The following is a 57,671-nucleotide window of genomic DNA, read 5'->3' as shown; positions in this document are numbered from 1 at the left end:
TCTTATTAATATTCTTATTACTATGTATTCTTAAAAAGCCATTCCATAGACTTACTGAGTTTGTAGAGCATAAATTTAGAGAATCAGGATTATAAAATAAAGAAAAGAGTAAAGATTAATTCTTTACTCTTTTTGTTTTATAAGAGATTCTTAAAATTATAATTAATAGAAATATGTGGTAAAATATAATGTGAAAATATTTCTTGTTAATGTGAGGTGTTTTATGGGAAGAAAAGAGAAAAACTTATATAAAGCAGTTGATATAAAGCATAAGGAAATTATTGATGTTAGAGAGATAGGGTATTATTCTACACCTCCGTTTGTTGCAAGATATATAGGAAAAAGAATTATAGATATAAATGGTAAAGGGGAAACTTTATTTGATCCATGTTGTGGAAAAGAGGAGCTAACTGATTATTTTAGTGATTTAGGAATTAAAACCATAGGTATGGATTTAATAAAATATAAAAACAATTATAGATGTGAGTTTAAGAAAGGCAATTTTATAAATTATTATTGCTCTCAAAAAAATACAAAAACATGGGACTATGATTATTACATTGCTAATCCACCATATAATTGTCATGAGGTTAATTTTATAAAGGAGAATAAGGAGAGGCTTAAGAATTATTTCAATGAGGTTGGGTTGCATAATATGTACAGCATGTTCATGTCTGCCATAATAGATAAGGCAAAGAATGGGGCTGTTATTGGATTAATTACTAATGATTCATTTTTTACAGCGAAAAATCATAAGAGGCTTAGGAATAAAATTCTTAGGGAATGTTCTATACATGAAATAACCATGTGTCCTAGAGGCCTTTTTCATAATCAAGGAGCAGATGTTAGGACAAGCATACTTATTTTAAGAAAGGGAAAAGAGTATCAAGAAAAGATAGTTGTAAATAACAGGCCTAAATCCATAGAAGAATTTAAAGAGTTATTAAATGGGATAAAAGATAATGGTAATGAAAGCCTTTATAGCTTACAAGAAATTGTATTGCAAAATAAAAAGGATAATTTAGAGTTTTTAATAGAATGTCCTGAAGATATACGGAGTTTATTTAATAATATTAGATTGGGAGAAAAATTTAAATGCGTAACAGGGATCTCAACAGGTAATGATAAAGAGTTTTTATCTAAGGAAAAAAGCAATGAATTTACTATTCCTTTTTACAAAAATCCAGGAAAAGATAAGTTTTATACAGATAGAGTAATTTATCTACATAAAGATTTTTTAGAAATAGAAAAGATTAATAGAAATTTTAATGTTAGAAATAAAGAAGTTCTTTATAAAAGTGGTATAACCTGTTCATCTATGGGGGTTTCCTTTAATGCATGTATATTGCCTAAAAACTCCACCTTTGGAGTAAATCCTAATATAATATGTGAATCAGAAGAGGTTTGGTGGTTACTAGCTTATTTAAATTCATCCCTAGTAACTTATCTTGTTAGGGGAGCGTTAATAAGAAGCAACATGATAACTTCAGGCTATGTATCTAGAATACCACTTTTAAGCTTTACTAAAGAGGAAAAAGCTAGACTTTCTCATTTAGCTAAAAGGTCTTATAAGTTAAGAAAACAAAATTCTAGTATAGAAACTGAGTTATGCCATATAGACAATATTGTTAATCATGTTGCTAAAATTTCAAATGATTCTAAAGATTTAATTTCTAATTTCAAAAAGTACTTAGTTGAAGTTACTTAGTTTAATCTAATTTTATGTGACAGTACCCATTAGGATTCTTTTTAAGATATTTTTGATGATATTCTTCAGCTTTATAATAGTTTTCTAAGGGCTTAACCTCTGTCACTATTTTTTTTGAATAAGATTTTTGAAGTTCTTCTTTACTATTTAAAATCTCTTCTAAATCTGAAGGATCTACATAGTAAATGCCAGTTCTATATTGGCTACCAACATCATTGCCTTGTTTATTTAATGAGGTTGGATCTATTATTGTCCAAAACTTAGCTAATAATTCTTTAAGTGATATTATGTTTTCATCATAATTTACAAGACAAACTTCAGCAAAGTAAGTATTTTTAGTGCATATATCTTCATAAGTAGGATTTTCAGTACGTCCATTAGCATATCCAACTTCAGTGCTTACTACACCATTGATTCTAGAAAGAAATTCTTCTACACCCCAAAAACAACCACCTGCTAATATAATTTTTTTCATAACGAACCCTCCTTATAAGTTTTAGCTTTCCTATTTATAAAATAATTATGATTATTTAGCACAAACTTTTTTTATTATTTTTGCTGGATTTCCACCTACTACTACATTGTCAGGGACATCCTTAGTTACAACGGCTCCAGAGGCTACCACTACATTATTTCCTATAGTTACACCTGGATTTATTGTAGCATGTCCTCCAATCCAAACATTATTACCTATGGTTACAGGCTTACCAAATTCATAGTTTAGCCTTTCAATAGGATCAATTGGATGAGTAGCTGTATAAATGTGAACTCCAGGGGCAAAGAAACAATTTTCTCCTATGGTAATTTTACAAACATCAAGCATTACACAATCAAAATTTGCGTAAAAGTTATTACCTACTGATATATTATAACCATAATCACATTTGAAGTTAGGTTCCATATATATGCTTTCACCTGTTGAACCTAAAAGTTCTTTTAATATACTACTTCTTTCTTTAAAAGTTTTATCAGCTTTCTCTTCATTATCAGGTAAGTCTAATTTATTAAATTTCTGAAATAAAATTCTAGCTCTAATTCTACCTTTAGTTAATTCTGGGTCAGCAGGGTTATAAGGCAGACCTAATATCATTTTTTCTTTTTCTGTCATAGCCATAAAAAATCCTCCAATATTTATTCTCACAATTATTTTATCAGTAACATATATATATTTCATCAGATTAGTTATAGAAATAGTTAAAATTTCATATAATGAATAGCTAATATTATATTTTTGAGGTGTTAAGTTATGTTTGATCCTAAAATGTTAAGCGTTGAATTTAGAAATGGAATTACAGATGAAAAACCAATAGAGGGAAGAAAGTACACATTAACTCATAATGATGATACTGGAGAGTTATTTCTTACAGTAGCTTTAGCATATGCTTATGACAAAATAAACTCATCAGCGAGAGATGAAGTTTTTGGAGTTTGGAAAAGAGGAAACAATAGATTTATCTTAAAAATATACTTATATGTTGATGGAAATCAAGGAAGAGAAGAGGCCATAAAGAGAGATAGAATATTTAGAAAAGAGTTACCTTTAGCACTAGCTGCTATAGCATATGGAGATAGAAAGTTTTTAGATGATAATGATGATTTATTAAATAGCAATATAATAGTGAGATTTATATCTGCTTATGAAGAGCTTAATAAGATTGAAAACTATGGAACACTTAAGGATTATATTAATAATCGCATGGAAAATACACCAAACAATAATAACAATATTTATATGGAAGAGAGTATTTTAAATGATAATGATCCTTTAGTAAATAATTTTATAATCACTTTATTAAATCCATATATTAAAGCTGAAATAACAAAGTTATATAAAAGTGATATGTATTATTGTTTAAAAGATGTGGAAGTATTAGAAGTATTTAAGGCTAAGGCAGATAATGAGTGTGAATTTAACTATAAGATTTATGTTGGAGTTAAGGTAGGAACTATGCAACCTGCATATAATAACCTTATAATTGAGTTTTTAGTAACTCCAAATGCAGTAAGCACTTTAAGTGTAAAAAATCCAAGGTAAATAAAAAAGAGATTGTTTTTAAGACAATCTCTTTTACTTATTTAGAACAATAAGTGTGCTACAAGTGCAATAACTGGTAGAGTAACTAGTGTTCTCATTAAGAAAATCATAAATAATTCTTTTAAGTTTAGTGGTATTTTTGATCCTAAAATAACACTTCCAACTTCTGATAAGTATATAAGTTGAGTTACTGATACACAAGCAACTACAAATTTAGTCATATCACTTAAAATAGTTTTTGATGCTATAACTGATGGTAAGAACATATCTGCAAATCCAACTATAACAGTTTGAGAAGCAGCGGAAGCTTCAGGAATTCCTAAAATCTTAAATAAAGGAATGAAAGGAACACCAAGCCATTGGAATACAGGAGTGTACTCAGCTATCATAAGAGCTAATGTACCCATTGCCATAACTACAGGTAAAACTCCTATCCACATTTCAAGTACGTTTTTAATTCCATCAGCAAAGAATTTTTTTAAGCTACTTTCATTTTGGGCTTTTTCAACTGCTTTAAAAACTCCAAAAGTGAAAGGAGTAAATCCTTCAGGAACATCTTCTACATTCTTAGGTTCTGCATTGTTGAAATAAGCATCAGGTTTTTTGCTAAGAGGCCAAACTCTTGGAAGAATTATAGCGGCAACTATTCCAGCAAAAGTAACAGTTAAATAGAATGGAATAAACATATTCTCTAATCCAACCTGTGATAAAACAACAAAGCTAAAAGTTATTGAAACAACTGAGAACATTGTACTAACTATACAAGCTTCTCTCTCAGTATAAAATCCTTCTTCATATTGTTTTGAAGTAAGTAATACCCCAATAGTTCCATCACCTAACCAAGAAGTCATACAGTCTATTGATGAACGGCCAGGTAGTTTAAATAATGGTCTCATTATCTTAGTCAGTAAGGCACCACAGAATTCTAATAAACCAAAGTTTAAAAGAAGTGGTAAGAATAATCCTGCAAAGAAGAATACTACTATAAGTGTTGGTAGTAGATCATTTAATATAAACGCCCCAGTTAAATCAGACTTTATTATTTCAGGTCCAAATCTAGTAAATGCTGATATTATAAATAATCCACCTAAGATTCTTCCAATTGTCCAAATCCAATTAACATTTAATAATGAATTTAAAAAATTATTTTCTATTATAAATTTTGGCTTAAATGCTTTAGTTATTATTGTTAATGAAGCAGCTATTACAACAACTATCATTGATAAAGTAGGTAAATAATCACCTATTAAATCTTTAAGTCTAGTTGTGAAAAAGGCTACTGGTATTGTTATATTTCCACCATCATTTATAGGAACCATAAATAAAATTACTCCTAATAAAGATGGAATTATAAACTTTAATAAATCAGACGATTTATATTTAGTTTTCAATTTTAGTCCCCCTTTTTAATAAACAAATCAATTAGTACAAAGCCTATTATACACAATAAAATGTATAAAATCAATGAAAAATTGCATAAAAATAATGAATAATGTATAAATATTCAATAAATTAAGGTTTATATACATAATTTTATAAAGTTAAATAAATTTATCAAATAGGTAACTTTAGTTACCGAGTTACTTAAAAACCCTGTGTATAATCTTAGATGTAAGGTGACTAGGAAAGTTACTAATAAAAAAGAATCTTAAAAGAATTTTACATAAAGAAATAAAGAACATGGAGGAATTTAAAATGAGTATGTTTTGTTTTCAATGTCAAGAAACAGCAGGATGCAAAGGCTGTACTGTAAGAGGTGTTTGTGGAAAAACTGAAGATGTAGCAAAAATACAAGACCTTTTAATTTTTGTTACTAAAGGATTAGCTACAGTAGCTAATGAAGGAAGAAAAGTAGGAATAGTAGATAAAAAAATAAACAGAATGATAATAGATAACCTATTTATTACTATTACTAATGCAAACTTTGATTTTAAAGCAATAGAAAAAAGAGTTAAAGATACTTTAGTAGCAAGAGAAGAGCTAAAAGAAAGAGTACAAGCTAAGGGTGGAAATCCAGTTGGATCAGACTTCAAAGGATGTGCAACTTGGACAGCTACAACTAGTGAGGAAATGATGGAAAAAGCTTCACAAGTAGGAGTTTTAGCTACAGAAAATGAAGATATAAGAAGTTTAAGAGAGCTTATTATGTATGGATTAAAAGGATTAGCAGCATACATGGAGCATGCTATGAATTTAGGACATGATAAAGAAGAAGTTCATGCATTTATGGCAGAAACTTTAGTTAAAATATTAGATGATTCATTAAGTGCAGATGAATTAACAGCTTTAGCATTAGAAACAGGAAAATTCGGTGTTGATGGAATGGCATTATTAGATGAAGCTAACACTTCAACTTACGGTCATCCAGAAATAACAAAAGTTAATATAGGAGTTAGAAATAACCCAGGAATATTAATATCAGGACATGATTTAAAAGACTTAGAAATGCTATTAGAACAAACAGAAGGAACTGGAGTAGATGTTTATACTCATGGTGAAATGTTACCAGGACACTACTATCCAAAATTCAAGAAATATTCTCACTTTGCAGGAAACTATGGTAATGCATGGTGGTTACAAAATAAAGAATTCGCATCATTTAATGGACCAATATTAATGACAACAAACTGTATAACACCAGTTCAAGACTCATATAGAGGAAGAATATTCACAACAGGTGCTGTAGGATATGAAGGATGTATTCATATAACAGCTGATGAAAATGGACACAAAGATTTCTCACAAATAATAGAGTTAGCTAAGACTTGCAAAGCTCCAACAGAGATTGAAACAGGGGAAATCGTAGGTGGATTTGCTCATAACCAAGTACTTGCTTTAGCTGACCAAGTAGTTGATGCTGTTAAATCAGGTGCAATAAGAAGATTCTTCGTAATGGCTGGATGTGATGGAAGAGCTAAATCAAGAGATTACTATAGAGAATTTGCTGAAAAATTACCAAAAGACACTGTTATATTAACAGCTGGATGTGCTAAATATAAATATAATAAATTACCACTTGGAGATATCAATGGAATTCCAAGAGTTTTAGATGCAGGACAATGTAATGATTCATACTCATTAGTTGTAATAGCTTTAAAACTTGCTGAAGTATTTGGAACAGATAGTGTAAATGAATTACCAATAAGCTACAACATAGCATGGTATGAACAAAAAGCTGTAATAGTATTATTATCATTATTACACTTAGGTGTTAAAAACATTCACTTAGGACCAACTTTACCAGCATTCTTATCACCAAACGTAGCTAAAGTTTTAGTTGAGAACTTTGGAATTGGTGGAATTACAAATGTAGAAGATGATATGAAAATGTTCTTAGGAGAATAATAGTAAATAATATATAGAATTTGGATATATTATTAATTATATAAATGAAGACTAACACAGCTGTGTTAGTCTTTATTTATATTGTTTGAATTATTAATTGAGTTATTTGATTGAGCTCTTAAATTATCAAAATAGGAAAAGCTAGCAGAGTATACAACTATGTTAGAACCTAAGGCAATAAGAAAATCACCTAAAACATTGAGTTCATCAGCATTATATCTAGTAGAGTAATCTTTTGCTATTAAAATACAAAGAAGATTCAGTTGGTCAGGAGGTAAGTTAAATAGTTCCATAAAATTAACTCCTAATTTAATATATATAATCAGTATATAAAAAAACTCCCTTATTGATATTAATAAGGGAGTTTAATTTATAATTTAAAGCTATATTTGTGTAGCGTGAAGTACAAAATATACTAAAAAGATTGCTGATATAACGTACATAGGGATAGATACATCTTTATACTTCTTTGTTGCTAACTTACAAATAGGATAAGCTATAAATCCAAAAGCAATACCATCAACTATACTAAATGTTAAAGGTATTATAGTTAAAGTAAGGAATGCTGGGAATGATTCAGTGAAGTCTTCAAAGTTTATTGAAACTATATTTTGAATCATTAAGCCTCCAATTATTATTAAGACTGGAGCTATTGCTGAGTTTGGAATAAGTGATATAACTGGTATAAAGAAGATTGATATTAAAAATAAAAATCCTGTAAATATAGAAGTTAATCCTGTTTTACCACCTGCTGCTATTCCTGCACTACCTTCTACAGTTGAAACTGAAGGACTAGTACCACAGATACCACAAATTATAGTAGTAAAGGCAACAGCGTTAAGAGCTCTTTGTCTTTTACTTGGTTGTTTTAACATACCATCAATTTGTCCATGAAGTAAACCAATGTTTTCAAATACTAGGACTAAAGTTAGTGAGAAGGTTGCAATCCAAAATGAAATTGAAGTTATTCCACTAAAATTAGCTGATAAGAAAACTTGTTTATATTCACTGAAATTAGGTAATGAGAATTGAAAATTTGATAAATCAACAATTCCAAATAACATTGATATAATTGTTCCAGATAAAATTCCTATTAAGAATGAACCTGGTACATCTTTTATAAATAAAACTAGCATTAGTATCATAGTTATGAAGAATACTATAACTTCTTTAGATGAAATATCACCTAATTTAACAAGTGTTGAGGCATCTCCTACTATTAAGCCAGCCTTTTGTAATCCTAAGAAAGTAATAAAAATACCAATTCCAACTGTTATTGCTTCTTTTAATGAGGTTGGTATTGAACTAGTTAACATATCTGCTAAAGGTGTAACCGCTACCACAATAAACAAAATACCAGCTACTATAACAGCTGCTAAAGCTTGTTGGAATGTAAGTCCCATAGTATTTACTATGGTATAAGTAAATAGTGCATTAATACCCATACCAGGCATTATAATAAGAGGAGCATTACTTAAAAGTGCAACTAGTACACATCCAATTAATGATGCTAATACTGTAGCTATTATAAGTGGTTCCATAGATACTCCACCATCACTAAGTATGCTAGCATTTACTACAATTATATAAACTGCAGCAAAAAATGAGGTAAGACCAGCAAGTAATTCTGTTCTTATATTTGTTTCATGTTCTTTAAGTTTAAAAAAGTTATTCATCCTTTCTCCTTTTCAAAAATATCTCCCTCACCCTCCCACATCTATTGATGCAAATGTTATTATATCATATGTTAAACGTTTAATAAAGGTTTTTTAAATAAAGGTTTACAGAAAAAAACTTGACATATTAGCAAAAAACATAATAAATGTTTTATTAAGGATTTATTTATAAGAAGGGAATTTTTATGAAAAAAACAGTTTTAATAACAGGGGCTACTAGTGGAATTGGATATGAATTTTCAAAAATATTTATGGAAAATCATTATAATGTAATATTGGTAGGAAGAAATTTAGAAAAATTAATAGAGTTAGAAGAGTTTTCAAAGAAAAAATATGTAAGTGCTTACATATATAAAGTTGATTTTAGTTTAAGTGAAGACATAGATATCTTATATGAGAAAATTAAAACTGAGGTAGGAAGAGTAGATATATTAATAAATAATGCTGGTATAGGATTAAATGGAGAATTTAATGAAATAGATTGGCAAAAGCAATTAGATATAATCAATGTAAATATTATAAGTTTAACCAAATTAACTAAGCTTATTTTAAAAGATATGCTAGATCAAAAGGAAGGGAGAATTTTAAATGTTGCTTCTACTGGAGCATATCAACCAGGCCCATTAATATCAGTTTATTACGCTAGTAAAGCATATGTTTTATCATTTTCTCAGGCATTAAGAGAAGAAGTTAAGGATAAAGGAATTAATGTGGTTACCCTTTGCCCGGGAGCTACTAAGACGAACTTTTCTAAGAGAGCTGGAAAGGGAGATTTAGATGTAGCAATGAGTGCCAAAGAAGTGGCTGAATATGGTTATAAGGCTTTGATGAACAATAAGGCAATATGTATTCCTGGGATTATGAATAAGGTATTAGTATTTTTATCTAAAGTGTCTCCCACGACTTTAAATGCAAAGATAGTAAAGAAAATACAAAATAAAGCTATAAGTAAAAAATAATTGAGAATAATAAGCTTATAAATAATTAAATTTAAAATAAAGTTTTTAAGGAGGAAATTATTTATGAGTAATGAAAAATTATTCCCAACAACATTTCCAGTTCAAAATCAAAGTATTCATCCTGGAGTAGAGGATGAAATGAATCCACTACCAATATATGATTTACCACAGTATATAAATGATGGAAAAAGACTTAAGAATAAGGTAGCCATAATAACAGGTGGAGACAGTGGAATAGGAAGAGCTGTAGCCTTAGCTTATGCAAGAGAAGGGGCTAAAGTTTGTATAATATATCTATCAGATGAAGAGGATAAGGATGCTAATAAGACTAAGGAACTTATAGAAAGTGCTGGTTCTGAGGCTTTAGTTATAAAAGGAAATATTTCTGATATTAATTTCTGCACTTCAAGTGTAAAGAAGGTCATTGAAAAGTGGGGAAAACTTGATATATTAGTTAACAATGCGGCAGTTCAACATGATTCTAAAACTTTAGATGATATTGGACCAGAGCAAATAGAAAATACTTTTAAAATAAATGTTTTTGGAACTTTCTATATGACAAAGGCAGCAGTTAAATACATGGAATGTGGAAGTTCAATAATAAATACCACTTCTATTACAGCTTATAGAGGAAATGAGATACTTTTTGATTATTCATGTACTAAGGGTGCTTTAACCACAATGACAAGAACCTTAGCAACGATGCTAGTTAAGAATGGAATTAGAGTTAATGCTGTGGCACCAGGACCTATATGGACACCTCTTATACCATCTTCAATGAATAAAAAGAAAGTTTCTGAATTTGGAGTTAATTCACCTATGGGAAGAGCAGGGCAACCAGTAGAGCTTGCTGGAGCTTATGTTTTCTTAGCTTGTAATGAAGCATCATACATATCAGGTATAACAATACACGTAAATGGTGGAGAAATTATAAATGGGTAGTTTCATGATTTAACGTATTAGAATATAATATACTTATGATTTAATGGAAAAATAATTTTTATAAATAAAAAGGGGGAAACCTACAAATGAGAAAAGCATTAAAAGATAGTAAAAGAATAGTTGTTAAGGTTGGAACTTCTACATTAACTTATGAAAATGGAAGTGTAAACTTAATGAGAATAGAAAAATTATCTAGAGTAATTTCAGATATATGTAATATGGGAAAAGAAGTTGTTCTTGTTTCATCAGGAGCAATTGGAGTTGGAGTTGGAAAACTTAGACTTGAGAAAAAACCAGAGACTATAAGAGAAAAGCAAGCTGTAGCTGCTGTTGGACAGTGTGCTTTAATGCATATATATAATAAATTTTTCGGAGAATATAGCCATGTTGTGGCACAAGTTCTTTTAACTAGAGATGTACTAGAAAATGAAAGAATGAAAAATAACGTATGTAATACATTTGATACTTTATTAGAAAAAGGAATTATACCTATAGTTAATGAGAATGATGCTATATCAATAGATGAGATACAAAACATATTAAACTTTGGAGATAATGATAATCTTTCAGCTATAGTTTCTACTTTAGTAAATGCAGATACTTTAATAATATTATCTGATATAGATGGTTTCTACGATTCAGATCCAAGAACTAATGAGGATAGTAAGATGCTTAAAGAAGTTTATGAAATAACTCCTGAAATAGAAGAATGTGCAGGGGGAGCTGGAAGTAATAGAGGAACAGGCGGAATGGTAACTAAGCTTTCAGCAGCTAAGGTAGCAACAAGTAATGGAATAGATATGATTTTAGCTAATGGAGAAAATCCAGAAATATTAATTGACATATTAAATGGTGAAGATATAGGAACTATGTTTGTAGCTAAGAAGGGGGAATAAAAATGAATAATGAACTTATTATAAAAGGTAAAAAAGCAAAAGAAGCTTCTTACACACTTTCATTTGCATCTACTAATGAAAAAAATAATGGATTATTAAAAATAAGTGAATCCTTAATAAAAAGATGTGATGAGATATTAGAAGAAAATAAAAAAGATCTTGAAAAGGCAATTGAAAAGGGAACATCTAATGCAATGCTTGATAGATTAAAATTAGATGAGGAAAGAGTAAAATCTATAGCAAATGCTGTAGCAGATGTTGTTAAATTAGATGATCCAATAGGAGAAGTTACATCTATGTTTAAGAGACCTAATGGCCTTAGAATAGGTGTACAAAGAGTACCATTAGGAGTAGTTGGAATAATATATGAAGCAAGACCTAATGTAACTGCTGATGCTGCTGCCTTATGTTTAAAAACAGGAAACGCTGTTATTTTAAGAGGAGGAAGTGAGGCTATAAATTCTAACTTAAAAATAGTTGAGATTATTAGTGATGCCTTAAAGGAAGCAAGTCTTCCAGAGGGATCAGTTCAAATATTAGAGGATACTTCAAGAGAAACTGCTACAGATTTCATGAGATTAAATGATTATTTAGATGTTTTAATTCCAAGAGGTGGAGCAGGACTTATAAAGGCCGTAGTAAATAATGCTACAGTACCTGTAATAGAGACTGGAGTTGGAAATTGTCATATATACATAGATGATGAAGCTGATATAAATATGGGCGTAGATATAATAGTAAATGCTAAAACATCAAGACCTGCTGTATGTAATGCTGCTGAAAAACTATTAGTTAATGAGAAAATAGCGGAAGAATTTTTACCAGTAGCAATAAAGGCTTTAAAAGAAAAAGGCGTTGAAATAAGAGGTTGTGAAAAAACTAAGGCAATTGTGAATGATATAAACTTAGCAACTGAAGAGGATTGGGGAAAAGAATATTTAGACTATATCCTTGGAGTTAAGGTTGTTAAAGATTTAGATGAGGCTATCTCTCATATAAATAAATATGGAACAAAACATTCAGAATCAATAGTTACTAAAAATTATTTTAATTCAGAGAAATTCCTTCAAAGAGTTGATGCAGCTGCTGTATATGTAAATGCTTCAACAAGATTTACTGATGGTGGAGAATTTGGATTTGGTGCTGAAATTGGAATAAGTACACAAAAGTTACATGCTAGAGGACCAATGGGACTTAAGGAATTAACAACAAATAAGTATATAATTTATGGAAATGGTCAAATTAGATAAATTATATAATCTTATAAAATTAAATTTCATATATTAAAGAAATATTTTAGGTGTTTAAGGGTAAAGAGATTTTAATTTATGAAAAAGGAAGTATGGGAAAATGAAAGAAATAATCATGGATTTAATAATTCATAGTGGAGAAGCTAGAAGTTATGCTATGGAAGCTATTCAGCTTGCTAAAGCAGGAGATGTAGAAGGGGCTAGAAGCTTAATAGAAAAAGCATCAATACAATTAGGTAAAGCTCATAAATCACAAACAGCTTTGATTCAAGATGAGGCTAGTGACAATAAAATAGAAATATCCATGCTATTAATTCATGCACAGGATCAATTGATGACTACTATGACATTAAAAGATTTAGCAAATGAAATAATAGATTTGTATGAAAAATTAAATCAAAAAAATTTTTAGTAATAAGTATTATAAATAAATTTTAATATTTTATTATTATGTAAAATCAAATAAAAAGAGATATTATAAATAAAAAGCACTTAAACTTTTGTTAAAGTGCTTTTTATTTTGGTTATTAAGAATTTTATGCTAATTCAATATTTTTTTAGGTTTAATATTCAATTTATTAGCAGTAAAAAGATATATTTTTTACTATTAAATTTAAATAATTTATAAAACTAAGAAGTTATTGTATAGAATTATAATTAGTAAGTAAAGATAAAATTGTATAACTAATAGTTTTATAAAAGAGAATTATGGAAGAGGTGCTTTATGAGATTAGGAAGGGATTTTTATAATAGAGATACATTAACTGTAGCTAAAGAACTTTTAGGAAAAGTTTTAGTTAGAAAGATTAATGGAGTTACTTTAAAAGGAAAGATTGTTGAGACGGAAGCTTATATAGGAGCTATAGATAAAGCTTCTCATGCTTACGGTGGCAAGAGAACTAATAGAACAGAAACTCTTTATGCAGATCCGGGAACTGTATATGTTTATATAATTTATGGAATGTATCACTGCTTAAATCTAATAAGTGAAGAAAAAGATGTGGCAGGAGGAGTACTTATAAGAGGAATTGAACCTTTAGAGGGAATAGAAGAAATGAGTAAATTAAGATATAAGAAGAGTTATGAAGAGTTATCAAGCTATGAAAAGAAAAATTTTTCTAATGGTCCATCAAAATTATGCATGGCTTTAGGAATAGATAAGGGGGAGAATGGCATAAATACTATTAGTAGCGAAGAGATTTATGTTGAAGATGACTCCTTAATTAAAAAGGATTTTCCTATTGTTGAAGCAAAGAGAATAGGTATAGATTATGCTGAGGAAGCTAGGGATTTTTTATGGAGATTTTATATTAAGGATAATAAATTTGTCTCTAAAAAATAATAAATAGTATTTTCTTTAAATCTCAATATAATATCTACGCTACAATAGTTATTTTGTGGGGGAGTTTTATGGCTATAAAGGATGCTAACAAGCAATATATAAAGTTTGACACTGCTGTTCAAGTTCTTAAATATGAGGTTTTAAAAAGGATAGCAGAGAAAGAATTTGATGGCACTTTAGACAAAGAAAAGCTTAATATAGCAAAAGAAATTGTAGATGATTTAAAACCTAATGTAAGATGTTGCATATATAAGGAAAGGGCTATAGTTGAAGAAAGAATGAAACTAGCTTTAGGTGGACATGAAAATAGAGAAAACATGATAGAAGTAATAGACATAGCCTGTGATGAATGTCCTGTTAATAGATTTATAGTTACTGATGCATGTAGAGGATGTCTAGCTAAGAAATGCAGAGATAGTTGCAATTTTGGAGCTATAAGTTTTGATAATAGAAAATGCAAAATTGATTATGAAAAGTGTAAGGAATGTGGAAAATGCAAAGAAGTTTGTCCTTATAATGCAATAGCTGAGGTTAAAAGACCTTGCATGAGAGCCTGTATTCCAAAAGCATTATCTTATGATGTTGATAGTAAAAAAGCTGTCATAGATGATTCAAAATGTATTCAATGTGGAGCCTGTGTAGTTGATTGTCCTTTTGGAGCTATAATGGACAAATCTTATTTAGTAGATGTTATAAGATTACTTAAAGATGAGAAGAAAGTTTATGCTATTGTGGCGCCAGCTATATCATCTCAATTTAATCATAGTAAGATTGGTAAAGTGATTACTGCTATAAAAAAATTAGGCTTTGAAGATGTGTTTGAAGCAGCTTTAGGAGCAGATTTAGTGGCTGTTCATGAATGTAATGAATTTAAAGAAAAAGGTGAATTAGACTTCATGACAACAAGTTGTTGCCCTGCCTTTGTTTCTTATATAGAAAAAAATTATCCAGAGCTTAAGGAGTGTATATCTAATACTGTATCTCCTATGGTAGCTATGGCAAGGTTAATAAAATCTCAAAATAAAGATGTTAAAACTGTATTCATAGGACCTTGTATTGCAAAGAAAACAGAAGCTAAGAGAAATGAGGTTAGTGGAGATGTTGATTACGTATTAACCTTTGAGGAGCTTTTAGCTTTACTTGACTCTAGGAATATTAAAATCGACGAATGTGAAGAAAGTGATACTAAGCATGGTTCATTTTATGGAAGACTTTTTGCTAGAAGTGGAGGAGTTACCGAATCAGTTAAACATCTTATAGATAGCGAAGGGATAAAAGTAGATTTTAGATCTATACTTGGAGATGGAATTAAGGATTGTGATATAAAACTTAGATTAGCAAAACTAAAAAGAGCACAGGGTAACTTTTTAGAAGGAATGGCTTGCAAAGGTGGATGTATAAATGGGCCAGGCTCCTTAAATCATGATATTAAGAATAGCAAAGAAGTTGATAAATATGGTGAATTATCCTCTTCTGAGAAGATAAAAGATACTTTAGCTGATATTAAATTTGAGGATTTAAATTTATCTAAAAATGAGTAATGTAAAAAATTCTAATTTAAAATATAAAAGTTTAAAAATAGAATAGGAAAGTTTAGTTATATAAAATTAGTATCATACTAAAAATAAAATTAAGCCTTTAACTAATTAACTTTAAAAATGTTATTATAGGGGGAGTAAGAACATTTAAATGATTAAAGTTAATTAGTAAAGGCTTTTAATTTAGAAAAATAATAAATTAAATAGATTTTAGTAGATTAAGGGATAAAAGTTTGAAATAAATAATATTTTATTATTTAGTAACAAATAAAGGAATCAATTCTTCTTAAATCAACTCCAAAGTAAACCCATCTAAAGCCAGCCCAACGCCATCCAGAAACTGATCTTCTATCAACTCTAGTTAAGTAAGCCCAATAGCTTCTTCCATTAGTTTGCCAAATATAAGTGAATCTATATAGACAAAATCTTATAGAGCCAGAACTAACATTTTTTGCATTTGGATTTCCACTTCCTTGACCAAAATTTTGAACACCTGCATCTTTTTTTGATGGTATATAAGATGGAGGTGGTCCCATTGGAGAAGGGGATTGAGGACTTTGCCAATTAGTTGGTATAGGAAGCATATTTGACATATATCCAACAGGTGCGCTATGCATTAAGTCATTTCCCATATCCTTTATTGCATAAGGTAGGTCTTGTATAACAGCAGGTACATTTGCAATATTATCAGGAATATTTTTAATAACTGGTGGTATTACTGAGAATTTAGAATCATTGTCAGAATTTCTATAATTCATAGGATAGTCATCATTAAATGTATCTTCATTACCAGTGTAGTATCTTTCAAAGGAGTTTTCTGTATCCTCAGGTAAGACTTCAAACTCACCTACTTCATCTACTTCTTCATCTTCGTTGAAAAATCTAACAAAATCATTTGGATAAATTATTTCCATAAGTATCTCCTATAAAATTTTTATTTAGTATTAAACTATGCTTTTTATTATCTAAAGGTGAATTTTATAAAGGCTTTAATAAAATTTAATAATCATAAAAATTGTAGAGAATTGACGAAATAATTATAGAATTTCAATGAATTCCATTGACAAAATGCTCTATATGTATAATAATTATAATTGCTTCAATAGGACAATGAAGTAGGTATAGGTTTGAAATTAAGTTAAGGTGCTAGGTGTTTTACATCTAGCACCTTAACTTTTTGTGGGAAAAATAAATTTTACTGTTAAAACTTGCTAAATTTATAAAATGGACTTGACTATATAAATTTAATAAACTAAAATTGATAATAAGAATTTATCAATAAGATAAAAATACACTTTAAATTGGTCCCGTGAGGCCAGAAAGAGGTATAATTATGTTAAATAGAATTTTTTGTTGTGCAAAAAAACAGATGAAATTAAAAAATGAAATAGCTTTGTATTTTAATACAATTCCATATAAAAGAGAAAAAGAGGTATTAGAGTGATTGATTTTTTACGCAATCGCTCTAGTACCTCTTTCTTTTAATTAAATAACATTTAGAATGATGGCAATGGAATTAAGACCTTTTAAAGTGTGTTTTTTAAATATGATTTTAAATAGGAGGTCTAGAAATGAAAGCAAAGCTTATATTAGAAAATGGCGTAGTATTTGAAGGTAAAGCCTTTGGATATTTAAAGGAGTGTGTTGGAGAGGTAGTTTTCAACACAGGAATGACAGGATATCAGGAGGTTTTAACTGACCCTTCTTATTATGGACAAATAGTAACTATGACTTATCCATTAATAGGTAACTATGGAATTAACTTAGAGGATTTAGAATCTAAGGAGCCTAAAGTAAGGGGATTCATAGTGAGAGAAAAATGTCAGTATCCAAATAATTTTAGATGTGAATTAGAGCTTGAAACTTACTTAGCTCAAAATAAGGTTTTAGGATTAGATGGTATAGACACAAGAGCCTTAACAAAAATCTTAAGAAATAATGGAACAATGAAGGGAATTATAGTTTTAGATAATTCAAACTTAGAAGATGTTAAAGATAAGTTAGAAGCTTTCTCAAATAGAGATGCTGTTTCAATAGTTTCAACTAATGAAAAATATGAAATCTCAGGGGAAGGAAAGAAAGTAGCTATAATCGACTTTGGAATAAAGCAAAACATTATTAGAAACTTTGTAAAAAGAGGATGTAATGTTACAGTATTCCCTTATGACTTTAAGGCAGAAGAAGTTTTAGAAATAAATCCAGACTTAGTATTTTTATCAAATGGACCTGGAGACCCAGAGGATATGGGAGAAGCAGTAAATGAGATAAAGAAAATAGTTGGGAAGAAACCAATAGTAGGAATTTGTTTAGGACATCAATTATTAGCTTTAACCTTAGGTGGAGAAACTAAGAAGCTTAAGTTTGGTCATAGAGGATGTAACCATCCAGTTAAAGATTTAATAAATAACAGAGTTCATATAACATCACAAAATCATGGATACTATGTTGCTACTTTACCAGAAAATATGGAAATAACTCATGTAAGTATGAATGATGGAACAGTTGAGGGAATGAAACATAAAGAATTACCAATATTTTCAGTTCAATTTCACCCAGAAGCATGTCCAGGACCAAAGGATAGCGAATACATTTTTGATGAGTTTATGAAGTATGCACTATAAGGAGGAAGTAATATGCCATTAAATAAAGATATAAAAAAAGTTTTAGTAATAGGTTCAGGTCCAATAATAATAGGACAAGCAGCGGAGTTTGATTACTCAGGTACTCAAGCTTGCCAAGCTCTTAAAGAAGAAGGGATTGAAGTTGTACTTGTAAACTCAAACCCAGCTACAATAATGACTGATAAGGAAATAGCAGATAAGGTTTATCTTGAGCCTTTAACAGTTGAATTCGTAGAAAAAGTAATAGAGAAAGAAAGACCAGATTCTCTTTTAGCAGGAATGGGTGGACAAACAGGGTTAAACCTTGCTGTTGAGCTTTATGAAAAGGGAATTTTAGATAAATATAATGTAAAAGTAATAGGTACTTCCATAGAATCTATTAAGGAAGGGGAAGATAGAGAACTATTCAGAGATATGATGAATAGAATTAATCAACCTGTTATTCAAAGTGAAATAATAACTGATTTAGACGCTGGTATTGCCTTTGCTAGAAAGATTGGATATCCAGTAATAGTTAGACCAGCATATACTCTTGGAGGAACTGGTGGAGGAATAGCTAATAATGAAGAAGAATTAATAGAAACATTAACATCAGGATTACAATTAAGTACAATTGGACAGGTTCTTTTAGAGAAGAGTGTTAAAGGATGGAAAGAAATTGAGTACGAAGTAATGAGAGACTCTTTTGGTAATTGTATCACAGTTTGTAACATGGAAAACATTGACCCTGTAGGAATACACACTGGGGATTCAATAGTTGTAGCTCCTAGCCAAACATTATCAGATAAAGAGTATCAAATGCTTAGAAGTGCATCAATAGATATAATAAATGCTGTAGGAATTGAAGGAGGATGTAATGTTCAGTTTGCTTTAAATCCACATTCCTTTGAATATGCAGTAATAGAAATCAATCCAAGGGTTTCAAGATCTTCAGCTTTAGCTTCAAAGGCAACTGGTTATCCAATAGCAAAGGTTGCAGCTAAAATAGCTTTAGGATATGGATTAGATGAAATAAAAAATGCAGTAACAGGAATGACATATGCTTGCTTTGAGCCTTCATTAGACTATGTAGTTGTAAAAATTCCTAAATGGCCTTTTGATAAATTCCAAGGAGCTGATAGAGCTTTAGGAACTAAAATGATGGCTACTGGAGAAATAATGGCCATAGGAAGTAATTTTGAGGCAGCATTTTTAAAGGGTATAAGATCATTAGAAATAGGTAAGTATTCATTAGAGCATAAAAAATTTAAAGATCTTTCAATGTATGAGTTAAGAGAAAGAGTAGTTTCTCCAGATGATGAGAGAATATTTGCTTTAGCTGAAATGCTAAGAAGAGGATACAGAATAGATATGGTTTCAAAAATAACTGGAATAGATATATTCTTCTTAGAAAAATTCAGATGGTTAGTTGAAGAAGAACAAAAGCTTAAGCAAAGCACAATAGATGATTTAAATAGAGAGTGGTTATTAAAATTAAAGAGAAGAGGTTTCTCAGATAAGGCAATAGCTGATATGCTAAAGGTTTCACCAGATGAAATCTACAGATTAAGAGATATATGGCATATAAAGCCTGCTTATAAAATGGTTGATACTTGTGGTGGAGAATTTGAAGCTTTATCACCATACTATTACTCAACATATGAACAATATGACGAAGTAGTTGTTTCTGATAATAAGAAAGTTGTAGTTATAGGATCAGGTCCTATAAGAATAGGACAAGGGATAGAGTTTGACTATGCTTCAGTTCACTGTGTAATGGCACTTAGAAAGCAGGAAATTGAAACAATAGTTATAAACAATAACCCAGAGACAGTAAGTACAGACTTCAGTATTTCAGATAAGCTTTATTTTGAGCCATTAACTGAAGAGGATGTTTTAAACATCATAGATAAAGAAAAGCCAGATGGAGTTATACTTCAATTTGGTGGTCAAACAGCTATTAAACTTGCTAAGTTCTTAAAAGAGAAGAACATTCCTACCTTAGGAACTACTTCAGATCAAATAGACCTAGCTGAGGATAGAGAACAATTTGATGATTTATTAGAAAGGCTTAATATAGCTAGACCAAAGGGAAAAGGAGTTTGGAGCTTAGAAGAAGGCTTAGAGGAAGCAAGAAGATTAGGATTCCCAATCTTAGTTAGACCTTCCTTCGTTTTAGGTGGTCAAGGTATGGAAATAACTCATGATGAAGAAGAGTTAACATACTATTTAACAAATGCTTTTGAGAAAGATTCCAAGAATCCAATACTTATAGACAAATACTTAATGGGTAGAGAAATAGAAGTTGATGCCATATCTGATGGTGAAGATGTTCTAGTTCCAGGAATTATGGAGCATTTAGAAAGAGCAGGAGTTCACTCAGGAGATAGTATTACTATGTACCCAGCTCAAAATATTTCAGATAAGATAAAGGAAGATGTTCTAGATTACACTAAGAAATTAGCCTTAAGCATAGGAATAAAGGGAATGATAAACATTCAGTTTATTGAGTTTGAAGGAAAGCTTTATGTAATAGAGGTTAATCCAAGAGCTTCAAGAACAGTGCCTTATATATCAAAGGTAAGTGGAGTTCCAATAGTAGATATAGCTACGAGAATAATGCTTGGAGAAAGATTAAAAGATTTAGGATATGGAACAGGAGTTTATAAGGAGCCAGATTTAGTATCAGTTAAGGTTCCAGTATTCTCAACTCAAAAACTTCCTAATGTTGAAGTAAGTTTAGGACCAGAAATGAGATCCACAGGAGAAGTTTTAGGAGTAGGAAGAAATGTTTTTGAAGCGTTATACAAAGGCTTTGTTGGGGCTTCTATGTACACTGGAGATAAGGGTAAAACTATCTTAGCTACTATTAAGAAACATGATAAAAAAGAATTTATGGAACTTGCTAAGGATTTAGATAAATTAGGATATAATTTCATAGCAACAACAGGAACAGCTAAGGAATTAAGAGAGGCTGGAATAGATGCTAAGGAAGTTAGAAGAATAGGAGAAGAATCTCCAAACATCATGGATTTAATAAAGAATAAAGAAATAGATTTAGTGGTAAATACTCCAACTAAAGCTAACGATTCTAAGAGAGATGGATTCCATATAAGAAGAGCGGCAATAGAAAGAAATATAGGAGTTATGACTTCATTAGATACTCTTAAAGCTCTAGTAGAATTACAAAAAGAAGGAGCACATAATAGAGAGTTAGAAGTATTTAACTTAATATAAAGTATTAATAATATAAAATAAGTTCTATTTAGTTTTGGTTAACTGAAGCTAAATAGGACTTTTATTTTTTTATACCTAAAGATTTAAAGTGAAAATTATATTTTTCATATAATAAACCTACTTTTTAGTTATGTGTTGTTTAAAATTTACCTTTTAGTTAGGGCTCAGTTAGTTTTTAAATTATGTTAAGAAAAAATAATTTCTTTGTGGATAAATTTTAATAAAAGTTATTGATTTATTCTAACTGAGCCCTTTGACGCTAAAAATTTCATAATTACCTTTTTAAAATAAGAAAATCTTATTAAAATCCAATATAAATTTAAATGGTAATATAATTGTAGTATTTTTGTGGATAAAGTGTATTAAAATTTGTTTTGAAAGAAAAATACTGTGAAGAAATATAAATTATTTATTTTGTGGATAAAAAATATTTTGAATTGCTGTGGATAATTTTTAAAAAATAATTCTGTGGATAAATTTTTGATTTTAGACATGTGATTAAATTAAAGTATAATAATATAAGAGGCTTGTTTTAAAAAGCACTTAGTTATTATACTATAAAAATATTAATATTCAATATAAAATTTATAAATTATTGGGGGTGATTTTTATGGAAACAGCTAAGAGGGTATTAAAGAATTTTTTTATAAAAAGTATTTTGCTTATAATTTCAGTACTTTTAGCAATGGCATTTTATAAGTTAATAGTAAAGGAATGCATAGATGTTTTTATAAAAATAGATTTGAGTGGTAAAAAAGGTTTTGTAATATATAACTTTTTTAAGTTAACAAGTGTAATGCTTATATATCAAGTTTTCTTAACAACAACTAGAATGAAAACTTCAAAACTATTTAAATTATTCTTATTTGGCTTATATGTAGGAACAATGTTTATACTATTATTTGCTAGACCTAAAATGGCCAGAGGATTCCAGTTAGATCCCTTTGCAGTTTTACATGGTCTACGAGGGGATAGAACAGGGCAGTTATATTTAATAGGTAATATAATATTCTTTATGCCTATAGGATATGTGCTAAGAAAATATAACTTTGTATTAGCCTTTATATTATCTGCCTCTATAGAGTTTAATATAGAACTTGCTCAATATGTATTTAAAAGAGGATTCTTTGATTTAGGGGATGTATTTATAAATTTAGTTGGTATATTTATTGCTTATTTTATTTGTAAAATAGCTTACTTTATTAAAGATAGACTTTATAAAAGAGATCATGAGATAGAAGAGGTTGCATAGATAAGAATTACTATAAGTAAAAAAATAGAGAAATATACATATAAATAAAGAATTTTATAGAAAAAAGGATGTAATATGAATGATTACATCCCTTTTTTTTCTTGACAAGCGAACATATGTTTTATAAAATTAAAAAAGATGAGGGAACATAAGTTCTTATTTTTTTTAGACAGCTTAGGAATATATAGGACATTAACATAATATAATAGCATATAACAAATTTTAGGGGGTTAATTTATATGACTAAGAGCAGCGGTATGTTTGTAAAAATAAATTATAAAATTAATGGAGATAACAGATTCCAAGGTGAGCATAAAGCCAAAATGTATAAAGATACAGCTGTAAGCAAGTATGTATTATGTGGTGGGTCATATTTCAGAAATAGAGGAACTATAATATTCCATGCTAATAATTTTAAAGAAGCAGAAGAAATTATAAATAATAATCCATTTGTTTTTTATGAGGATTATTCCTTTGAAATATTAAGCAAGAATTCAATAAGTTTAGGAAATACATATCATTAATATAAGAATATAAAATGACCTTTGAAATTAACAAAGGTCATTTCTTTAAAGTATGAGAAATCAATTTAAAGTATTGATTTCTTTTTTTATTATATATCTAATAAATTTTTCTTGTAAGTTGAGTAAAGGTCATTTAATTCACTCATATTTTTATCAAGTTTTATTTGTAAATCAGAAGCTTTTTCAAAATCAGATTCATTTATAGCATTCTTTATTTGAGTAAATAAGCTTCTTCTGTGATAAGAATCTTTCATTGTTATATGTCTTAATTCATTTATTGTCATCCAAGTTGATACGTCAAGATCTAAGGCTTTATCACAACAATGAAGTTGTTTAGCGGCTCTTATATCTTTTGTGTAAGAAGGAATTATTCTTGAAGTTATTTCTGTAGTCCATCTCTTAGTAGTAGCCATTTTGAAACTATTTATAAGCTTGTCTGTAAATACTGAATTTACTTTTAATACCTCTACCTTTTCAGGGTATTTATCAAAAGCACTTAAGTTTTCAAAAACAGTAGCAGGAGCTACACCAAAGTATTCATTTCTTTGTGAATCTGTGAAATCTTCAAACACATCTTCTTCACTTCTATATGCTCTAGATTTTTCTAGGTAATCTGCTTCTTCACCTGGTTTTTTAGATAATTCAGCTAAAAGATCATCCTCTGTTTTATTATTTTCTAAAGCATACTTAATACCATCTAACATAGCCATATAGCTTGATGCTATACAAAGATAAGTATTTGTAAATGGATTTGGTGATCTAAGCTCAAATCTAGTTGCTAAAGGATTATGAGGATCTCTTATTAAGCCTGCTAATATAGTTCTATTTCTAGATGGAACTTCAGGGCTTTGACCTAGAGATGTAACTATACAAACAGGAGCTTCAAATCCTGGTTTTAATCTTTTTAATGAGTCTGTTGTAGCTGAGATAAATGGGTTCATTACCTCGTAGTTCTTTAATATACCCATTATAGAACCATATCCTATTTTACTTAAGAAATGATTTTTAGTTGGATTAAATAGGTTTATAATTCTTCCATCTTTTAATTTTAAGCTTAAGCTTAAATGAGTGTGTTCTCCACTACCAGCAACTCCTGATATTGGTTTAGCAAGGAATGTTACTTCTAATCCGTTTCTTCTAAAGGTTTCTTTAACTAATGTTCTTATAAATAATTCATTATCTGCAGCTTGCATAGCATCTGAGAATTTCCAGTCTATTTCTAATTGTTCCATTATGTGATCAAATTGACCTGAAGAAGTAAGCTTAGCTTTAACTCCACCAACTTCTTTGTGTCCCATTTCAGGTTCAAATCCATACTCATCCATATATAATAAACTTTGTTCTAAGGCTGTTCTAACATTACCCTTAGTTCTTGTCCAATATTGTTCTTGTAAAACTTCAGAAGTTGAAAGTTCTTCAATTAAAGCTTTATCATTTGGTGTTTTTACCCAAAATTCTAATTCTGTTGCAGATGTTAATAAAAGGTCATCTATATCATCGAATTTTATATTTAAATCATTTAGTGTTTCAGGATATTTTTTTAATAATGAGAATATGTTTGATTTGAATGTGTCAATTGAATTTTTTAAGATATGTCTAGAGTCAACTGCTTTATCTTCGTGGATTAGGAAACAAGGAATTCTAAGTGTTCCTACTGGTCTATTAGTTAAAGGGTCTATGAAGTCGTAATTGTAATCTACAAACCACTTACAATCTAAATCGGCGATCATATCCACTTTTGCGTTATTTAAAGTTGCTATTCCTGGAAGGACAACTGAAGAACCGTCTGTTTGTACGGCAGTTCCATGAAGGAAAGAATCCATATCTTTTAAGAATAACTTGGAAGGAATTTTTTCGTCAGTATCATTACCTGCTAAGTCAACCCCAACTAAAGATACAAATTTTATTTCAGGGTGGTCCTCAAAAATAGAAATTAAACTTTCTTTATTATGATATTTCTTAGGAATTGTAAATAATAAATCTTTATTCATAATTATTTAGAAGTAATACAATTATAATAAATTAACATAATTGCAATAATCTCCTGTTCACATCCTTTCATTTTTATGACTAATAGTTATTTTATTTGTTTGTAAACGTACAATAATATGATTTTTATGCAAAAATATTCGTCATGTAAATATTCTTAAAAAGATTTTATTACAATAGAATATTACTGTCAATATATTTTATATTTTAGTATAAGTGTAAAATATGAATTTTAATAGATTTATTTAATAGAAAGTTATAAAATTATCTTAAGATTAAATAAAGTACTTAGAAGTGAGGGATAGCGATGCAAGATGATTTAAAGAATGCACCTATAGGTTTTTTTGATTCTGGCTTAGGAGGCTTAAGCGTTTTAAGAAAAGCCTTAGAAATGATGCCAAATGAAAATTATATATATTATGGGGATTCTAAGCATGCACCTTATGGAGAGAAGACTCCACAAGAGATAAGGTCACTTTCATTTAATGCTATTGAATTTTTAATAAAAAAGGGAGCTAAGGCAATTGTAATAGCATGTAATACTGCAACTTCAGCAGCAGCTCATGATCTTAGAGAGTATTATAAAGATATACCTATAATAGGCATAGAACCTGCTTTAAAGCCTGCTATAAAGTTACATGAAACTGGATCAGTAATAGTAATGGCAACAAAGGCAACTTTAAATCAAGAGAAATTCAAAAATCTTATGGATAAATATGGGGAGCATAGAGAAGTAATACCTCTTCCTTGTCCAGGGTTAGTTGAATTTATAGAGGCAGGAGATTTAGAGGGAGAAGATGTAAAAAACTTCTTGAGAGAAAAATTAAATCCTTATATGGATAGAGAAATTTCAAGTATAGTTTTAGGATGCACTCATTATCCTTTTGTAAAAGATGTAATACAAGATATTGTTGGAGAAAAAGTAGACATAATAGATGGAAGTTCAGGCACGGTAAGAGAGTTAAAAAGACGATTAGAAGAAAATAATATGGAATCAGAATCAAAGAAAAAAGGTAATTTAGATATATTTAATTCCTTAGAAGATAAGAAAATATTAGAGTTAAGTAAAAAGCTTATAGAAATTAAATAACCAATTAATGGTCTACAGTAATACGAAATAACATATAACTTTATTTGTGATAATTTAGTATATATTATTTTAGTATTTCTGTAGATTTTTTATTTTAAGAAATTTTTTTACAAAAAAAGTTTGTTAAATTGTTGACAAATTAATGAGGGGTTGATATTATAATAAATGTAAAGAGAATTTTCAGAAAATTTGAACAAAGATTAATGGGAGTTACTTAAAGAGGGAGGATTTCACAATGAAAATAAATGTAAGAGAATTTTTAGGAGATAAGATACACGTTGAGGATGCTATAATCTTAAGAGATTATATTGAAGATAATTTAAATGAAAATGTAGAATTAGATTTTGGTGGTATAGGTAGAGTTTCAACAACTTTCTTAACTTGTTTATTTACTGATATGATAAATAAAGAGGGAAGAGAGAATATTATTTCAAAAATCAATGTTAAGAATTTATCAAACTATACTGATTATTCAAGAGTTGTAGCTGGAACTACTTTTGCTTAAAAATGAAAATATGAATTATATAAAAGCTATAAAATATTATATTAAGTTGAACTCTAAGTGGGCAACATAATAGAATCTATGTTATTAGGATTCTTTATGTTGTCTTATTTTTATTTTTAAATATTTTCCCAATATTCCATTGTTAAGAGAAATAATATATAATTTTATACAAAGAAGGATTAACATTTTAGTTTAAGTAAATAATACTAAATAGTTAAATTTGAAAGGAGAATTACTAATATGAACCCAATAGTTACAATAGAAATGGCAACTGGAGAAAAAATCAAAATAGAATTATATCCAGAAATTGCTCCAAACACAGTTAGAAACTTCGTTAGTTTAGTTAAAAAAGGTTTTTATGATGGATTAACATTCCACAGAATTATACCAGGATTTATGATACAAGGAGGATGCCCAGAAGGTACAGGAATGGGTAACCCAGGATATAGAATAAAAGGTGAATTTACAAGAAACCAATTCCAAAATAACTTAAAGCACTCAAGAGGAGTTATATCAATGGCTAGAGCTATGAATTTTGATTCAGCAGGAAGCCAATTCTTCATAATGCACGAAAATTCACCACATTTAGATGGTCAATATGCTTCATTTGGTAAGGTTATAGAAGGCATGGACGTTGTTGATAAAATAGCAAATGTAAAAACTGATTACAATGATATGCCAGATGAGCCACAAGTTATGGCAAAAGTAACTGTAGAAAATGCAGAGGGTATAGAAGAACCAGAAATACTTTAATTTATGAATGTATGGGAGGAAGATTAGCATGAGTATGCTTAATAATAGCAAAGCTATTCTAACTTATGGTTTAAATGAAAAGGAAACAAAAGACTTTCAAGCAACAGGGCACAAGGTTATTAATATAAGTAATGAAATGGCTTCTATGAAAGTTAAAGATATATTAGAAGGCTTAAAATTTGAAGTTGTTTCAAATAAAAACTTTGATGAAAAAGTTGTTATATTCAGTAATTTCCCTGATGAAGAATTACAAATGATGGTTTCAATAGCAAAAGTTATTACAGAAAATCCTATAATGGCTGTAGTTACAGAAACCTCTAAAGAATGGCAATTTAACTACCTTGTTGAACATTTGATTGAAGAAAGAGAATGGTATAGAAGTATGCAAGGAGGAAAAGCTTAAAATGAGTAGAGTTGGGGAAAGAATAAAAGAGGCTAGACAAAAAAGTGGAATGACACAAAAAGCTTTAGCTAAAAAGCTAGGTGTAGCTGAGAAGTTTGTAAATGAAGTTGAAACAGGAAGAAAAATTATAAATGAATCACTTATATCAAAGGTATCAAAGGTTTTAAATACTGATTTAAATGATATAAATATGGTTGTTACTGATGAGGAACTTCAAAAAGAACTTAAAGCTGAAAAGCAAGTAAGACAAACAAAACCAGCAGAGGTTAATGAAGTTTGGAATCAAGCCTTTGGATCAGTTTTAAAAAATGTTCCAATATATGATTATTCATTAGCTCAGGTTAAGGGATATAAACAACTTGCCACTGCTTCAAATAAAATAGATGGTCATACAGCAAACAAAGTTTTTTATTTAAAAATAGAAAATAATGATATGACTGGCTATAGAATTCAAGAGAATGATTTAGCTTTATGCTATTCAATAAAAGAGATAGAAAATAATTCTATTTGTTTAGTTGAATTCAATGGAAAAAGAGTTATTAGACAAATTAAAAAGCTAGATAACGTTAAGGCTTTACTAATAAGCAATAATGGTAGCATGAGAACAGAGACAGCTAACATAAAAGAAATTAAGGCAATTGCTAAGCTTTATAGAATAGAATTTGATTTATAAATTTAAATACAAAAAGGACAGTTCTAGATTAGAACTGTCCTTTTTATATTTAAATACTTTTTATGTTGGTTATCAAAAAGAAGAAATTCTGAATAAAATAGCTATAAGAAAATAAAGTAAGTAAGAAGGAAGTGGATTTAGTGGAGTCAATTGAGAAAAAAAACTTCTATAATGATGAAAATTATATAAGCTTTGTTGTTGCTTATGATGGAAATATTAAAAAAGAAATTGATGATATAAATGATGCTAGTATCTTTTTTATTGATGATAATTTTGCAATCTTATCTATAAAATTACAAAACTATATGGAAACTATAAGAAGTATAAAAAGTATAATTTATATAGAGTTAAACGGAATATATACCCTAGGTGAAAGTCCTGTAGAAGATTCAAAGGCTCCAATATTTCATATAAATCCCTCTTTAAATCTTAGAGGAAGTGGAGTTGTTGTTGCCATAGTTGATACTGGAATAGATTATTTAAATAATGAATTCATGAGAGAAGATGAAACTACTAGAATTTTAAGGATTTGGGATCAAACAATAGATAGTGGTAAGACTCCTGATGGATTTATTAGTGGAAGCGAGTATACAGAAGAAGATATAAATAAAGCTATACAAGCTCAAAAACAAGGGCAGAATCCATATGATATTGTTCCTTCAAAAGATGATTATGGACATGGGACTAAGATGGCAGGGATAGTTGGAGCTAGAGGGATTAATAGAGAAATAGTAGGAGTAGCACCAGATTGTGAGTTTATAATCATAAAATTACAGGAAGCATCTAAAGAGTATATAGATTTTTATTATGCTAAAGGAGATAAGGCTAAATATAGAAATACAGATATAATAATGGCTCTTAAATATTTATATGAATTATCATTTACCTTAAATAAACCAATGATAATATACTTACCTTTAGGAAGCAACTTAGGAGATCATGCAGGTGCAAGCATATTAGAACGATATGTTGATACTAAAATCTCCGGGAGAAACTCCTTATTTGTAGTTACTTCCACAGGGAATCAAGGAAATACAGATACACATACTTCAGGGGAGATAAAGAGTAATGGTGATAGTCAAATAATAGAACTTAATTGTGGGAAAGAGCAACAAGGGCTAGTTTTACAAATATATGCACAAAGACCTAGTAAAATAAAGTTAGGCATATTATCTCCTTCAGGGGAGATATTTGAAAATACTAATCCTAGGAAGACAAAGCATATATTGATAAATGACGCACCAACTTGGAAATTTATTTATGAAGGAACTACAGTGCAAGTTACTTATGACTCCCCAGATGAATTTACTGGAGATGATAAGTTTGTAATAAAGATGGAGGGAATCACAGAGGGGGTTTGGAGGTTTATATTAACTGGTAACAATATAGTTGATGGTAAATATTATGCTTGGATTCTTCAAAGAGAATTATTAGCTGAGGATACAAGATTTTTGAATCCTTCTCCTTATACAACATTAACTATACCAGGAACTGCAAAGACTATTATTAATACTTCATACTACAATCAAAATAATGGGGCTATAGTATCAGAATCTGGAAGAGGATATACAATGAAAGATTATATACAGCCTATAATAACAGCTGGGGGCATAAATGCCATAACAACTAAACCTGGTGGAGGGACTATAACCATGTCTGGGGCAAGTGTTGCTGGGGCAATTTTAGCAGGGTGCTGTGCTTTAATAATCCAATGGGCCGTTGTAGATGGAAATGATCCTCAAATGTATGCAACTAAATTACAAGCTTATATTATTAGAGGAGCTAGGAAAAGAGAAGGAGATACTTATCCAAATAGACAGTGGGGATATGGAATTTTGGACATGCAAGAAATATTTAAGAGTTTAACGAATAAGTAAATAAGGAGTATAAGTATGGAAAATAAAGCTAAGGTTGGCATAGATTTTATAAATACAATACCCAAGCAAATACTAACTAGCTTAATAGAACAATATTCCCCTAATAATGGAGAGATAGAGTTAGTTGTTTTATATGGAGATAATTTTTTAAGATTTAAAAATTCAGTAGATGTCATAGGTGCTAAAGTTGAAGATTTAGGATATGGATTTGGAATACTTATAATAAAGGTTAATGACTTAAATAGGATAATTGAGCTTGAAGGCCTTCAATATATAGAGCTACCCAAAATTTTATATACATCAGCTTATGATAGTAATAGAGCATCATGCATTCCATCAGTTTGGAATAATTATAATTTAACTGGAGAAGGAATATTAGTTGGTTTTTTAGATACTGGAATAGACTACACTCATAATGCTTTTAAAGATGCTGAGGGCAATACCAGGATAGAGTATATATATGATCTTGAAAATGGAGTTGTATATGATAAAAATAAAATAAATGAAGCTTTAAAATCTGAAGATCCATTTAGCATTGTACCTGAAATTGATTTATCAGGTCATGGAACTCATGTTGCAGGAATTGCATGTGCCGGAGGAAATATAAACTTTGATAATTATGGAGTTGCATATAAAAGTAGCATAGCAATGGTAAAGATAACTGGTGAGAATAGTTTAAGGGCGGCCTTAAGTACACAGCTTATGAGAGGTTTAAAATTTTTAATGGATAAAAGTAATGAAATTAATAAACCTTTAGTTGTAAATATAAGTTTAAGTACAAATGATGGTTCTCATAATGGAAGTAGTTTACTAGAAAAGTATATTCAAACTTTTACGCAATTACAAAAGGCAGTTATTGTAGTAGCTGCTGGGAATGAAGGTAATAGTGCTCATCATGTAGGGGGCAAGATGAAAAAAGAAGAAGATTTAGACTTAAATATAGGAGATGGAGAAAAAGGTATTATATTAGATTTTTTCAAGCCTGTATTAGTTGATGTATCAGTTGAAGTAATTTCACCAACTGGAATAAGTACAGGACCAATAGAATTATCTGAGTCTTATAAAGAAAGATTTGTTGGAAGAGAAAAAATAGTTGTATATAGTACTGGTCCTAAGCCTTTTGATATACAAGGACAAACTACCATAAGTATTTTGCCCTTAGGAGATACAATAACTTCTGGTGGATGGAGAATTATAGTTAGAAAATTAAATAATTATGAGGGATATTTTGATATTTGGTTACCTATAGCAGAAGGATTAAATGAAAGAACAAGATTTTTACAACCATCTGTTTATAATACCTTAGGAATCCCTGCAACTGTAGAAGGGGTTATCTCCGTTGGAAGTTATAATTTTTTAAACAATAATTTATCAGCTTTTTCTGGAAGAGGAGTTGTTAGACCTGAGTGGTTAATAAAACCAGATTTAGTTGCTCCAGGTGAAAACATATTATCCACTGTTGAGGAGCAAGGATTTGATACTAAAAGTGGTACATCAATGGCTGCGCCACAAGTTTCTGGAATATGTGCTCTTCTTTTTGAATGGGGGATTATAAGAAATAATGATCCTTTTTTATATGGAGAAAGAATTAAATATTATTTGATTAAAGGAGCAAAGAGGACGATCTTTGGTGAGGCATATCCAAATCCAGACTTGGGATATGGATTTGTATGTTTAGATAGAACAATGGAATTATTAATTAATAGGAGATAGTTATGGAAACTGTATCTAATAAAGCGAATCTATTAGTTGACCCTGAAAGCATGAATTTTCTTGTTGAATATAGAGGGGATATAGAGAATGAAGTTAAGGATATTGAAAATGTTGAAGTCTATATAATTGATGGTACTTATGCTGTTTTATCCATGAAAAATGTTGACTATGATAGTGTTATTCAGATGATAAATTCCTTGGTTTTTATAGAGCTCGGAGGAATATATACTCTAAGTAGTACAAGTCCTATAGAGGCCTCTAAGGCAGAAAACTTTCATAATAGTCCATACTTAAAATTGACAGGGGAAGATGTGATTGTTGGAATTATTGATACTGGAATAGATTATTTAAATCCTGAATTTACTGATAGTAATGGAAAGACTAGAATATTAAAAATATGGGATCAATCATTAAAAACAGATAAGTATCCCAAAGATATGTTTTATGGAACTGAGTATAGTGAAGAAGAAATCAATCAAGCAATAGAACTTAATAATAGTGGCGGAGATCCATATACCATAGTTCAATCTAAAGATGATGTAGGACATGGAACAGAGATGGCTTGTATAATAGCAGGAAGTGGAAAGGATGAAAGTTTAACAGGGGTAGTTCCAGAATGTGACCTTGCAATAGTAAAGTTAGATAGAGCTTTTAAAAAATACACAGATTATTTCTTTGCAAAGGGTGACGCTGTTAAGTATAGAAATGTAGACATACTTTTAGCAATGAAATATTTATATAATTTATCATTTCAATATAATAAACCAATGGTTATATATATTCCTATGGGAACTAATTTTGGAGCCCATGATGGATCAAGTATTTTAGAAAGATATATAAATGATATTTCAAATAAAAGAGGAATTGCTGTAATTGCTTCATCTGGCAATCAAGGAAATACTAATACCCATGCTGATGGAATAATAACAGAGATGGGTGATAATAAAACCATAGAGCTTGATGTTGGAGAGGATCAAGATGGTATTATGATGATTATTTTAGGTTATAAACCTGATAAATTTAAGCTTTCAATAATTTCACCATCAGGAGAACTTATTGAAAATGCTAATCCCTTAACTAACTATGGTGGAAATAAAAATTTAGCTGTTGAAAATGGATATAAAATAAATTTTATATATGAAGGAACAACTATGGATGTTTTTTATGATTCGCCAGATGAACTTACTGGAGGGGAGAGAATTGTAATAAGAGCACAAAATTTAAAGCCTGGTATATGGAGATTTAGATTAACTGGACAGCATATAACCTTTGGAAATTTTGATGCCTATATATTGCAAAAAGAATTATTAGCAGAGGGAACAAAATTTTTAATATCATCACCATACACAACATTGACCATTCCAGGAGCCGCAGAGAAAATGATAACTGTAGCTTCATATAATCAAGAGAATAATACCATATTATCTTCATCAGGAAGAGGGTATGCAAGAAATGATATTATTCAACCTATTATTGCAGCAGGTGGAGTAAATGCTTTAACTATAAACAACAAAGGAGAAAAGGTATCAGTTAGTGGGGGAAGCGTCGCTGCGGCTATAGTAGCTGGGTGCTGTGCAATGTTATTTCAATGGGGAATTGTTTATAATAATGATCCAACACTATATGTAGCTAAACTTCAAACCTATCTAATAAGAGGTGTGAATACTAGGGAAGGTGACATGTACCCAAATCGAGAGTGGGGATATGGAACTATAGATATGATCAATGTTTTTAATAGTTTAAGAACTTAGAGTTTTAAATATTACAAAGTAAAAAATAATTTTGATTATATTTTAATTATAAATACTTATTAACAAAATAGATATTAATCTCATAAACTATAGGGTATTAATTTATTATTAGGAGAAAGTATATGGCATTAGGTGGATTAAAAGTTCAATGTTTTAGTGAACAAAGGAGATATATACCTATTGATAAATGTAAGGTTAAAATAACACCAACAGGAGAAGATGGTGTGGCTGTAGGAGATACTATAGAATTATATACAGATGATACTGGAAGCACTGACACTATAGAATTAGATGCACCACCAATAGAAAATTCTAATCAACCAGGTACGATTCCTTATAGTTTCGCAGAGGTTATTGTTGAAAGAGAAGGATTTTTGCCTGTAGCAGTAAATGGAGTACAAATCTATCCTTCAAGAGTTGCTCTTCAAAATGTAAACTTACCTGAGACTAGAGGATATTATAGACAAGAGGAAGTTATTGATATACAACCTAATAGATTAGTTGGAAATTTCCCACCAAAGATACCTGAAGTAGAGGAAAAGGAACTTCCACCACCAAAGGGAACAGTGGTTTTGCCAGAGCCTGTAGTTCCAGAGTATATAGTTGTTCATAATGGTAGACCAAATGATAATTCAGCAGCCAATTATAAGGTTAATTACAAAGACTATATAAAAAATGTTGCATGTTGTGAAATTTTTTCAACATGGTCTGAAAATACTATAAGAGCTAATGTTTATGCCATAATATCATTTACTTTAAATAGAATATATACTGAATGGTATAGAGGAAAAGGTAAGAATTTTGATATAACTAATTCAACAGCTTTTGACCATGCTTTTAGTTATGGAAGAAACTTTTATGATAACATAAGTAGAATTGTAGATGAAATATTCTCAACATATATGAAAAGATTCAATTCTAAGCAGCCTCTTTTGGCACAATATTGTGATGGAATAAATGTACAATGTCCAGGTTGGATGACTCAATGGGGAAGTAAATACTTAGGAGACGAAGGAAAGGTTCCTTATGATATTTTAACATCTTTTTATGGAGATGATTTAGAATTAAAGTCTGCTAAAAAAGTTCAGGGAAGTCCAAGATCATTTCCAGGATATACTTTAGGTATTGGAGCTTCAGGTCAACCTGTAAGAGTTATACAAGAACAATTAAATGCTATTTCAAAGGCGTATCCTTTAATACCTAAGGTTGCTGTAGACGGGAAATATGGTCAGAAAACTAGAGATTCTGTTAGAACTTTTCAAAAGGTATTTAACCTTCCTCAAACAGGAGAGGTGGATTATGCAACATGGTATAAAATATCAGATGTCTATGTTGCAGTAACAAAAATAGCAGAGCTTAGATCAAGTGTTGAGAAGAAGATATTTTATCCACCAACAATAATGGATAGATATGAAAATGTACCAAAGATAATTTATTAAATATTAAAGCTGAGCAAGTTATATAAATTGCTCAGCTTTTACTTTTTATCTTTGTTTTTTTAATTTAAAAAAGTAGAAGTAAATACATTGAACTATAAATACTAAGCTTAAAACTCCAAACATTGGGTATAATGTGGAGATTAAGTTTGAAAATCCTATCAATGAAATTGGAAGTGCTACTATTAGAACTGCAAATATAGCATGTTTATATTTTATTTTAAAGCTTTTAGTAAGGGTTTTACTTATGGAATATACATCAGAAACCTCTGTAGAAAACATTTCAGCTAATATTATTATTAAAAGCATTATTTGAATAGGCTTTCCAAATCTATCAGCAATATAAAGCAGAGGAATTTCGTATTGGAATATTTGTGGCTGATTAACCATAAGCATTGAATTTATAAAAATACATATTATAGTTAGAAGAACAGAACCTAATATAATTCCCCAGGTCATGATTTTCTTACTTTTAACTTCGTTACTTAAAGGAACAATAACCCCACAGCAGCAAAGAATATTATAGCCACAATAAAGTATTCCAGAAGTAAAAACTCCCTTAGAAAGTTTTGGGGTAGAAGAAACAAGAGAATCTATAGTAATTGGGTCATTAGCAAATGCAACATAAAGAATCATAAGTGTAGTTGTTACTATTATTAAGGATGGAACAATAATCGAATTTATCTCTACTAACCCATCAGTTTCTCTCATAAGAATCAGTGAAGCAATAATAGCCATAAATATTGAACCTATAATCTTAGGAATTCCAAAGTATTGATTCAACAAGGCTCCGCTACCAGCTAGTATTATGGACGCACTAGATATTAAGTAAAAGGTTGTTATGATTCCAGTGAGTTTTCCTAAAATATTAGGACTAACTGTATTTATGACTTCGCTATAGGAATTTAAACTATGTTTAATACTTATTCTTGAAATTATGTTACAAAGAAAAATATAAAATAAGCCAGTCATTATAATAGTAAAAAAGCTTTTATATCCATACACTGTAAAGAAATTTGTTATTTCCTTTCCAGAGGCAAGTCCAGCTCCTACTATAGTTCCTATAAAAACAAAAGCTACTTGAAAAACTTTTATAATACTTTTCATTAAATCACCTCCCTAACTAAATATATAAGTTGTAAAGGAAGTTTATTCTTAAAATAAAAAAGTAAAAATTAAGTTTAGGATATTTATTATTTTATTAATACTTTTAGGCTATTTGGAAAACCTAAAATAGGACTTATTCTAAAGGAGGAATGATTATAAATGGTTAAAAAGATTATGGCATCCTTGATTATTGGATCTTTATTTCTTTTCATGGGCTGTAATAGAATAAGTAATGCGGTCAATGATAATAAGGAGCTAAAGGAAAGTGTTGAAAGTATATATTTTAATAATAAGATAGCAATATCAATTGCAGAGGAATATATGGAGGCTCTTAAAAGCAATGATTTAGAAAAGATAAAAAGGTTATCTGATAAAGAGGTTGATAAAAATATAATAATTAGTCCTAGTAAGGATCTTGAAATAACAGGGATTAAGCAAGTTGGGTCAGCACAATTAGGGAATAAAACTATGTTTAAATTCTATGTAACTAGAACTAAAGAAGGAGAGCCTAAGGCTGATTTAGAGCAATATTATTTAGAAGTTAGAAAAACTGAAGAGGGAGAATATAAGGTATCAGAACTTAAATCAACTGAGCTTTATAGTGTTTTTTTAGATAAGGATAAATTAAAGATTAGAAAAGATGATGATGTTGAGATTAACACATTAATAGATTTAAAGAGCATACCAGATAAAATTTATCCAAAGGTTAATGTTATAGATGTAGCCAAGGTTGATGTACCTAAAGAAGCTTTTTCAGCCGTAGAAATTTCATTTTCAGGAGATAAAGTAGCAATTTCAACATATAAGGATGAAGATTCTTATATAGGAGTGGTTGATGTTGAGGATGCACAGGAGACTGCAGCTAAAGAAGGGGAAGATGAAGGGGGAAAAGAAGATGAAAAGAATGATGATAAAACTTTAGGGAAAAAGATAACATCATTAGATGTATTAAATGGATGTAAAATTTCTAGCTTAAATTTTTCAGATGATGATGGATATGTTGTTGTAAATTATGTTAAAGGAAATGGCACAAGATTTAAGGTTTATCAAAGTGGTGGAAGTATAGTTTCATTAGAATTAGATGATATATTTGCAGAAGAGGAATATAATCTTATTTATGAAAGAATACAGGATAACAATATAATTATGAATGTTACTCCAATAATAAAATCAAATAATACTGAAAGTGGCTTAATTGGAAGATATAAAATATCTCTAAAAGATTTTAAACTTGAAAAACTATAGTATAATATAAAATAAGTTAATCATAACCCTTAAATTTATGATTAACTTTTTTATTTTAAAGAAATTTTGATTTTAATGAAAAGGTGATATAAATGGAAAAAAGAAAAACATGGGGAGACAAGAGATATAATACTTTAAATAGATTTTTAAGAGAAAAGTTTGGAGAAAAAGTATTTAAAATAAGTTTAGATGGTGGTTTTACATGTCCTAATAGAGATGGTAAGGTTGCTAAGGGAGGATGTACTTTTTGTAGTTCAAAGGGGTCAGGAGATTATGCTGGACAAAGAACTTTAAGTATTGGTACTCAGTTTGATAATGTTAAAGAGATGATGAATAAGAAGTGGAAAGAGGGAAAATACATAGCTTATTTTCAAGCTTACACTAATACATATGCTCCTGTTGAAGAACTAAGAAGAAAATATGAGGAAGCAATTAATAAAGAAGGTGTGGTTGCTCTTGCTATAGGTACAAGACCAGATTGTATAAATGAAGAAGTTTTAGATTTATTAGAGGAAATGAATAAAAAGGTATATACTTGGGTTGAGTTAGGACTTCAAACAATTCATGATGATACTGCTAGAAGTTTTAATAGAGGATATGATTTAGAAGTATTTGATAAGGCTATGGAAGGATTAAAAAGCAGAGGAATAGATACTGTAGTTCACTGTATATTTGGACTTCCTGGAGAAAGTAAAGAGCAAATGTTAGAAACTGTTGATTATGTTTCTAGATGTGGAGCACAAGGAATAAAATTACACTTACTTCATCTAATGGAAGGAACAAGAATGGTTAAGGATTATGAGGAAGGTAGATTAAAATTCTTAACTCAAGAGGAATATGTTGATTTAATTTGTACGGCCATAAGTAGAATACCTCAAAATATGGTTATACATAGACTAACAGGAGATGCTCCTAGACAACTTCTTATAGGACCTATGTGGAGTTTAAAAAAATGGGAAGTTTTAAATGCTATTGATAAGGCTCTTGAAGATAATGATATTTATCAAGGAAAGAATTTTGAAGAATAATTTTAAAAATAAGGTGGGGAATTTTTATGAAAATTGATGTTATAATTTCTGCAGATTACATAGATAGTGAAGCACTTAAAGGAAAGATAGCTGTGGTTATAGATATGTTAAGAGCTACATCTGTAATTACTACAGCACTTTATAATGGAGCTAAAAAGGTTATACCAGTAGTTAGTGTTGAAGAGGCTTTTGAAAAAGCAAAAGAATTAAAATCTTTAGGTGAAGAAGTTTTACTTGGAGGAGAGAGAAAGGCTTTAAAAATAGATGGATTTGATTTCTCTAATTCTCCATTAGAATACAAAAGAGAAATAGTAGAAGGAAAAAATGTAATAATGTCTACTACAAATGGAACTAGAGCTTTAAATTTATGCAGCAAAGCAGATAAAGTTATAGTTGCCTCTGTGTTAAATGGACAAGCGGTAGCTAAATATTTAGAAAATGAAGAAAAAGAAATAGTCTTTGTTAATTCTGGAACAAACGGTGAATTTTCAAGTGATGATTTTATGTGTGCAGGTTATATAATAAGTGAATTATGTAAAAACAAAGAGGCTGAACTTACTGATATAGCTAAAACAGCTAAATATGTTTATGAAAGCAGTGAAGGAATAGAAGAGTTTATAAAAGATGCTAAACACTATAATATTCTTAAAAATTTAGGACTAGAAGAGGATTTAAAGTATTGTTCTACAAAGAATTTAATAGATTTAGTTTTTGAATTTAAAAATGGTGAAATAAAAACTGTGGAATCAGGAGTTAAAGTGACAATATAATAAAGTTTTGTGAAGTATTTTTATAAAAGATGAATAAATTTTAAAATAAAATAATAGGAGTAAAAACTACTTTTAATGTAATGTTTTTAAAACAAAAAAGAAATATCTTGATAAAATACATTAAAACATTTATTAAATTTTCAATATTAATATTTTATGTTTGATTTCTTGGTAAATAGTTAAAAGAAGTAATTTGTTAATATGTATTTAGGAATATATGATGTTTATAGGACGAGATATTTTTAAAGGAGATGTTTTTTATGAAGAAAAAATTATTAGTAGTTATTATTTCTGCCATAATGGGATTACAATTAGTTGGATGCGGAAGCTCTAATGATTCATCAAATAAAACCACTTCTGATAATAAGCCTGCTGCAACTACAGAGAATAAAAGTAAGGTTGTAGATGATGATAGCTTAGTTAATGAAGTAGCTGAGGTTTATCTTGATCTTAGAGAAGAATATTTAGAAGTACTTGAAAATAAACAAATGAATGAATGGAATGAGGAGAAAGCAGATGCTTTAAAAGATTTAAAAGAAATTAAGGCAATGACTCCAGAAAGTGATAAGAATATAAATCAAGCTATATCAGATATAGAACAGTTAATAGATAAATATCAAAATAGCTTAGATGGTAAAGGTGCAGATCCAACAGGAATACAAAATTTAGAAGCACAAATTAAACAATTATTATTTGATAAATAATTAGAAAAAGAGGGGATTAAGGGCAATATCCCTCTTTTTTTATTTTATGGAAAGATTGTTAAATTTTTAATTTATTGAAAACAGTTTCAAGAGGTGTTAAAATAAATATTGTAAAAAAACAACAAAAATATATACGTATATATTCAACTTGTGTAAGAGTATTTGGAGTTAAACACGAGAAAAAAATTTAGTTTTTTTGTTTAGCTCTTTTTTATTTTAAGCTTTTTTAAAATTAAATATATTAATTACTAGGTGGTGGATAGTCATGGTAAATCAATTCTTGGCTGAGCTTTTTGGAACTGCGCTTTTGATATTGTTAGGGGATGGAGTAGTTGCAAATATAGCTCTTAAAAAAACTAAGGGTAATGGCGCTGATCTTATTGTAGTCACTGTAGGATGGGCAATAGCTGTTGCTATTCCTGTTTATATCTTTTCTAGGGTGAGTGGAGCTGTATTTAATCCAGCGGTAACTATTGCATTAGGTATAACTGGAGGATTAACATGGAGTCAGGTTATAGTATTTTGTATAGCACAATTTATAGGAGCTTTCATAGGTGCTGTACTAGTTTATTTAACTTATTATACTCATTTTGAATCTACTGAAGATCATGATGCAAAGCTTGGTACATTTTGTACTATACCAGCTATTAGAAATTATAAATGGAATTTTTTTACTGAATTTATAGGTACTTTTGTTTTAATGTTTGGAATTCTAGGACTTGGTGATGCGAAAATGGCAGATGGAATTATGCCAATAGCCGTTGGATTATTAATTTTAGTTATAGGAGTATCTTTAGGCGGACCAACTGGATATGCAATTAATCCAGCTAGAGATTTCTCACCTAGACTTGCACATTTCTTGCTTCCTATGAAAAATAAGGGAGGCTCAGATTGGGCTTACGCTTGGATTCCAATTGTAGGACCAATACTTGGAGCTATAGCAGGAGCAATGGTATATACAAATATATTTTAAGGAGATATTAATTTTGGACAATTTTAAGGAGGCTATATAAAATGATTAATTTTAAAAGAATACTTGAGGACAACCCTATTGTGGCAGCTGTAAAGGATATGGACCAATTAAATAAGGCATTAGAAGCTGATGTTGATGTGATTTTTGTTCTATTTGGTAATATTTTAGATATTATAGAAATTTCACATAAAATATCAGAAAAAAATAAGATTGGAATATTGCACATAGATTTAGTTGATGGACTTACAAATAGAGAAATTGTTTTAGAATATTTGAAAGAGAAAACTAAGTTTGATGGAATAATAAGCACTAAGGCTCAAACAGTAAAAAGTGCAAAAAAATTAGGGTTAGTAGCTATTCAGAGAGTTTTCATTTTAGATAGTCTTTCTTTTCAAAGCACAAAAAATCACTTAGTGGATGAATGTGATGCTGTAGAAATGTTACCAGGATTATTATTTAAAGTTATTAAAGAATTATCAAAAACAATACATAAGCCATTAATAGTAGGTGGTTTAATTTCAGATAAAGAGGATGTCATGGAAGCTTTAAGATCAGGAGCAACATGTATATCAACAACAAAAGAGGATATATGGAAGATATAAAATTAAGAGGTGAGTTTTTATGAAAAAATATATAGTAGCATTAGATCAAGGAACAACAAGCTCTAGAGCAATAATTTTTGATAAAGAACAAAATATTATTGGGGTAAGCCAAAAGGAATTTAATCAAATTTATCCTAGAGAAGGATGGGTTGAGCATGATCCAATGGAAATATGGGCAACTCAATATAGTGTACTTCAAGAAGTTATGGCTAAGTGTAATATAACTCAAGAAAATATAGCAGCTATTGGAATAACTAACCAAAGAGAAACTACAATAGTTTGGGATAAAAATACAGGGGTTCCAATATACAATGCAATTGTTTGGCAATGTAGAAGAACTGCTGATATATGCGATGAGTTAAAAGAAAGAGATGGACTTGTAGACTATATTAGAGAAAATACAGGACTTGTACTTGATGCATATTTTTCAGGAACAAAAATAAAATGGATATTAGACAATGTTGAAGGTGCAAGAGAAAAAGCTGAAAAGGGTGAGCTTTTATTTGGTACAGTAGACAGTTGGCTTGTTTGGAAGCTTACAAATGGAAAAGTTCATGTAACTGATTATACTAATGCATCTAGAACTATGATATTTAACATAAAGAACCTTGAATGGGATGAAAGAATGTTAAAGGAACTAGACATTCCTAGAAGTATGTTACCAGAAGTAAAAAATTCATCTGAAATTTACGGATATGCAAACCTTGGAGCAAAAGGTGGAATAAGAGTTCCTATAGCTGGAATAGCTGGGGACCAACAAGCTGCTTTATTTGGACAAGCTGCTTTTAATAAAGGTGACGTAAAAAATACTTATGGAACAGGATGTTTCTTATTAATGAACACAGGAGAAGAACTTGTTAAAAGTAAATCAGGACTTTTAACAACAATAGCTATTGGATTACACGGAAAAGTTCAATATGCTTTAGAAGGATCAGTATTTGTTGGAGGAGCTGTTATCCAATGGCTTAGAGATGAATTAAGAATTATAAGTGATTCTAGTGATACTGAATACTTTGCTACAAAGGTAGAAGATAATGGTGGAGTATATGTTGTTCCTGCCTTCGTTGGATTAGGAGCTCCTTATTGGGATATGTATGCTCGTGGAACCATAGTAGGATTAACACGTGGAACTAATAGAAATCATATAATAAGAGCAGCACTTGAATCAATTGCATATCAAACAAGAGATGTGCTTGAAGCTATGATAAACGATGTTGGATATGATATAAATTGTATAAAGGTAGATGGAGGAGCAAGTAGAAATAATTTCTTAATGCAATTCCAATCAGATTTAGTTGGTAAAAAGGTAATTAAGCCTATAATTACAGAAACAACAGCTTTAGGAGCTGCTTATCTTGCAGGATTAGCAGTTGGTTACTGGAGTGATAAAGAAGAAATAGCTAAGTTATGGTTTGCAAGTGAAGAATTTGAGCCAACTATTTCTGAAGAGAGAAGAAATAAATATCATAAGAAATGGAAAAAGGCTGTTGAAAGATCAAAAGGATGGGCACTTGAAGATTAAAAAAGGTCTGGAAACATTTACAGAAATATGATATAATTAAATAAAAGTTAATAAATAATTTTAATTTTGTGTGTAAGAGAGAAGAGAGCTAGACACAAAAAGGATATTCTTATGTCTTTTTTGAGTTTGGTTCTTTTTTATTTTTAAAAAAGGGAGCGATATTTAATGATTTATGATGTAGCAATTATAGGATCTGGAGTAATAGGTGGAGCAATATTTAGAGAATTAACAAAGTATAATTTAAAGGTTGTAGAATTAGAAAAAGAAAATGACGTTGCTATGGGAGCATCTAAGGCAAATTCAGCAATTGTCCATTCAGGATATGATCCTGAACCAGGAACATTAATGGCAAAATACAATGTTGAAGGAAATAAGATGTTTGATAAGCTTTGTAAAGACTTATCAGTTCCTTTTAAGAGAAATGGATCATTAATTATAGGTTTTGATGAAGATGACCAAAAAGAATTAGAGGTTTTATATAATAGAGGAATTCAAAACGGAGTAGAAGGAGTAAAACTTTTATCAGCAGAAGAAATTTTAGAAATGGAACCAAACTTAAATAAAGATGTAAAGGGAGCTTTATTCTGCCCAACAGGAGGAATTGTTGGAGCATATGAATTTACTATAGCTCTTTCAGAAAATGCTATAGATAATGGAGGAGAATTAAGACTAAACTCTAAAGTTGTTGGTATTGAAAAAGATGAAAACTTCAAAATAAAACTTGAAAATGGTGATGTAGTAGAAGCTAGATTCGTAGTAAACGCAGCAGGTATTTATGCTGATAAGATTCACAATATGGTTTGTGAGGAAGACTTTAAGATAACTCCTAGAAAAGGTGAATACTATGTTTTAGATAAGAGCCAAGGAAGATTATTTGAAAAGACAATATTCCAATGTCCAACTAAACTTGGAAAAGGGGTTTTAGTTACTCCAACAGTTCATGGAAATTTATTAGTTGGTCCAGATGCTATTGATACTTGTGATAAAGATTCAGTTTCTACCGAGTATGATGGATTAGCTAAGGTTAGAGAAGTTTCTTTAAAAACAACTAACAAAGTTAATTTTAGAGAAAATATTAGAAACTTTGCAGGACTTCGTGCTATAGCTGATAAGCCTGACTTCATAATTGGAGAAGCTAAAGATGTAAAAGGATTCTTTGATGTAGCAGGAATAAAATCACCAGGTTTAAGTTCAGCACCAGCTATTGCGGTGGATGTAGTTAAAATGCTTGGTGAAAGTGGACTAGCTTTAGAGAAAAAAGATAATTTCAATGAAAAAAGAGAACAAGTACACTTTATAGAACTTTCTCCAGAAGAAAAAGCAAATTTAATTAAAAAAGATAGTAGATATGGAAGAATAATTTGTAGATGTGAAAATATAACTGAGGGAGAGATTGTTGATAGTATAAATAGAACTTTAGGAGCTAGAACTATTGATGGAGTTAAGAGAAGATGTCGTCCTGGTTGTGGAAGATGTCAAGGTGGTTTCTGTGGACCTAGAGTTCAAGAAATAATATCTCGTGAAACTGGTATGAATATAGAAGAAGTGCTTTTAGATAAAAATGGTTCATATATAATAAGTGGAAAAACAAAGTAGGAGGATTTAGTTATGAAATATGATTTAGTAGTTGTAGGTGGAGGCCCAGCAGGATTAGCAGCAGCTTATGAAGCTCATGAAAATGGAGTAGAAAAAATATTAATTATAGAAAGAGATAAAGAACTAGGTGGAATCTTAAATCAATGTATTCATAACGGATTTGGTCTTCATACCTTTAAAGAAGAACTTACAGGACCTGAATATGCTGGAAGATTTATTGACATGGTAGAAGGAACTAACATAGAAGTTATGTTAGATACAATGGTTTTAGAAATAGAAGGAAAAATAATACATGCTATAAATACTGAAAAAGGATATTTAACAATAGAAGCAGAAGCTATAGTACTTGCTATGGGATGCCGTGAAAGAACAAGAGGAGCTATAAGTATTCCAGGAGATAGACCATCAGGAATATTCACTGCAGGGGCTGCTCAAAGATTTATCAATATGGAAGGCTACATGGTAGGTAAAAAAGTAGTTATCTTAGGATCAGGGGATATTGGGCTTATAATGGCTAGAAGAATGACTCTTGAAGGAGCTAAGGTAGAGGCTGTTGTTGAACTTATGCCTTATTCAAATGGATTAACTAGAAATATTGTTCAATGTTTAGAGGATTATGGAATTCCACTATACCTATCTCATACAGTTATTGATGTTAAAGGTGATGGAAGATTAGAAAAGGTTATTATAGCTAAGGTTGATGAAAATAGACAACCTATAAAAGGCACTGAAATAGAATTTGATGCTGATACATTATTATTATCAGTTGGATTAATACCAGAAAATGAACTTTCAAAAAATGCAGGAGTTGAATTAGACCTTAGAACTAATGGACTTGTAGTTTCTGAAAGTATGGAAACAAATAGAGAAGGTATATTTGCCTGTGGTAATGTTGTCCATGTTCATGACTTAGTTGACTTTGTAACTGAGGAAGCTAAAAATGCAGGAAAGAATGCTGCTAAATATATTAAAGGTAAAAAGAGATTAAATCATTTCACTGAAATAAAAAATGGAGAAAATATAAGTTATACAGTTCCTCAAAAATTTGAAATTGAATCTTTAGATGGAAATTTAAATGTGTTTATGAGAGTTAGAAATGTATTTAAAAATAAACAAATAGTAGTTAGAGATGAAGAAGGAAATGTTATTCAAAGCTTTAAGAAACCTCATGTTGTTCCTGCAGAAATGGAGAGAATTACAATTCTTAAAGATAAGCTAAAAAATGCTAAAGGAGCAATAACAATTTCATTAGAGGATGGTGAATAATAATGGTAAAAGAATTAATATGCATAGTATGTCCTAGAGGATGTCATTTAACAGTAGACACAGAGTTAGAAAAGGTTACAGGAAACACATGTAAAAGAGGAGAAATTTATGGATTAAATGAGGTTAAAAATCCAACTAGAATAGTAACTTCAACTGTTAAAATAGATGGTTGTGACAACATAGTTGTTCCAGTTAAAACAGAGGAACCTATTCCAAAGGGAATGATATTTGATGTAATGAAGGAAATTAACAAGGCTTCTGTTAAACTTCCAATTAAAGTTGGAGATGTAATTATAGAAGATGTTTTAGGAACAGGTGTTAGCATAGTCTCTGCCAAGACAGTTTCATAAATAAATTAAGAAAGGTATCTGAAAAAATCAGATACCTTTCTCTTTTAATACATCTAATATTATATGTACATTAATTAGGATAGAATAAACAGTCCTAACTAGTGAGTAGCTAAAAATAGATATTTAAATATTTAAATATTTAAATTAATTATGACCATTTAACGAGTGTATGCCATTTATGTAAAGCACCTCATAGTAATAATATATTTAATATTTAAATTAATGATTAACCCTTAAATACAAATTTTAGAGTGTATGCCGATTTTGTAAGGCACCTCTTATTTATAAGTTAAGATATTAACTTTATATATTTTTGCTACATTAGTATATTAACCAATATATTTTTTTTTATACTTAAGATTTAAAATTTTTTTAGAATACTTGGAATATGAAGAATTTTAAATAATATGATTCGTCAGAGTTCCAAAGTATAGGGTGGTCTGCACTTTGAGTTCTAACTTCTATTTGTCTTAAAGTTCTTCTTGCATCATGAGCAGCCTCAGCTACAGTTTTCTTTAATTGTTCTTCATCCATATAATGTGAACAAGAGCATGTAGCGAAGTAACCACCTTCTTTAACCATTTTTATTCCTCTAAGATTTATTTCTTTATATCCTCTTATTGCTTGCTTAACAGTATTTCTTGATTTTGTGAAAGCTGGTGGATCTAAAATAACAACACCAAATTGTTTTCCTTCTCTTGACCAATCTCCTAATACATCAAAGGCATTATGCTTTTCAAATTTAACCCTATCTTGAAGGTTATTAAGTTCAGCGTTTCTAGTAGCACAGTCTACAGCGTGTTGAGATACATCTATTCCTAAAACTGATTTAGCACCTGCTATACCGGCATTTAAAGCAAAAGAGCCAGTATGAGTGAAGCAATCTAAAACATCCATACCTTTACATATTCTATGCATTGCAGCTCTGTTTTCTTTTTGATCTAAGAAGAAACCAGTTTTTTGACCATTTTCTAAGTCAACTATGTATTTAACTCCATTTTCAACTATTTGTATATCTGTATCAAATGGTTCAGTTAAGAAGCCTTTTCTTTGCTCTAAACCTTCTATTTCTCTAGTTTTTATATCACTTCTTTCATAGACACCTTTAGCACCGTATTCCTCAACTAGAATTTTAACTATTAGGTCTCTATATTTATCCATTCCAAGAGTTGATATTTGAATTACATAATAATCTTCAAATTTATCAACTGTTAAACCAGGAAGGAAATCAGCCTCTCCAAAGATGAATCTACATGAAGATGTATCTATAACTTTCTTTCTATATTCCCATGCAGTTTTAAATCTTCTCTTGAAGAAATCCTCATCTATTTCTTCATCTATATCTTTAGTCATTATTCTTATAGTTATTTTACTTCTGTCATTTATATAGCCTTTTCCTAAGAAATAACCTTTATGATTGTAAACTTCAACTATATCTCCGTTTTCATAATCTCCATCATATTCGTTTATTTCATCAATATATATCCAAGGTCTGCCTTGTTCAGCTTTTTTGTTTTTACCTTTGTGTAAATAAAACTTACTCGCCATTTAAATAGCTCCTTCCAAAATAATTCTTATAAGATTATAACATATTCTAGGCTTTCCAATAGGTTTAAAATGCATTTAAGAAAAATAAATTGGTACTTTAGAATAATAAGATAATATTTAATATATATTTCTAATAAGAGTAATTTTAAGGATTGAAAAAAATGATAAAAGCTATAGTTATTCCTACACCTAAAAGATTAAAGAAATACATAAGAGATACTGACTTTAAAAAGAAGGCGAAATCTTTTGTTACTCCAGAGAGAGCTATTATATATGGAACAATAGGAACAGGTGTAACCATAATGTCTTTAAGTGATGTGCCAGCTAAACCCTTTGTTATAGGAAGTTTATTATATCATGGCATTGCCTATGAAATTTTAGAAAAGTGGTATGATGAGTATGGTAATGACGAAGAGCTTAGAGAAATGATGATGCAAAATAGAGATTATTGGAATAATTTTTATATGAGGTTTTAAACTATAAAAAATTTATGGGTAAAAATTAATACACATCTAAAATAGATACTTAATTTAAAATATAACTAGAATTTATTAGGAAAAATATATATAATAATTATAGACTTTATAGCTAGGGGTGCCTTTGGCTGAGAGATAACATTTCGTTATTAACCCTTAAACCTGATCTGGATAATACCAGCGTAGGAAAGCCTGTAGAAAGTTTTATAATAGTATTTTATATGTTTAGATTATTATGACTTTTTATAAATTAAGCTACATCCTACATGGATGTAGCTTTTATTTTTTTATTAGACATATTATAACAAACTATTATTATAAACTAAAAAGTGTATGAAGTTTTTAGTTAGAGTTTTATAAAACTTTGAGGTAATTCTTATTTGGGCTATTAGGTTTAATCATAAGATTAAAGGAGATATAGAATATGAGATTTACAGAAAAATTATTAAAAGAAGCAATGCCTATATGGGAGAAGTATTTAGATCACCCATTTATAAAGGAAATTGGAGAAGGAACTCTTGATAAGAATAAATTTAAAGAATATTTAGTTCAGGATTACCTTTATTTAAAAGAGTATGCTAAAGTTTTTTGTGCTGGAGTAGTTAAAGCTAAAACTATGGAAGAAATGAAATTCTTTTATAATTCAACAAAGGGAACTATGGAGGATGAAACAGCAGTACATATAGAATATTTAAAAGAATTTGGTATATCAGAATTAGATGCAGAGAAAAGAGAATATAAGAGTACTACTATAAGTTATACAAGCTATATGCAAGCAATAGCATTAACCGGAGATTTAGATGAGATTGCTATTGCAACTTTACCATGTACATGGAGTTATAGCTACATAGGAAAATATATTTCAAAAAAATACTCTAACAAATTACAGGGGAATTTCTTTAAACCTTGGATTGATGAGTATGCTTCTGATGGATTTGATAAGTTTACAGATGAGTGGTTAGCTTACGTAGATAAAAAATGTTCAAACTTATCTGAAGAAAAACAAAAAAGATTAATAGATATATTTAAAAGAGCTAGTTTGTACGAACTTGATTTTTGGAATATGGCTTATGATGAAGGTGAAAAATAATGAGTGTTTATTTAGTAGCTTTAATTGGAATTTTAATATTAGGTTTATACATATTAGATTTAAGAAAACATAAAATTACAACAAGAGAAATTATAATGATTGGACTAAGTGTAGCTATTTCTTATGTGCTTTATATGATACCTTTAGTTAGATATCCTCAAGGTGGTGGAATAACTTTCTTTTCTATGCTTCCAATAATGCTTTTATCATTAGTATATGGAAGAACTGTTGGAGTTACAGGAGGATTAATATTTGGGCTTTTAAAAATATTAAATGGAGCTTTTATAGTACACCCAGTACAATTTTTACTTGATTACATACTGTCAAATATGGCTTTAGGACTAGCAGGATCATTTGGAATAGATAAGAAATATAAAATATTCCTTGGTTCACTTATGGCTGGTAGTATAAGTACTTTTGTAAGCATAGTATCAGGAGTGATTTTCTTTGGTCAATATGCTCCTCCAGGAATGAATTTATGGATTTATTCAATAATTTATAATACAAGCAGTGCAGGAGTTGAAAGTTTATTAACAGCTATAGTAATAACAATAATGCCAATAAAAATGTTAGCTAAAAGAATGAAGCCTATAAATAATATATAGAAATTTTTAATAGGGAGTTGCATCATAATTAAATTAGATTATTTGATGCAGCTCTTATTTTAGTTTTGGAAGAAACTTGAGTTTATATTATAATGAAAATAAGATTTGTTTTGAAAAGGATGGATAATCGATGAATTTAATAACTCTTGAAAATATAAGTAAGAGCTATTCAGAAAAAATTTTAGCTAATAATGTATCTTTAGGAATAAATGAAGGAGAGAAGATTGGTCTTATAGGAGTTAACGGAACTGGAAAATCTTCTTTCTTAAAAATAGTTGCTGGAGTTGAAGAACCAGACGAAGGAACAGTAACAAAGGGAAATAGAGTAAGAATAGAGTATCTTGCTCAAACACCAGATTATGATGATAATGCTACTGTTTTAGAGCAAGTTTTTAAGGGTAACTCAGAGGAAATGAGAATCTTAAGAGAATACGAAGAGTTACTTGAAAAAATAGATAAGGGTGAAGTTAAAGAGAATGATTCTGAAAGATTAATAAGGCTTCAAGGAAAAATAGATGCTTTAAATCTTTGGGATATGGAAAGTGAAGCAAAGAATGTTTTAACTAAGCTTGGAATAACTAATTTTGAAGAAAAAGTAGGAAATCTTTCTGGAGGACAAAAGAAGAGAATAATGCTTGCAGCTGCCTTAATAACTCCTTGTGAATTATTAATACTAGATGAGCCTACTAACCATTTAGATAATGAAACTATAAGTTGGTTAGAAGAATATTTAAATAGTAGAAAAGGCGCTCTTTTAATGATTACTCATGATAGATACTTCCTAGATAGAGTAACAAACAGAATATTAGAATTAGATAGAGGTAGATTATTTAGCTATGATGGAAACTATTCTGTTTTCTTAGAAAAGAAGATGGAGAGAATAGCCATAGAAAAAGCCAGTGAGGAAAAAAGACAAAATCTTATGAGAAAAGAACTAGCTTGGGTAAGAAGAGGTGCAAAGGCTAGAACTACTAAGCAAAAAGCTAGACTTCAAAGATTTGATAAATTAGTAAATCAAGAAGGATTTATTGAAAATGAAAATATAGAAATCTCTGTTATGGGAACGAGATTAGGAAAGAAAATAATAGAGATAGAACACCTAAATAAAAGCTTTGGTGATAAAAAGATTGTTGATGATTTTAACTATATAGTACTAAGAAGTGATAGAATAGGTATTGTAGGACCTAATGGAATTGGTAAATCAACACTTATGGGAATGATTGAAGGAAAAGTAGCACCAGATAGTGGAGAAATAATAAAAGGTGAAACTGTAAAAATAGCTTGCTTCTCACAGGAAGATACACATATGCATCCAGAGATGAGAGCTATAGATTACATAAAAGAAGCTGGAGAGTATTTACAAACTGCCACAGGTGAAAGAATAACTGCATCACAAATGTGTGAGAAGTTTTTATTTGATGGAACACTTCAGTGGACAATGATAGGTATGCTATCTGGAGGAGAAAGAAGAAGACTTCACCTTTTAAGAGTTCTAATGGAAGCCCCTAATGTGCTTTTACTAGATGAGCCTACAAATGATTTAGATATTGAAACTTTAAATAGATTAGAAGATTATTTAGACGATTTTGGTGGAGTTGTCATAACTGTATCCCATGATAGATATTTCCTAGATAGAATTTGTAATAAGATATTTTCTTATGAGGGAAATGGAAAAATAGATATTTATACTGGGAACTATGGGGATTATCTTCTAAGCAAAGAAGAAGATGCTGTTAATAATAAAGAAAAAGAAGTAGCTGTGGATAAAAATAAAAAAGAGCCATCTGTGGATAAAAATAAAAACAAGGGCAAAGTATTAAAATTCTCATTTAAAGAACAAAGAGAATTTGAAACTATAGATGAAGAAATAATGACTCTTGAAGAAAAAATAGAAGAATTAGATTCTTTAATGGCAAAACATGCATCAGAGTATGGTAGACTTCAAGAGCTAATGGAAGAGAAGTCAAAAGTTGAAGAAGAATTAGCCTTTAAATATGAGAGATGGGAATATCTTAATGAGTTAGCAGCACAAATAGAAGAAAACAAAAAGAATAAATAAAATTTACTTTCTTAGATAAGATATTATTTAGGTGAATAAATTAAATTTATATAAATTTGTAGAATTTCTAAAGATTCGATTATATACTAAACTAAAGTTAGAATATACTTAATACTAATATATTGAGTCTAAGGAACGAGAGTTGGTAAAAAGGGGAGCGCTTATGCAAAAGTATTGTAAAAATCAAAATAATATAAATATTTTATTAGATCATGAAAGTGGAAGAGGCTTTAAGGTTACTTTTACTATTAATGAAGAAGGAGAAAGTAATATATTAGTTATTACTAGAGCTCCAAAATCACATAATGCTGAAGATTTAAAAAAAGAATTAAATAAGGCTATAAAATATTTAACGAATAATGAGGATGAACTTGGAATAATAAAAGAAATAAGTTTTGTATTCCTATTTCCTGTTATTGAATATAGCAAGGATGTGCTAGAAGAAGTTTATAATACCAAAGGCGAGCTATTCCTATGTGGAAATGATGGATTTATTGAGAATGGAGAATACTTAAAAAATGACTTAATAATATTTGAAAGTCTAATAAATAGTTCTCACATAATATTTGCTTGGGGAGAGCCAACGTCTAAAGATATTAGAAAGGTGTATGAAAGCAGATTACATTACCTTTTAAAAGGGTTTAAAGTTGTTAAAAATAACTGCTTTGATTTAAAGAAGTTTTATTATGTAGGAACACTTACAAATCAAGGATATCCTAGAAACTATAGTAGTTGGTCTAAAAATTTACAATTAAATGAATTTGAAATTTAAATAAAAAGGGCATGTATCAAAATAATCTTAAGTTTGATACATGCTTTTTGTTTTATAAGCTTTAATACAAAATAAATATTATGTAAAAGTAAAAAAGAGTACCCGAGGGTACTCTTTTAGGGAGATACAAAATTAAAACAGTAAATAAGTTTTGCTTAAAAGAATTATTGGTTGTCTTCAATTAATTCTTCAATTTTGTCTCTACATCTGCAACCTTTGCAAGAACCTTTAGTTGCACCAGTTTTTTCAGCTACTGCTTCTACTGTGTGTGCACCATTTTTGATAGCTTCCTTTATCTTTGCTCTTGAGATTGCTCTGCAGATACAAACTTTAGTCATTTTATCAATTACTTGTTGATTTAAATTATTGTTATCATTCATACTATTTTCCTCCTAATTATATCAAAGTAAAACAGCACGATTAACAAAAGGGAATGGAATGTATTTGATGATTTAATTATAAGTTAACTGATAAGAAAAGTCAACATTAAATAATAAAAATTATTGATTAATTTTTATTATTTGATATATAAGTCTTAACTTATAATATTAGGTTGTACAAAAATAGAATTTTTATTATAAAAGCAAATTAAATAATTAATGAAAGCTTTCAAATATATGGATTTGTTTCGTTGACTTTTTAAAAGTGCTATTATATAATTTCTTTAAAGACTGTGAACAGGGCAAGTACTTATATAGAACCTTATTCAGAGAGTAGTTGGTTGGTGTGAAACTATAGGTATATTTAAGGAAAATCACCTGGGAGTTGGAGACTGAAAGGAATATATTCTTATTAAGTTATCCCGTATATCCACGTTACAGGATGCGAGCATTATAGGTGCTTTTAATTACCTATCATAAAAACGTAAAATTTTAATATTTATAATTGAATTATATAGATAGGTTTGAACTTTAGGTGGTATAGCGAATATAACTTCGTCCTTTTAGGATGGAGTTTTTTTTATTTTACTTAAAGAAGTCTGGCTAAATAATCAATTATAAGTAAATAATTAAAATATTAAATAAGAGAAGGAAAGGAGTTTCAATATGTATAAAAAAGTTGAATTACCTAAGGGTTTTGTAGGCGTAGAAAAAGAAGTTGCAGACCTTTGGAAAGAAAAAAACATAATAAAAAAGAACTTTGATATGAATCAAGATGGTGAATACTTTACTTTCTATGACGGACCTCCAACAGCTAATGGTAAACCACACGTAGGTCACGTATTAACAAGAGTTATGAAAGATATAATCCCAAGATACAAAGTTATGAAGGGATATAAAGTTATAAGAAAAGCTGGATGGGATACTCATGGACTTCCAGTTGAGCTTGAAATAGAGAAGAAGTTAGGAATTTCAGGTAAACCTCAAATAGAGGATTACGGTGTTGAGAAATTCGTAACTGAGTGTAAAGATAGTGTATTCACATATGTTAGCATGTGGGAAAAAATGACTGAGCAAATAGGTTATTGGGTAGATATGGAGAATCCATATGTTACTTATCACAATCCATACATAGAATCAGTATGGTGGGCTTTAAAACAAATGTGGGATAAAAAACTTTTATACAAAGGTTATAAAACAATGCCTTACTGCCCAAGATGTGGAACAAGTTTATCATCACACGAAGTTTCACAAGGATACAAGGATGTTAAGGACTTAACTGCTGTAGCTAAGTTTAAAGTTAAAGGAGAAGATAATAAGTACTTCTTAGCTTGGACAACAACTCCTTGGACTTTACCTTCAAACGTTGCTTTATGTATAAATAAAGCTTATGACTATGTAGAAGCTAAGCAAGCTGAAGGTGATGAAATCTTCATCTTAGCTAAAGAATTAGCACCTAAGGTTTTAGGAGAAGGATTTGAAATAGTTAGAGAGTTCAAAGGTGAAGAGTTATTAGGAATGGAATATGAGCAATTATTACCATTTGTAACTCCAACTGAAGGAAAAGCTTTCGTAGTTGTTCATGGTGACTATGTAACTTTATCAGATGGTACTGGTATAGTTCATATAGCTCCTGCTTATGGTGAGGACGATAACTTAATAGGAAAGCAAAATGGATTAGCATTCTTAAACTTAGTTGACTTAAGTGGTAACTTTGTAGAAGAAGTAACTCCATGGGCTGGAAAATTCGTTAAGAAATGTGACCAACAAATCGTTGATTACTTAAAAGAACAAAATAAATTATTTAAAGCTGAAAAGCATACTCACTCATATCCACATTGTTGGAGATGTGACACACCACTTCTTTACTATCCAAAAGAAAGCTGGTTTGTTGCAATGACAACTTTAAGAGACAAACTTTTAGCTAACAATGAAAAAATAAATTGGTACCCAGATAACATAAAGAACGGTAGATTTGGTAAGTTCTTAGAGAATGTTATAGATTGGGGTATCTCAAGAGATAGATACTGGGGAACTCCACTTCCAATATGGGAATGTGAATGCGGACACAGAGAATGTATAGGAAGCATTGAAGAGTTAAAAACTAAAGGAATAAATGTTCCAGAAGATATAGAACTTCATAAACCATATATCGATAAAGTTCATTTAAATTGTCCTCATTGTAATAAAGAGATGAAAAGAACAGCTGAGGTTATAGACTGTTGGTTTGATTCAGGATCAATGCCATTTGCTCAACATCACTATCCATTTGAGAACAAAGAATTATTTGAAGCTAACTACCCAGCTCAATTCATATCAGAAGCTGTTGACCAAACAAGAGGATGGTTCTATACATTATTAGCAATATCAACTGCTATATTTGATAGAAATCCATTTGAAAACTGTATAGTTTTAGGTCACGTTCTTGATAAGAAGGGCTTAAAGATGTCAAAATCTAAGGGTAACGTAGTTGATCCATTTGAAGTACTTGATTCACAAGGTGCTGATGCTACAAGATGGCATTTCTATACTGCAAGTGCTCCATGGTTACCAACTAGATTCTCAATAGAAGATGTTGCTGAAACTCAAAGAAAATTCTTAAGCACATTATGGAATGTTTACTCATTCTATGTTTTATATGCAGAGTTAGACAGCTTCAATCCATTAGACTACAAAGATTTCGTATCAGATAACGTAATGGATAAATGGATAATGTCAAAACTTAATACTTTAGTTAAGGATGTAGACGATCATTTAAATAATTATAGAATAACTCAAGCTGCTTTAGAAATAGAAGAGTTTACTGATGAGTTATCAAACTGGTATGTAAGAAGAAATAGAGCTAGATACTGGTCAGAAGAATTAACTGATGACAAGATAGGTGCATACACTACTTTATACAGAGTTTTAGTAACTTTATGTAAAGTTGCAGCTCCATTCGTACCATTTATAACAGAAGAAATTTATCAAAACTTAGTAGTTAACTTAGATGAAAATGCTTTAGAAAGTATTCACTTAGGAGCATGGCCAGAAGTTGATGAAAAGGCTATAGATAAAAAATTAGAAGAAAAAATGGATTTAGCTTATAAGATAGTTAAACTTGGAAGAAGTGCTAGAAACGGTGCTAACATCAAGAATAGACAGCCACTTTCAAAAATGCTTCTTTCAACTTCAGAGCTTCCAGATTATTATGGAGACATAATTAAAGATGAGTTAAACATCAAGGAAGTAGAATTAGGAGCTGACCTTTCTAAATATGTTAACTTCGAAATTAAGCCTAACCTACCTGTTTTAGGAAGAGCTTATGGTAAGTTAATACCAGCTATAAGAAAAGAAATAGCTTCAAGAAACCAAATGGAATTAGCTCAAAAAATCCAAAATGGTGGAGTAGAAGTTATCACTGTAGATGGAAATGAAATAGAATTAAATGCTGAAAACTTACTTGTAACAATGCAAGGATTAGAAGGATTCGCATTTGCTGGAGAAGGATCAGTTGGTGTTGTTTTAGATACTACTATAACTGATGAATTAAGAGAAGAAGGTCATGTAAGAGAAATCATATCAAAAATCCAAAACATGAGAAAAGAAAGTGGATTTGAGGTTGCTGATAAGATAACTCTTTACGTAGCTGAAAATGATATGCTTTTAGATGTAATCAAGAAATTTGAAGATGTTATAAAGAAAGAAACTTTAACTGAAGAAATTGTTTATAACGGAGATGCTGATTACTCAGAAGCTAAAGTAAATGGTGAAATATTAAAAATGGCTGTTTCAAAAAGAGCTTAATTAAAATAAAAGAGAGCAAGTTATTGCTCTCTTTTTTTATGTAATTTATTTATTCCAAAGTTCTTTTGGTCCTTCATTAACTAACTTTGAAAATCCGCCCATCATATTATAAAGTTCTGTAAAGCCATTATCCTCTAAAATTTCACAAGCTTGCATACTTCTAGAACCTCTTCTACAGTAAACAAGTATTGGTGAATCTTCATATCCATCAAGTTCATCTATAGAGAATAGTAATCTTCCTAAAGGAATAAGTTTGGCATTTTTAATATATCCATCTTCCTTATACTCTTCTTCAGTT

The 57,671-nt window shown here is 29.7% G+C and carries 51 protein-coding genes, 1 riboswitch and 1 other annotated feature (2 of these 53 running past the window's edge); of the genes, 40 read left to right on the top strand and 11 right to left on the bottom strand.

Annotation, left to right across the window (positions count from 1 at the left end):
• Both CPF_RS14255 and CPF_RS14250 read left to right on the top strand, forming a co-directional pair.
• Positions 1-95 carry the 3' portion of a YhgE/Pip family protein gene (locus tag CPF_RS14255; protein ID WP_003456789.1) on the top strand. It extends 2,062 nt beyond the left edge of the window, so the window shows 95 of its 2,157 coding nt (coding positions 2,063-2,157); its start codon lies off the left edge, out of view; its stop codon occupies positions 93-95.
• Between the two features lie 128 nt (positions 96-223).
• On the top strand, positions 224-1,708 hold the full coding sequence (locus CPF_RS14250) for an N-6 DNA methylase (protein WP_011591178.1): 1,485 nt from the start codon (positions 224-226) through the stop codon (positions 1,706-1,708).
• 1 nt (position 1,709) lies between these two features.
• On the opposite strand, the gene msrA is transcribed toward CPF_RS14250, so the two are convergent.
• Complete coding sequence (msrA, locus tag CPF_RS14245) at positions 1,710-2,183, bottom strand: peptide-methionine (S)-S-oxide reductase MsrA (RefSeq protein WP_003479367.1); 474 nt, start codon at positions 2,181-2,183, stop codon at positions 1,710-1,712.
• Positions 2,184-2,234: 51 nt separating this feature from the next.
• Positions 2,235-2,822, bottom strand: a complete 588-nt coding sequence (locus CPF_RS14240; RefSeq protein ID WP_011591177.1) for a sugar O-acetyltransferase — start codon at positions 2,820-2,822, stop codon at positions 2,235-2,237.
• 132 nt (positions 2,823-2,954) lie between these two features.
• On the opposite strand from CPF_RS14240, the gene CPF_RS14235 reads away from it, so the two are divergent.
• Positions 2,955-3,743 carry a staygreen family protein gene (locus tag CPF_RS14235; RefSeq protein ID WP_003479364.1) on the top strand — a complete coding sequence of 263 codons (789 nt, stop codon included), beginning with the start codon at positions 2,955-2,957 and terminating at the stop codon, positions 3,741-3,743.
• A 41-nt stretch (positions 3,744-3,784) separates the two neighbouring features.
• On the opposite strand, the gene CPF_RS14230 is transcribed toward CPF_RS14235, so the two are convergent.
• On the bottom strand, positions 3,785-5,134 hold the full coding sequence (locus CPF_RS14230) for a YjiH family protein (RefSeq protein ID WP_011591176.1): 1,350 nt from the start codon (positions 5,132-5,134) through the stop codon (positions 3,785-3,787).
• A 304-nt stretch (positions 5,135-5,438) separates the two neighbouring features.
• Here CPF_RS14230 and hcp point away from each other — a divergent pair, with 304 nt between their 5' ends.
• Positions 5,439-7,088, top strand: a complete 1,650-nt coding sequence (gene hcp / locus CPF_RS14225; protein ID WP_041702734.1) for a hydroxylamine reductase — start codon at positions 5,439-5,441, stop codon at positions 7,086-7,088.
• A 65-nt stretch (positions 7,089-7,153) separates the two neighbouring features.
• Here hcp and CPF_RS14220 read toward each other — a convergent pair whose 3' ends face one another.
• Together CPF_RS14220 and CPF_RS14215 are read right to left on the bottom strand one after the other, a co-directional pair.
• Positions 7,154-7,381 carry a hypothetical protein gene (locus CPF_RS14220; RefSeq protein WP_003450671.1) on the bottom strand — a complete coding sequence of 76 codons (228 nt, stop codon included), beginning with the start codon at positions 7,379-7,381 and terminating at the stop codon, positions 7,154-7,156.
• Between the two features lie 90 nt (positions 7,382-7,471).
• The gene (locus tag CPF_RS14215) at positions 7,472-8,764 is read right to left on the bottom strand and encodes an NCS2 family permease (protein WP_003450694.1); all 1,293 of its coding nucleotides are present in this window, start codon (positions 8,762-8,764) and stop codon (positions 7,472-7,474) included.
• A gap of 185 nt (positions 8,765-8,949) precedes the next feature.
• Between CPF_RS14215 and CPF_RS14210 the strand changes: the two genes are divergently transcribed.
• The 7 genes from CPF_RS14210 (at position 8,950) to CPF_RS14180 (ending at position 15,694) form a co-directional block, all read left to right on the top strand.
• The gene (locus CPF_RS14210) at positions 8,950-9,723 is read left to right on the top strand and encodes an SDR family NAD(P)-dependent oxidoreductase (RefSeq protein ID WP_011591174.1); all 774 of its coding nucleotides are present in this window, start codon (positions 8,950-8,952) and stop codon (positions 9,721-9,723) included.
• 63 nt (positions 9,724-9,786) lie between these two features.
• Entirely contained in the window at positions 9,787-10,665 is an 879-nt protein-coding gene (locus CPF_RS14205; RefSeq protein ID WP_011591173.1) for an SDR family oxidoreductase, read from the top strand.
• A gap of 86 nt (positions 10,666-10,751) precedes the next feature.
• Positions 10,752-11,561: a glutamate 5-kinase gene (proB, locus tag CPF_RS14200; protein ID WP_003450599.1), complete on the top strand. Its 810-nt coding sequence runs from the start codon at positions 10,752-10,754 to the stop codon at positions 11,559-11,561.
• A gap of 2 nt (positions 11,562-11,563) precedes the next feature.
• Positions 11,564-12,811: a glutamate-5-semialdehyde dehydrogenase gene (locus CPF_RS14195; RefSeq protein WP_011591172.1), complete on the top strand. Its 1,248-nt coding sequence runs from the start codon at positions 11,564-11,566 to the stop codon at positions 12,809-12,811.
• A gap of 100 nt (positions 12,812-12,911) precedes the next feature.
• Positions 12,912-13,223, top strand: a complete 312-nt coding sequence (locus CPF_RS14190; protein ID WP_003462970.1) for a PTS lactose/cellobiose transporter subunit IIA — start codon at positions 12,912-12,914, stop codon at positions 13,221-13,223.
• Positions 13,224-13,535: 312 nt separating this feature from the next.
• Positions 13,536-14,153: a DNA-3-methyladenine glycosylase gene (locus tag CPF_RS14185; protein ID WP_011591171.1), complete on the top strand. Its 618-nt coding sequence runs from the start codon at positions 13,536-13,538 to the stop codon at positions 14,151-14,153.
• A 68-nt stretch (positions 14,154-14,221) separates the two neighbouring features.
• Positions 14,222-15,694: a 4Fe-4S dicluster domain-containing protein gene (locus CPF_RS14180; RefSeq protein ID WP_011591170.1), complete on the top strand. Its 1,473-nt coding sequence runs from the start codon at positions 14,222-14,224 to the stop codon at positions 15,692-15,694.
• A gap of 254 nt (positions 15,695-15,948) precedes the next feature.
• Here CPF_RS14180 and CPF_RS14175 read toward each other — a convergent pair whose 3' ends face one another.
• Entirely contained in the window at positions 15,949-16,605 is a 657-nt protein-coding gene (locus tag CPF_RS14175) for a hypothetical protein (RefSeq protein ID WP_003462951.1), read from the bottom strand.
• Positions 16,606-17,262: 657 nt separating this feature from the next.
• Here CPF_RS14175 and CPF_RS14170 point away from each other — a divergent pair.
• The 4 genes from CPF_RS14170 to CPF_RS14155 all read left to right on the top strand — a co-directional run bounded on the left by CPF_RS14170 (position 17,263) and on the right by CPF_RS14155 (position 23,304).
• A complete protein-coding gene (locus CPF_RS14170) occupies positions 17,263-18,312 on the top strand; it encodes a carbamoyl phosphate synthase small subunit (protein WP_003450627.1) in 1,050 nt (349 codons plus the stop codon).
• Positions 18,313-18,324: 12 nt separating this feature from the next.
• Positions 18,325-21,528, top strand: a complete 3,204-nt coding sequence (gene carB / locus CPF_RS14165) for a carbamoyl-phosphate synthase large subunit (protein ID WP_003456883.1) — start codon at positions 18,325-18,327, stop codon at positions 21,526-21,528.
• 610 nt (positions 21,529-22,138) lie between these two features.
• A complete protein-coding gene (locus tag CPF_RS14160; protein WP_003450676.1) occupies positions 22,139-22,780 on the top strand; it encodes a VanZ family protein in 642 nt (213 codons plus the stop codon).
• 239 nt (positions 22,781-23,019) lie between these two features.
• Entirely contained in the window at positions 23,020-23,304 is a 285-nt protein-coding gene (locus CPF_RS14155) for a hypothetical protein (protein ID WP_003456707.1), read from the top strand.
• A gap of 89 nt (positions 23,305-23,393) precedes the next feature.
• Here the strand turns inward: CPF_RS14155 and CPF_RS14150 are convergent, their stop codons facing one another.
• Complete coding sequence (locus CPF_RS14150) at positions 23,394-25,295, bottom strand: glutamine synthetase (RefSeq protein ID WP_003456676.1); 1,902 nt, start codon at positions 25,293-25,295, stop codon at positions 23,394-23,396.
• Between the two features lie 305 nt (positions 25,296-25,600).
• On the opposite strand from CPF_RS14150, the gene murI reads away from it, so the two are divergent.
• The 9 genes from murI (at position 25,601) to CPF_RS14105 (ending at position 35,497) form a co-directional block, all read left to right on the top strand.
• Positions 25,601-26,383: a glutamate racemase gene (gene murI / locus CPF_RS14145; protein ID WP_003456846.1), complete on the top strand. Its 783-nt coding sequence runs from the start codon at positions 25,601-25,603 to the stop codon at positions 26,381-26,383.
• A 235-nt stretch (positions 26,384-26,618) separates the two neighbouring features.
• Positions 26,619-26,888 (top strand): STAS-like domain-containing protein, encoded by a 270-nt coding sequence (locus CPF_RS14140; protein WP_003450538.1) that lies wholly within the window; start codon positions 26,619-26,621, stop codon positions 26,886-26,888.
• A 240-nt stretch (positions 26,889-27,128) separates the two neighbouring features.
• A complete protein-coding gene (locus CPF_RS14135; RefSeq protein ID WP_003456782.1) occupies positions 27,129-27,641 on the top strand; it encodes a peptidylprolyl isomerase in 513 nt (170 codons plus the stop codon).
• Between the two features lie 28 nt (positions 27,642-27,669).
• Positions 27,670-28,044 carry a DUF3783 domain-containing protein gene (locus CPF_RS14130; RefSeq protein WP_003456740.1) on the top strand — a complete coding sequence of 125 codons (375 nt, stop codon included), beginning with the start codon at positions 27,670-27,672 and terminating at the stop codon, positions 28,042-28,044.
• A 1-nt stretch (position 28,045) separates the two neighbouring features.
• Positions 28,046-28,717 (top strand): XRE family transcriptional regulator, encoded by a 672-nt coding sequence (locus CPF_RS14125; RefSeq protein ID WP_011591169.1) that lies wholly within the window; start codon positions 28,046-28,048, stop codon positions 28,715-28,717.
• Between the two features lie 140 nt (positions 28,718-28,857).
• Positions 28,858-30,594 carry a S8 family peptidase gene (locus CPF_RS14120; RefSeq protein WP_011591168.1) on the top strand — a complete coding sequence of 579 codons (1,737 nt, stop codon included), beginning with the start codon at positions 28,858-28,860 and terminating at the stop codon, positions 30,592-30,594.
• Between the two features lie 15 nt (positions 30,595-30,609).
• Entirely contained in the window at positions 30,610-32,307 is a 1,698-nt protein-coding gene (locus CPF_RS14115; protein ID WP_011591167.1) for a S8 family peptidase, read from the top strand.
• A 2-nt stretch (positions 32,308-32,309) separates the two neighbouring features.
• A complete protein-coding gene (locus CPF_RS14110; protein WP_011591166.1) occupies positions 32,310-34,058 on the top strand; it encodes a S8 family peptidase in 1,749 nt (582 codons plus the stop codon).
• Positions 34,059-34,180: 122 nt separating this feature from the next.
• Entirely contained in the window at positions 34,181-35,497 is a 1,317-nt protein-coding gene (locus CPF_RS14105; RefSeq protein ID WP_011591165.1) for a peptidoglycan-binding domain-containing protein, read from the top strand.
• A gap of 45 nt (positions 35,498-35,542) precedes the next feature.
• Here the strand turns inward: CPF_RS14105 and CPF_RS14100 are convergent, their stop codons facing one another.
• A complete protein-coding gene (locus tag CPF_RS14100; RefSeq protein ID WP_003456735.1) occupies positions 35,543-36,601 on the bottom strand; it encodes a YkvI family membrane protein in 1,059 nt (352 codons plus the stop codon).
• Positions 36,602-36,760: 159 nt separating this feature from the next.
• On the opposite strand from CPF_RS14100, the gene CPF_RS14095 reads away from it, so the two are divergent.
• From CPF_RS14095 to CPF_RS14050, 10 genes are all read left to right on the top strand, one after another.
• Complete coding sequence (locus tag CPF_RS14095; protein WP_011591164.1) at positions 36,761-37,846, top strand: hypothetical protein; 1,086 nt, start codon at positions 36,761-36,763, stop codon at positions 37,844-37,846.
• Between the two features lie 92 nt (positions 37,847-37,938).
• On the top strand, positions 37,939-38,874 hold the full coding sequence (locus tag CPF_RS14090) for a TIGR01212 family radical SAM protein (RefSeq protein WP_003450751.1): 936 nt from the start codon (positions 37,939-37,941) through the stop codon (positions 38,872-38,874).
• 26 nt (positions 38,875-38,900) lie between these two features.
• Positions 38,901-39,644 carry a 2-phosphosulfolactate phosphatase family protein gene (locus tag CPF_RS14085; protein ID WP_003456794.1) on the top strand — a complete coding sequence of 248 codons (744 nt, stop codon included), beginning with the start codon at positions 38,901-38,903 and terminating at the stop codon, positions 39,642-39,644.
• A gap of 260 nt (positions 39,645-39,904) precedes the next feature.
• Positions 39,905-40,348 carry a hypothetical protein gene (locus tag CPF_RS14080; RefSeq protein ID WP_003472067.1) on the top strand — a complete coding sequence of 148 codons (444 nt, stop codon included), beginning with the start codon at positions 39,905-39,907 and terminating at the stop codon, positions 40,346-40,348.
• A 265-nt stretch (positions 40,349-40,613) separates the two neighbouring features.
• Positions 40,614-41,321 carry an MIP/aquaporin family protein gene (locus tag CPF_RS14075; protein WP_003456873.1) on the top strand — a complete coding sequence of 236 codons (708 nt, stop codon included), beginning with the start codon at positions 40,614-40,616 and terminating at the stop codon, positions 41,319-41,321.
• A 41-nt stretch (positions 41,322-41,362) separates the two neighbouring features.
• Complete coding sequence (locus tag CPF_RS14070; protein WP_003456768.1) at positions 41,363-41,923, top strand: glycerol-3-phosphate responsive antiterminator; 561 nt, start codon at positions 41,363-41,365, stop codon at positions 41,921-41,923.
• Positions 41,924-41,942: 19 nt separating this feature from the next.
• Positions 41,943-43,445, top strand: a complete 1,503-nt coding sequence (gene glpK, locus CPF_RS14065; RefSeq protein ID WP_003456800.1) for a glycerol kinase GlpK — start codon at positions 41,943-41,945, stop codon at positions 43,443-43,445.
• 165 nt (positions 43,446-43,610) lie between these two features.
• Positions 43,611-45,041, top strand: a complete 1,431-nt coding sequence (locus CPF_RS14060; RefSeq protein WP_011591163.1) for an NAD(P)/FAD-dependent oxidoreductase — start codon at positions 43,611-43,613, stop codon at positions 45,039-45,041.
• Positions 45,042-45,053: 12 nt separating this feature from the next.
• Positions 45,054-46,307 carry an FAD-dependent oxidoreductase gene (locus CPF_RS14055; protein WP_003450714.1) on the top strand — a complete coding sequence of 418 codons (1,254 nt, stop codon included), beginning with the start codon at positions 45,054-45,056 and terminating at the stop codon, positions 46,305-46,307.
• A gap of 2 nt (positions 46,308-46,309) precedes the next feature.
• On the top strand, positions 46,310-46,657 hold the full coding sequence (locus tag CPF_RS14050) for a DUF1667 domain-containing protein (protein ID WP_003450634.1): 348 nt from the start codon (positions 46,310-46,312) through the stop codon (positions 46,655-46,657).
• Between the two features lie 372 nt (positions 46,658-47,029).
• On the opposite strand, the gene CPF_RS14045 is transcribed toward CPF_RS14050, so the two are convergent.
• The gene (locus tag CPF_RS14045) at positions 47,030-48,205 is read right to left on the bottom strand and encodes a class I SAM-dependent rRNA methyltransferase (RefSeq protein WP_011591162.1); all 1,176 of its coding nucleotides are present in this window, start codon (positions 48,203-48,205) and stop codon (positions 47,030-47,032) included.
• Between the two features lie 161 nt (positions 48,206-48,366).
• On the opposite strand from CPF_RS14045, the gene CPF_RS14040 reads away from it, so the two are divergent.
• From CPF_RS14040 to CPF_RS14020, 5 genes are all read left to right on the top strand, one after another.
• On the top strand, positions 48,367-48,681 hold the full coding sequence (locus CPF_RS14040; protein ID WP_003456890.1) for a hypothetical protein: 315 nt from the start codon (positions 48,367-48,369) through the stop codon (positions 48,679-48,681).
• A 104-nt stretch (positions 48,682-48,785) separates the two neighbouring features.
• Positions 48,786-48,887: riboswitch (TPP riboswitch) on the top strand.
• Between the two features lie 218 nt (positions 48,888-49,105).
• Positions 49,106-49,771 carry a thiaminase II gene (gene tenA / locus CPF_RS14035; RefSeq protein WP_003463023.1) on the top strand — a complete coding sequence of 222 codons (666 nt, stop codon included), beginning with the start codon at positions 49,106-49,108 and terminating at the stop codon, positions 49,769-49,771.
• Entirely contained in the window at positions 49,771-50,376 is a 606-nt protein-coding gene (gene thiT / locus CPF_RS14030) for an energy-coupled thiamine transporter ThiT (RefSeq protein ID WP_003472112.1), read from the top strand. The genes tenA and thiT overlap by 1 nt, the downstream gene beginning before the upstream one ends.
• 130 nt (positions 50,377-50,506) lie before the next feature.
• Positions 50,507-52,435 (top strand): ABC-F family ATP-binding cassette domain-containing protein, encoded by a 1,929-nt coding sequence (locus tag CPF_RS14025; protein ID WP_011591161.1) that lies wholly within the window; start codon positions 50,507-50,509, stop codon positions 52,433-52,435.
• Between the two features lie 163 nt (positions 52,436-52,598).
• Positions 52,599-53,207, top strand: coding sequence for a DUF1643 domain-containing protein (locus CPF_RS14020; RefSeq protein WP_003450594.1), 609 nt, complete (start codon positions 52,599-52,601; stop codon positions 53,205-53,207).
• Between the two features lie 164 nt (positions 53,208-53,371).
• On the opposite strand, the gene CPF_RS14015 is transcribed toward CPF_RS14020, so the two are convergent.
• Entirely contained in the window at positions 53,372-53,587 is a 216-nt protein-coding gene (locus tag CPF_RS14015) for a (2Fe-2S)-binding protein (RefSeq protein ID WP_003456903.1), read from the bottom strand.
• 284 nt (positions 53,588-53,871) lie between these two features.
• Positions 53,872-54,153, top strand: a binding site (T-box leader).
• Between the two features lie 100 nt (positions 54,154-54,253).
• Between CPF_RS14015 and ileS the strand changes: the two genes are divergently transcribed.
• The gene (ileS, locus tag CPF_RS14010) at positions 54,254-57,373 is read left to right on the top strand and encodes an isoleucine--tRNA ligase (protein WP_011591160.1); all 3,120 of its coding nucleotides are present in this window, start codon (positions 54,254-54,256) and stop codon (positions 57,371-57,373) included.
• A gap of 45 nt (positions 57,374-57,418) precedes the next feature.
• On the opposite strand, the gene CPF_RS14005 is transcribed toward ileS, so the two are convergent.
• Positions 57,419-57,671, bottom strand: the 3' portion of a protein-coding gene (locus CPF_RS14005; RefSeq protein WP_003462958.1) for a rhodanese-like domain-containing protein. It continues 77 nt past the right edge of the window; 253 of the gene's 330 nt are visible here — the last part of the coding sequence; its start codon lies beyond the right edge, outside the window — the gene reads right to left on this strand; the stop codon is at positions 57,419-57,421.

The sequence above is a fragment of the Clostridium perfringens ATCC 13124 genome, from assembly GCF_000013285.1.
GTDB lineage: Bacteria > Bacillota > Clostridia > Clostridiales > Clostridiaceae > Sarcina > Sarcina perfringens.
This window is presented reverse-complemented; position numbering and strand designations above follow the sequence as displayed.

Coding starts and splice junctions, on each gene's coding strand:
- CPF_RS14250 (WP_011591178.1), top strand. CDS start 224: ATGGGAAGAAAAGAGAAAAACTTATATAAAGCAGTTGATATAAAGCAT.
- msrA (WP_003479367.1), bottom strand. CDS start 2,183: ATGAAAAAAATTATATTAGCAGGTGGTTGTTTTTGGGGTGTAGAAGAA.
- CPF_RS14240 (WP_011591177.1), bottom strand. CDS start 2,822: ATGGCTATGACAGAAAAAGAAAAAATGATATTAGGTCTGCCTTATAAC.
- CPF_RS14235 (WP_003479364.1), top strand. CDS start 2,955: ATGTTTGATCCTAAAATGTTAAGCGTTGAATTTAGAAATGGAATTACA.
- hcp (WP_041702734.1), top strand. CDS start 5,439: ATGAGTATGTTTTGTTTTCAATGTCAAGAAACAGCAGGATGCAAAGGC.
- CPF_RS14220 (WP_003450671.1), bottom strand. CDS start 7,381: ATGGAACTATTTAACTTACCTCCTGACCAACTGAATCTTCTTTGTATT.
- CPF_RS14215 (WP_003450694.1), bottom strand. CDS start 8,764: ATGAATAACTTTTTTAAACTTAAAGAACATGAAACAAATATAAGAACA.
- CPF_RS14210 (WP_011591174.1), top strand. CDS start 8,950: ATGAAAAAAACAGTTTTAATAACAGGGGCTACTAGTGGAATTGGATAT.
- CPF_RS14205 (WP_011591173.1), top strand. CDS start 9,787: ATGAGTAATGAAAAATTATTCCCAACAACATTTCCAGTTCAAAATCAA.
- proB (WP_003450599.1), top strand. CDS start 10,752: ATGAGAAAAGCATTAAAAGATAGTAAAAGAATAGTTGTTAAGGTTGGA.
- CPF_RS14195 (WP_011591172.1), top strand. CDS start 11,564: ATGAATAATGAACTTATTATAAAAGGTAAAAAAGCAAAAGAAGCTTCT.
- CPF_RS14190 (WP_003462970.1), top strand. CDS start 12,912: ATGAAAGAAATAATCATGGATTTAATAATTCATAGTGGAGAAGCTAGA.
- CPF_RS14185 (WP_011591171.1), top strand. CDS start 13,536: ATGAGATTAGGAAGGGATTTTTATAATAGAGATACATTAACTGTAGCT.
- CPF_RS14180 (WP_011591170.1), top strand. CDS start 14,222: ATGGCTATAAAGGATGCTAACAAGCAATATATAAAGTTTGACACTGCT.
- CPF_RS14175 (WP_003462951.1), bottom strand. CDS start 16,605: ATGGAAATAATTTATCCAAATGATTTTGTTAGATTTTTCAACGAAGAT.
- CPF_RS14170 (WP_003450627.1), top strand. CDS start 17,263: ATGAAAGCAAAGCTTATATTAGAAAATGGCGTAGTATTTGAAGGTAAA.
- carB (WP_003456883.1), top strand. CDS start 18,325: ATGCCATTAAATAAAGATATAAAAAAAGTTTTAGTAATAGGTTCAGGT.
- CPF_RS14160 (WP_003450676.1), top strand. CDS start 22,139: ATGGAAACAGCTAAGAGGGTATTAAAGAATTTTTTTATAAAAAGTATT.
- CPF_RS14155 (WP_003456707.1), top strand. CDS start 23,020: ATGACTAAGAGCAGCGGTATGTTTGTAAAAATAAATTATAAAATTAAT.
- CPF_RS14150 (WP_003456676.1), bottom strand. CDS start 25,295: ATGAATAAAGATTTATTATTTACAATTCCTAAGAAATATCATAATAAA.
- murI (WP_003456846.1), top strand. CDS start 25,601: ATGCAAGATGATTTAAAGAATGCACCTATAGGTTTTTTTGATTCTGGC.
- CPF_RS14140 (WP_003450538.1), top strand. CDS start 26,619: ATGAAAATAAATGTAAGAGAATTTTTAGGAGATAAGATACACGTTGAG.
- CPF_RS14135 (WP_003456782.1), top strand. CDS start 27,129: ATGAACCCAATAGTTACAATAGAAATGGCAACTGGAGAAAAAATCAAA.
- CPF_RS14130 (WP_003456740.1), top strand. CDS start 27,670: ATGAGTATGCTTAATAATAGCAAAGCTATTCTAACTTATGGTTTAAAT.
- CPF_RS14125 (WP_011591169.1), top strand. CDS start 28,046: ATGAGTAGAGTTGGGGAAAGAATAAAAGAGGCTAGACAAAAAAGTGGA.
- CPF_RS14115 (WP_011591167.1), top strand. CDS start 30,610: ATGGAAAATAAAGCTAAGGTTGGCATAGATTTTATAAATACAATACCC.
- CPF_RS14110 (WP_011591166.1), top strand. CDS start 32,310: ATGGAAACTGTATCTAATAAAGCGAATCTATTAGTTGACCCTGAAAGC.
- CPF_RS14105 (WP_011591165.1), top strand. CDS start 34,181: ATGGCATTAGGTGGATTAAAAGTTCAATGTTTTAGTGAACAAAGGAGA.
- CPF_RS14100 (WP_003456735.1), bottom strand. CDS start 36,601: ATGAAAAGTATTATAAAAGTTTTTCAAGTAGCTTTTGTTTTTATAGGA.
- CPF_RS14095 (WP_011591164.1), top strand. CDS start 36,761: ATGGTTAAAAAGATTATGGCATCCTTGATTATTGGATCTTTATTTCTT.
- CPF_RS14090 (WP_003450751.1), top strand. CDS start 37,939: ATGGAAAAAAGAAAAACATGGGGAGACAAGAGATATAATACTTTAAAT.
- CPF_RS14085 (WP_003456794.1), top strand. CDS start 38,901: ATGAAAATTGATGTTATAATTTCTGCAGATTACATAGATAGTGAAGCA.
- CPF_RS14080 (WP_003472067.1), top strand. CDS start 39,905: ATGAAGAAAAAATTATTAGTAGTTATTATTTCTGCCATAATGGGATTA.
- CPF_RS14075 (WP_003456873.1), top strand. CDS start 40,614: ATGGTAAATCAATTCTTGGCTGAGCTTTTTGGAACTGCGCTTTTGATA.
- CPF_RS14070 (WP_003456768.1), top strand. CDS start 41,363: ATGATTAATTTTAAAAGAATACTTGAGGACAACCCTATTGTGGCAGCT.
- glpK (WP_003456800.1), top strand. CDS start 41,943: ATGAAAAAATATATAGTAGCATTAGATCAAGGAACAACAAGCTCTAGA.
- CPF_RS14060 (WP_011591163.1), top strand. CDS start 43,611: ATGATTTATGATGTAGCAATTATAGGATCTGGAGTAATAGGTGGAGCA.
- CPF_RS14055 (WP_003450714.1), top strand. CDS start 45,054: ATGAAATATGATTTAGTAGTTGTAGGTGGAGGCCCAGCAGGATTAGCA.
- CPF_RS14050 (WP_003450634.1), top strand. CDS start 46,310: ATGGTAAAAGAATTAATATGCATAGTATGTCCTAGAGGATGTCATTTA.
- CPF_RS14045 (WP_011591162.1), bottom strand. CDS start 48,205: ATGGCGAGTAAGTTTTATTTACACAAAGGTAAAAACAAAAAAGCTGAA.
- CPF_RS14040 (WP_003456890.1), top strand. CDS start 48,367: ATGATAAAAGCTATAGTTATTCCTACACCTAAAAGATTAAAGAAATAC.
- tenA (WP_003463023.1), top strand. CDS start 49,106: ATGAGATTTACAGAAAAATTATTAAAAGAAGCAATGCCTATATGGGAG.
- thiT (WP_003472112.1), top strand. CDS start 49,771: ATGAGTGTTTATTTAGTAGCTTTAATTGGAATTTTAATATTAGGTTTA.
- CPF_RS14025 (WP_011591161.1), top strand. CDS start 50,507: ATGAATTTAATAACTCTTGAAAATATAAGTAAGAGCTATTCAGAAAAA.
- CPF_RS14020 (WP_003450594.1), top strand. CDS start 52,599: ATGCAAAAGTATTGTAAAAATCAAAATAATATAAATATTTTATTAGAT.
- CPF_RS14015 (WP_003456903.1), bottom strand. CDS start 53,587: ATGAATGATAACAATAATTTAAATCAACAAGTAATTGATAAAATGACT.
- ileS (WP_011591160.1), top strand. CDS start 54,254: ATGTATAAAAAAGTTGAATTACCTAAGGGTTTTGTAGGCGTAGAAAAA.